Consider the following 54,787-nt stretch of genomic DNA (forward strand, 5'->3'; position numbering starts at 1 on the left):
GAGACCTGCCCGCAGTACCTCTATCTGTCCATTGAGGACATGGCAAGGCCGGACTTCGAGGGCGCCAAGTTCGTGGCCTCGCCGCCGCTGCGGCCCAAGGACCACCAGGCCGACCTGTGGCGCGGGCTGCGCACCAACGACCTGTCCGTGGTGTCCACCGACCACTGCCCGTTCTGCTTCAAGGACCAGAAAGAGCTGGGCCGCGGCGACTTCTCCAAGATCCCCAACGGGATGCCCGGCGTTGAGCACCGGATGGACCTGCTGCACCAGGGCGTGGTGGCCGGTGAGATCAGCCTGGAACGCTGGGTGGAGATCAGCTCCACCACGCCCGCGCGAATGTTCGGCCTGCACGGTCGCAAAGGGACTGTCGCACCGGGCGCGGACGCGGACATCGTGGTCTACGACCCCGCCGCCAAGCAGACGATCTCCGCGCTGACCCACCACATGAACGTGGACTACTCGGCGTACGAGGGCATGGAGATCACCGGCAAGGTCGACACAGTGCTCTCACGCGGCTCGGTGGTCATCGCCGACGGCGCGTTCCACGGCCGGGAGGGCCACGGCCAGTTCCTCAAGCGCGACCTCAGCCAGTACCTGATCTAGGCCAGTACAGCCTTAAGGAGTACACAGTGGACTTCGGTGTGGTGCTGCAGACCGACCCGCCCGCGAGCGAGGTGGTGCGGCTGATGGTCGAGGCCGAGCAGCGCGGGTTCGGCTACGGCTGGACGTTCGACTCGTGCGTGCTCTGGCAGGAGCCGTTCGTGATCTACTCGCAGATCCTCGCGCAGACGCGGTCGATGGTCGTGGGCCCGATGGTGACCAACCCGAGCACCCGCGACTGGTCGGTCACCGCGTCGCTGTTCGCCACGCTCAACGACATGTTCGGCAACCGCACGGTGTGCGGGATCGGCCGCGGCGACTCGGCGCGCCGGGTCATCGGGCAGAAACCCGCGTCGCTGGCCGTGCTGCGCGAGTCGATGCACGTGATCCGCGAACTGGCCGAGGGCCGGGAGGTGGAACACCACGGCGCGCCTGTGCGCATCCCGTGGGTGCGCGACGGGCGGCTGGAGGTGTGGATGGCCGCGTACGGGCCCAAAGCGCTGCAGATGGTCGGCGAGCACGCGGACGGGTTCATCCTGCAGACCGCCGACCCGGCGATCACGAAGTGGACGATCGACGCCGTGCGCGACGCGGCGAAGGCGGCCGGGCGCGACCCTGGCGGCATCACCATGTGCGTCGCCGCGCCCGCCTACGTCGGCGACGACCTCGCCCACCAGCGCGACCAACTCCGCTGGTTCGGCGGCATGGTCGGCAACCACGTCGCCGACCTGGTGTCCCGCTACGGCGAGTCCGGCCCGGTGCCGCGCGAGCTGACCGACTACATCCGCGGCCGGGAGGGCTACGACTACGCCCACCACGGCAAGGCGGGCAACCCGTCGACGGACTTCGTCCCGGACGAGATCGTCGACCGCTTCTGTCTGCTCGGCCCGGCCTCGGCGCACGTCGACCGGCTCGCCGAACTCGCCGAGCTGGGCGTCGACCAGTTCGCCATCTACCTGATGCACGACCAGCGGGAGAAGACCCTGGCGGCGTACGGGGACGAGGTGATCCCGCACATCTGAGCGCCCTACCCGAGCGGGTCGGCGTCGGTGATCCGCGCGAGCTCGGTCGGCACGTCGAAGTCCGGCTCGGGCAGGGTCGGGTCCAGCTCGGTCAGCGTCTCCAGCAGCAGGTTGGCCACCACCCAGTTGCGGTACCACTTGCGGTCGGCCGGGACCGTGTACCAGGGCGCGGCGTCGGTCGAGCAGCGGTCGAGGGCGGCGGCGTACGCCTCCTGGTAGTGGCTCCACTTCGACCGCGCGGCCAGGTCGCCCGGGTTGTACTTCCACTGCTTGGCCGGGTCCTTCAGCCGCGCGATGAGCCGCTCGCGCTGTTCCTCCGGGGAGATGTGCAGGAAGCACTTGACCACGGTGGTGCCCCGCGCGGTCAGCTCGGCCTCGAACTCGTTGATCAGGTCGTAGCGGGCCTCCCAGGTCGCGGCCGGGACCAGTTCCTCCACCCGGGCGATCAGCACGTCCTCGTAGTGGGAGCGGTCGAACACGCCGATCAGCCCCGGCGTGGGCACCTGCCTGCGGATGCGCCACAGGAAGTCGTGGCGCAGCTCGGCGCGGGTGGGCTTCTTGAACGACGAGATGCGCAGGCCCTGCGGGTTCACCAGGCCGCACACGTGCTTGATGGTGCCGCCCTTGCCGGAGGTGTCCATGCCCTGCAACACCAGCAGCACGCCGCGGGACCCGCCGCCGAAGACGCCCTCGGCCCAGAGCGCCTCCTGGGTGGCGGCGAGGCGCGCGCCGATGTCCGCGAGCTGCTCGGCGGCCTCGGCCTTGGTCGCCGGACCCACCGGGAGGTCGCGCGGCGCGGGCCGGGAGCCGCCCGGGCGTACCCTCAGCGCGTCCCGGACGGTCGCCTTCTTCTTTGCCATGGGCGGAGGGTAATCCGCCGTGGCGATCGGCGCTCGTGCAACAAACAGGCGTTCGACTACCCGATGGCGCAACGAATGCGCGTCAGAAGCAACGCTCACCGGATGAATCCGACGTCCACCAGCCCTTAGCCTGAGGTCATGACCGTGACTGTTCCGCCCGCCACCGCCACCACGCCGCACACCGCGGCCGACTTCGTCGCCCTGGACGAGCAGTGGAGCACGCACAACTACCACCCGCTGCCGGTGGTGATCGCCGAGGCCGAGGGCGCCTGGGTGACCGACGTGCACGGTCGCCGCTACCTGGACTTCCTCGCCGGGTACTCGGCCCTCAACTTCGGCCACCGGCACCCCGCGCTGATCGCCGCGGCGGTCGAGCAGCTCGGCAAGGTGACGCTGACCAGCCGCGCGTTCCACCACGACCAGCTCGGCCTGTTCTGCCGCGAGCTGGCCGAGCTGACCGGCACCGACCTCGTGCTGCCGATGAACTCCGGCGCCGAGGCCGTCGAGTCGGCGCTCAAGGTGGCCCGCAAGTGGGCCTACCGGGTCAAGGGCGTGCCGGAGAACACCGCGGAGATCATCGTTGCGGGCTCGAACTTCCACGGCCGGACCACCACGATCATCTCCTTCTCCACCGACTCCGTGGCGCGCAACGACTTCGGCCCGTTCACCCCGGGTTTCGCGGTCGCCAAGTACGGCGACACGCAGGCGCTGGAGTCGATGATCACCGACCGCACCGCGGCGGTGCTGGTCGAGCCGATCCAGGGCGAGGCTGGCGTGCTCGCGCCGCCGTCGGGCTACCTGCGCGAGGTCCGCCAACTCTGCGACGAGCACAACGTGCTGTTCATCGCCGACGAGATCCAGTCCGGCCTGGCCCGCACCGGCACGCTGTTCGCGCTCGACCACGAGGGCGTCCGCGCCGACCTCTACACCCTGGGCAAGGCGCTCGGCGGCGGCATCCTGCCGGTGTCGGCGGTCGTCGGCCGCGCCGACGTGCTCGGCGTGCTCAAGCCCGGCGAGCACGGCTCGACCTTCGGCGGCAACCCGCTGGCCTGCGCGGTCGGCCGCGCGGTGGTCAAACTGCTGGCCACCGGCGAGTTCCAGGAGCGCTCGACCACTCTCGGCGCGCACCTGCACAGCAGGCTCGGCGAACTGGTCGGCCGCGGCGTGGCCGAGGTGCGCGGCCGCGGGCTGTGGGCGGGCGTGGAGATGGCACCGGGCGGCCTCGCGGGCCGCGCGGCGTCCGAGGCCCTGATGGAGCGCGGCGTGCTGTGCAAGGAAACCCACGACACCACCCTGCGGGTCGCGCCGCCGTTGGTGATCACCGAGGCCGAGATCGACCTCGGCGTGGACGCCATCGCCGAGGTGGTCGCGCACTAGCGGGCGCGGTCCACCCTGGCCTCGTCCCACACCGGCTCGTCCACTTCGGACACCACACCGTCCGACCGGAACACCAGGAACCGGTCGAACGAACGGGCGAACCACCGGTCGTGGGTGACCGCGACAACGGTGCCCTCGAACGCTTCCAGGGCATCCTGCAGTGCCTCGGCCGAGGTGAGGTCGAGGTTGTCGGTTGGCTCGTCGAGCAGGAGCAGGGTGGCGCCGGACAGTTCCAGCAGCAGGATCTGGAACCGCGCCTGCTGACCGCCGGACAGGGTCTCGAAGCGCTGCTCGCCGCTCGCGGCCAGGCCGTAGCGGCTCAGGACCGACGCCGCGGCGCCGCGGTCGAGGCCCGCGCGGCCGTCTTCGCCGTGCCAGAGGATGTCGACCAGGGTGCGGCCGAGCCACTCCGGGTGGTGGTGGGTCTGGGCGAACAGACCGGGCACCACGCGCGCGCCGAGCTTGCACACGCCGGTGTGCGCCACGGTTTTCTCCGCCGCGCTGTCCTCTTCGGACAGCAGGCGCAGGAAATGGCTCTTGCCCGAGCCGTTCGAGCCGAGCACGGCCAGCCGGTCGCCGAAGAAGACCTCGACGTCGAAGGGCTTCATCAGGCCGGTGAGTTCCAGCCTGGCGCAGGTGATCGCGCGGATTCCGGTGCGCCCGCCGCGAAGGCGCGGCTGCACGCGCTGCGTTTTCGGCGGGTCGGGCGGCGGCCCGGCCTCCTCGAACTTGCGCAGCCGGGTCTGCGCGGCCCGGTAGCGGCTGGCCATGCCGGGGTTGACGACGGCCGCGCGGTGCATCAGCCGGACCAGCTCGATCAGCTTCGCGTGCTCCTCGTCCCAGCGGCGCTGCAACTCGGCGACCCGCTCCCAGCGGGCCTCCCGCGCGGCGTGCCAGGTCGCGAAGCCCGCGGGATGCGTCCACGTGGTGCCCGCCTCGACGGTGACGACCCGCGTGGCGACGGCGTTGAGCAGCTCGCGGTCGTGGCTGATGAGCAGCACGGCCTTGTCCGACTCGGCCAGGCGCTGTTCGAGCCAGCGTTTGCCGGGGACGTCGAGGTAGTTGTCGGGCTCGTCGAGCAGCAGCACCTGCTCGCGGCCACGCAGCAGCGCCTCCAGTACCAGCCGCTTCTGCTCGCCGCCCGAGAGCGTGCGCACCTCGCGGAAGCGCGCGGTGTCGAACCCGATGCCGAGCGCGGCCACGGTGACGGTGTCCCACAGCACCTCGGTGGTGTAGCCGCCCGCCTCGTCGTACTCGCCGAGCGCGACGGCGTAGCGGAGCTGGGTGGGCTCGTCGTCGGTCTCCATCAGCGCCAGCTCGACCGCGTCCAGCTCGGCCGCGGCGGCGCGCAGCGCGGGCGGGGCGACGGCCAGCAGCAGGTCGCGCACCGAGCGGTCGTCGCGCACGGAGCCGACGAACTGCGGCATCACCGCGAGCCCGCCCTGCACCGACACGCCGCCATCGGGCGAGGACTGCTCGCCGCTGAGGATCTTGAGCAGGGTGGTCTTCCCGGCGCCGTTCTCCCCCACCACGGCGACCACCTGCCCGCCGCCGACTCGGAGCGCGGCGTCGCGGAACAGCACGCGCCCGTCGGGCAGCGTGCAGGAGAGGCCGGTCGCGTCGAGGTGTCCCACGCCGCGAATGGTCGCGCACACGGTCACCCGGGCGCGACCGCATTGTCTGGCACAGTGGCGGGCGCGCCCCTGGAACGCGGGCCGCGGGTCGCGCTGCTGGCCGTGCTCGGCCCGGTGGTGACCGCGGGGCTGAACACGTGGGTCCTCAAACCGATCTTCGGCCGCACGCACGACGGCTACCTGGCCTACCCCAGCGGACACACCGCGACGCTGGTGTCGATCCTGGCCGTGGTGACGCTGGTGGTCGCCGCCGACGCGCCGCCGGGACGCCGGGCGGTCCGCACGACTGTCGTCGCGGCCACCGCGCTGGTGCTCGTCGCGGTAGCCGCGAGCGCGATTGTCGGCCTGCGCTACCACTACGTCACCGACACGATCGGCGCGCTGTTCTGGGCGGTCGGCGCGGTGGTCGCGGTCGCCGCGGTGATCGACTTCCGCGCGGGCACCAACCTGGCAGCGGACAACGTGTGGGCGACCCGCGTTCAGTGGCCGAGCACACCGGGAGTACCGCTACGTAGTGGTGTCACCGGAAAGTTCACCCGATGTGACTAACCAGACCACCGTGTGGCGCTACGCGGCCGGGGGCGTACGGTGCGTAGCCTGGCAGTGCTCGCGCGACGGAAGGATGGCGGTGACCGACACACCCATCTATGACCAGATTCGCCAGGAACTGCGGGACCGGCCCGACCCGGTGATACCCCGGTCCCGGACCCGGTACCAGGCGGAGTCGCGCGACCCGAGTCCGAGTACCGGCATCTCGGTGTGGGCGCTGATCGATGAGCACCGCGCGCAGCGCGGCACCGACACCCCCGGCCGCCGCCGAGCCTGAAACGTCACCTTCGCAGCGCCGCCGCGTCCCGGGACAGCGCGACGAGCCTGCTCACCGCACGCGAGTACTTCTTCCGGTAGCCCCCGCGCAGCATCTCCGGGGTGAACAACGCGGACACCGGCTCGCCGGACACCGCCACCGGTACCGCCCGGTCGTAGAGCCGGTCGGCGAACGCCACCAGCCGCAGCGCCACATCCTGCTCGGACAGCGCGCGTACGCCGCGCAGGTGCACCGCCGCCACGCCGGCCACGAGCTTGCCGTAGCGCGACGGGTGCAGGGTGGCGAGGTGGGCGCACAGCGCGTCGAAATCGTCCACTGTGGACCCTGGGATGGCCGCGGCGCTCGCCGTCAGGTCCGCGTCGGGCAACGGGTCCGGCGCGTCGGGCAGGCCGCGGTGGCGGTAGTCCGGGCCGTCGACCCGCACCACCGCGAACCGCGCCGCGAGCGCCTGGATCTCGCGCAGGAACTCGCCTGCGGCGAACCGGCCCTCGCCGAGTCTGTCGGGCAGCGTGTTCGACGTCGCCGCCACGCGCACGCCGGCGTCGGTCAGCTCCGCGAGCAGTCGCCCGACCAGCGTCGTATCGCCGGGATCGTCCAATTCGAACTCGTCTATCGCAAGCAACCTGTTGTCCCGCAACCGGTTCACCGCCTCGGCGAACCCGAGCGCGCCGACCAGGTAGGTCAGCTCGACAAACGTGGCGTACGACTTCGGCCCCGGCACCGCGTGCCAGACCGAGGCCAGCAGGTGGGTCTTGCCGACACCGAATCCGCCGTCCAGATAGAGCCCCGGCCTGCCCGGCGCCGCCGTGCCGCCGAAGATCCGCCGCAGCAACGGCTGCTCCCGCGCGCTCTCGCCGACCCGGGCCGCGAACGCCGCGCACGCCGCGACGGCGGCGGCCTGGCTGGGCTCGGCGGCGTCGGGCAGGTAGGTCTCGAAGCGGACCTCGCCGAACCGCGGCGGCGGCACCAGCGCGGCGATCAGCTCCTGGGCGGCGACCTCGGGCGCGCGGTCGACAAGTCTGGCGGCGGACATGCCGGGAGCGTAGTGGCGTGCTGGGATGGACCGGTGCACATGCTGTGGCCCGATCCCCGAACCGCACCCGAGCTTGACGACACGGGACTGGAACGCCTCTACGCCTACCCGGACCCCCTCACCGCCGCCTGGGTGCAGGTCAACTTCGTCAGCAGCGCGGACGGCGCGGTGACCGTCGACGGCACCTCGGCGGGGCTGTCCAGCCCCGCCGACAAGCGGATCTTCGCGCTCGGCCGCGATCTCGCCGACGTGGTCCTCGTCGGCTGGGGCACCGCGCGCGCGGAGAACTACGGCGGGGTCAAGCGCACCGAACTCCGCGGCGCGCGGCGCGCCCGACTCGGGCTGGCCGACGTGCCGCCGATCGCGGTGGTCACCGCGCACTGCTCGGTACCGCCCGACTCCGCGCTGGTGACCGACTCCGAGGTGCCGCCGATCATCGTCACCTGCGCGTCCGCGCCCGCCGACCGGCGCGCCGCGCTGGCCGACGCCGGGGCGGACGTGCTCGTCGCGGGCGACCGCGAGATCGACCTGCGCGCCGCGCTCGACGCGCTGGCCGAGCGCGGGCTGCGGCGGGTGTGCTGCGAGGGCGGGCCGCACCTGTTCGGCGCGCTGGTCGCCGCGGACCTGGTCGACCAACTCTGCCTCACCGTGGCGCCGATGCTGGCGGGGGCTGGCTCCGGCCGGATCGCGCTCGGGCAGCCCGCGGCGGCCCCGGCGTCGCTCGACCTGGCGTCGGTGCTGGTCGAGGACGGTTTCCTGATGCTGCGTTACCGGCGGGGCCGGTGACCCCGATGCCCGTCGACGGGTCGGACGAGCGGCTGATCGCCTCGGCCGCCCAGGGCTCCGCGGGGGCGTTCGACACGCTCGTGCGCAGACACACCGACCGGATGTACCGGGTGGCGCTGCGGATCTGCGGCGACCCCGGCGAGGCGGAGGACGTGGTGCAGGACGCCTGGATCGCGGCCTGGCGCGGGCTGGCCGAGTTCCGCGGCGAGGCGCGCGCGTCCACCTGGCTCTACCGCGTGGTGACGAACACCGCGCTCGCCCACCTGCGCAGACGCAGGCCGACCGTGCCGCTGGAGTCGCTGCTCGACAGCACCCGCAGCGGCCTGCTGACCGACGCCGGGCCGACCCCCGAAGCCCGCGCGCTGCTCGGCGAGCGGGCCTCGGCGGTGCACCGCGCGATAGCCCGGCTGGAGCCGAGCCAGCGGGTGCCGCTGGTGCTGCGCGAGCTGGAGGGCCTGTCCTACGAGGAGGTGGCGACCGTGCTCGACGTCAGCGTCTCGGTATTGCACAAGCGGCTGCACCGGGCAAGGGTGACCCTGCTCGCCACCTTGAAGGAGCTGCTGTGACTGAGCCCGCGAACGAACCGACGACAGTGCGCGAGCGCGCGTTGCCGTGCGGGCGCACCCTGGCCGATCTCGTGGCCGTCGCCGCCGACGGGCCGGGCGCCGACCCGGTGCTGGTCGCGCACGCCGCCGACTGCCCGCACTGCGGAGCCGAACTGGCCGCGCTGCGGGCACAGTGGGACCTGGTGCGCGCCGCCGCCGCAGAACCCGTGCACACCCCGGACGGCCTGGTGTCGCGCGTGCTCGACAGCGTGCGGGGGGTGCGCGGACGCGGCGGGGAGTTCCAGCTCGACCAGGTGGGCGGCGCGCTGCTCGTCGCCGAGCGGGTGGTCGTGCTGCTGGCCCGGTCGGCGGCCGCCGACCTGCTCGCGGGGCACGGCGGCGGACACCTGCGCTCGGTGCGCGCGGCGGGCGACACTGTCGACATAGGACTCGCGGTGCGCTTCGGCACGCCGATCCAGCCGCTGGCCGAACTGGTCCGCGCGCACGTGTCGGCCTGGCTGCGCGAGCACTTAGGCACCTCGGTCCCCGCCGTGACCGTCGACGTCGTCGACGTGATCTATCCCGTGTGACCTATCCCCCATCCGGGTGACCTTGCGAGAGATCCCGACCCGCCGGGGCATCTGACCTCATGTGGCGACCGAGACCGAACCGCTCGGCGCCCGTTCCAGCGAAAGGAGCTGCCAGTCATGGCACCCACCAGCCCCACCAAGTCCGAATTGGACACCCGCTCCGGCGCGGTCCCCGCGCGACTGGCCGACGAGCAGTCGCAGGGCAAGACCACCATCGCCTCGAACGTGGTGCAGAAGATCGCGGGCATGGCGGCCCGCGAGGTGTCCGGCGTGTACGCGATGGGCGGCGGGGTGTCCCGCGCGTTCGGCGCGATCCGCGAGCGCATCCCGGGCGCGGGCACCGTGTCCACCTCGGGGGTGTCGGTCGAGGTGGGCGAGAAGCAGGCCGCCATCGACCTCGACGTGGTCGTCGAGTACGGCGCGGGCATCGTGGAGCTCTCGCGCGCGGTGCGCCGCAACGTGATCACCGCGGTGGAGCGGATGACCGGCCTTGAGGTCATCGAGGTCAACATCGCCGTCAACGACATCCACCTGCCCGCGGACGACGACGGTGCCGAAGCGGCGCCCGCCCAGTCCCGAGTGGAGTGACCGGCCATGACTCCGACGACCCGCCCACCGGACCCCGGTGACCTCGCCGACCTCGTCGGCGCGGCGGTACTCGACCATCCCGCGGTGGTGCGGTTGGACGGCGGCGCCTTCGGCACCGTGGCCACGCACCTGCCCGGCAGGCGGGTCGTCGGCGTCCACCTGGGCGTGCCGGCCGACGACGGGCGGGTCGACGCGGTGGAGGTCGCCGTGGTGCTCGCGTTCGGCGCGCCCATCCCGGACGTGATCGGCCAGCTTCGCGCACGGATTCGGGGGGTGACCGGGCCAGTCCCGGTCGACGTGCACGTGAGCGACGTGGTTCTGCCGTGACCAAGAGGCCCGATCGGGCGGCGTACCGCGATTTCGTCCGCCGGGCCCACCCGGACCGCGGCGGCGACCACGACGAGTTCGTCGCCGGGCTCGCCGCGCTGGCGGCCGACGCCAGATACGACGCCCCGGTGGTGGGCGGCGACCCGCCACGAGGGGTGCGGGCCGTCGCCACCCGGCTGCGTCGCTGGCACGACCGGCGGTTCCGCAAACCCAGGGTCGAGTAGCCCTGGATGTCTACAAGAGACAGTCTAAGAGAGACAGTCCATACCAGACTCATCGGCGCTGAGGAGCCACCGAAGATGAACGCAACCCAGACCGGCATCATCGCTGGTCTCGTGCTCGGTCTCGCGGCGACACAGGGCTTTCTCGCCTTCGTGATCACCCTGGCCATCGGCTTCGTCGGCCTGGTGGTCGGCCGGGTCATCGACGGCGAGCTGGACCTGTCCGACGTCTTCGGCGGCCGAGGCAAAGACCAGTGACCGAGCAGGCCGTGCGCCCGCCCGCGGCCCCGGAGGACCGCGGCGGGCTCCGCATCGACCCGGTGGTGGTGCGCAAGGTCGCCCAGCGCGCGGCCGACGAGACGCCGGGAACCACCGCGGTGCAACGGAAACTGGCCGGCCTGGGCATCGGCTCCCAGGGTTCGACCGCGACGGTGACCGGCGACGGCGACCACGTGGAGCTGCGCATCGATCTGGCGCTGCACTACCCGGCGGCGGTGCGCGAGGTCGTCGCCGACGTCCGCGCCCGGGTGACCGAGGCCGTCGAGCGGATCACCGCGTACCGGGTGCGCGGCGTCGACGTCACCGTTTCCGCGCTGCGGCCGGAAATTCGCCCCCGAGTGGAGTGACCAGTGCGTGTTCTCGTGAGATTCCTGAGCTGTCTGCTGGGCCTCGTGCTGGCCGCGGCCGGGGCGCTGCTGGCCCTGGAGGTCGGCTGGGCCTGGGCGCGGCCGACCGACGCCCCGCTGCTGGTGCCGTGGCCCGACTGGCGCGACCGACTGGCCGAGGTGACCTGGCAAAACGCCGATGTGCGGCTCGTCGCGGGCATCGTGGCGGGCGCGGGCCTGGTGCTGCTGCTGATCGCCGCCACCGCGCGGCACAAGGACATCGTCCTGCTCGACCCCGCGTCCGGCGTCACCGTGCGCACCTCGCCCCGCTCGCTCGCCCGGATCGTCGGGGTGCGGGTGCGGGCCGAGGACAACGTGGTGAGCGCGTCGGTCACCGCCACCGCCAAGCGCGTCCGCGTCCGGGCGGTCAGCAGGCTGGAGTCCGAGGCGCAACTGCGCCCCCGGCTGCTCGACGTCGTCCGCACGACCCTCGCCGACCTGCCGCTGGCCCGCCGGCCCAAGGTCAGCGTCGTCGTCGACTCCCCCAGGGACCGCCAATGAAATCGCCTTCCGTCGCCGCGCTCGCCCGGTCCCACCGCGCCGAGCGGGTACTCACCACCGGCGTGGGGCTGCTCGCGCTGCTGGCGGGCGGCGCGGCGCTGGCCGTCGGCCAGGGCTGGCTGGGCACGTTCCGCGCCCGGCGCGCGGTGCTCGACCCGATCGCGGTCGACACGCTGGTCGACTGGCAGCTCGCCGCCCGGATCACCGCGGTCGCCCTGGGCGTGTTGCTGCTGGTCACCGGGGTCATGCTGGCCCTGCGGACGCTGCGGCCGGAGCGGCACCCCGACCTCGCGCTGGACCGCACGGTCGGCAAGGGCCTGCTGGTCACCGCGGGCGCCATCGCCGACGCCATCGCGGTCGACGCCGAGCAGGTCGACGGTGTCAGCCGGGCGCGCGCCACCGTCGTCGGCGACCCGGAGACCCCCGCGCTGCGGCTGAACCTGTGGCTGCGCGAGGGCACCCGCGTGCGGGACGTCTGGCAGGAACTCGACGGAACCGTGATGCGCCGCGCCCGCGAGTCGCTCGGGGTCGACTCGCTGCCCACGGCGGTCCGGCTCGAACTCGGCGCGGCGGAGCGGCAACGGGTGCGCTGAGCGGGCAGGATGGTGGTGTGCTGCCGCTGACACCGCCGGTCCAACCGATGCTGGCCAAGCCCGCCAAGTCCATTCCGAACGGGGCGGGCCTGGTGTTCGAGCCCAAGTGGGACGGCTTCCGCTGCCTGGTCTTCCGCGACGGCGACGACGTGGTTCTCCAGTCGCGGTCGGGCAAACCGCTCAACCGGTACTTCCCCGAAGCCGCGACCGCCCTGCTCGCCGCGCTGCCCGACCGCGTGGTGCTCGACGGCGAGCTGGTCGTCGACGTCGACGGCAGGCTCGACTTCGACCGGCTCGCCGAGCGTATCCACCCGGCGGCGAGCCGGGTCACCCTGCTCGCCGAGCAGACACCGTCCCGGTTCATCGCCTTCGACGTCCTCGCCCTCGGCGACGACCTGCTGCTGGAGACCCCCGGCGGACGGCGGCGCGAGCTGCTGGAGGGCCTGCTCACGGTCACCGACACGGTGCACCTCACGCCCGCCACGACCGACGCCGACCTGGCCCGGCAGTGGTTCACGATCTTCGAGGGCGCTGGCCTGGACGGCGTGATGGGCAAGCCCGCCGACGGCCCGTACACGCCGAACAAGCGGACCATGCTCAAGTTCAAGCACTCCCGCACCGCCGACTGCGTGGTGGCGGGCCTGCGCTGGCACAAGGACACCGTGCCCGGCGAGGCCGTCGGCTCGCTGATGCTCGGCCTCTACGACGACTCCGGCGGCCTCAACCACGTCGGCGTCGTCGGGTCGTTCCCGGTGGCGCGCAGGCGTGAGCTGGCCGTGGAGTTGGCCGAGCTGATGCCGGGCGGCGAGGACGGCCACCCGTGGCTCGCGGACGACCCGGGCGAGGGCACCCGGCTGCCGGGCGCGATCAGCCGGTGGCGCACGACCGAGCAGCCCTGGGTGCCGCTGCGGCTGGAGCGCGTGGTCGAGGTGTCCTACGAGCACACCGAGGGCGGCTACCCGAGCCGGTTCCGGCACACCGCGCAGTTCCAGCGCTGGCGCCCGGACCGCGAGCCCGCGTCGTGCACGTACGAGCAACTCGAAGAGCCCGCCCGCTACGACCTGGCCTCAGTCCTGCGCGGCGACGTCCGCGCCCGCTAGCCGCACCGTCCACAAAGCACTGTCCATAAAGTACTGTCCACAGTTACACCTCGGGCCGGGCGGTGCGGGTGGCGCCCGCCGAGGCCACGACGACGCACGCGACAGCCACCCATTGCAGTGGCCGCAACACCTCGCCGAGAACGATGAGGCCCGCCAGTGCGGCGACAGCCGGTTCGATACTCATCAGCACGCCGAACACCCGCGGCGGCATCCGCCGAAGCGCCTCCAACTCGAACGAGTACGGGATCACCGACGACATCAGCGCCACACCGAGGCCGATGAGCAGCACGGTCGGCGAGAGCAGCGCGCTGCCCGCGTCCGCGATGCCGATCGGCGCCGCGATGACGCCCGCGACGACCATCGCCAGCGCCAGACCGGAGCCGTCGGCGCTGTGGCTGCCGAGCGCGGCGCCCAGCAGGATGTACGCCGCCCAGCAGGCGCCCGCGGCCACCGCGAACAGCAGACCGACGAGCGAGAGGTCGCCGCCGCCGCGAGCGAGCAGCACCACGCCCGCCGCCGCGAGCAGCGCCCACAGTCCGTCGAGCCAGCGGCGGGAACCCGCGATCGCGACGGCGAGCGGACCGAGGAACTCGGCCGTCACCGCGATGCCGAGCGGGATGCGCTCCAGCGCCAGATAGAAGAAGAAGTTCATGGCCGCGAGGACCACGCCGTAGCCGAGCATGACCGGCAGCGCCCGCCGGTCGATCCGAATCGACGGACGCCAGATCAGCACCAGCACCAGCGCGGCGAACACCAGCCGCAGCGCGAACACGCCCATCGAACCGGCGACGGCGAACAACTGCTTGGCCAGCACCGCGCCGACCTGGATACTGACGATCCCGACGAGCACCTGCGAGGTGGGCGGGAAGGCACCGACCACCCGCGACACCGGCGAACGCACCACGACAACCCCCTCCACCGACTCGTGGATTCATCCTATGTCTGACCGGATGGGCTGCTCACGGCGGTCACACCTGCCGGATGGCAGGCTCAGCCGTGATCATCTGGACGAGGAGGGCGACGCAGGCGTGAGGGTCGGACGCGGGATCTGGCTACTGCCGGTCGCGCTGCTCGCCGCGTGCACCGCGGGTCCGTCCGCGCGCCCGGTCATCGTGGTCAACGACGGCGACGGCGGTAGCCCGCCGACGACGGCCAGCAGCGGCCCGGCGCCGGTCCCGGAACTGGGCGAGCCCAAGGACGCCTCCGTCCGCTGGACCGGCTGCGGCCCCGAGGTCCGCGACCGGCTCGACAAGCTCGCCCCGCCCGCCACCCTCAAGATCGACTGCGGCCGGGTCAACGGTGTGCTCGATTCCCCTTACGCCCCAGGCAAAGGCACCGTCCGAATGCAGGTGCTGCGGGCGGGCTCCGGGCCCATCCCGATCGTGGTGGTCAACGACGTCGACGGCCTGCCCGGCTCGCTCTACGCCGTCCGGCTCGCCGCGAGTCTGCCGCCGGAGTTCCTCACCCGGTTCTCCCTCGTCGGCGTCGACCGCCGGGGCACGGGCAACAGCGACGCCGTGCGGTGTGTGCCGGAGGAGGTGCGCGCCGCGATCGTCGACGCCGACCCGCGCGAACTCGACGTCGAGGGCTGGGTCGACCAGGCGCGTACCGCGGGCCAGCAGTGCTCCATCGCGCTGGAGACCCGACTGCCCGCGCTGGACACCTGGCGCACGGCGGCGGACATGGAGTCGATCCGCGACGCGCTGGGCATGCCGCGGCTGCACGCCATCGGCCACGGCGAGGGCTCGCGGGTGCTGTCGGTGTTCGCCGAGCGCTTCCCGGACAGCGTCGGCCGCATGGTCCTCGACGGACTCCCCGACCCGACCCAGGACGCGATCGTGGCCCTGGAGGGCGTCGCGGCCGGGGCCGACGCCACTTTCGGCGCCTTCGCCGCCGACTGCGGCGCGCGCGGCTGCGAACTGGGCGCGGGCGCGCGGCAGGCCCTGTCGGAGGTTCTGGCCGTCGCCGTCACCGCCCCCCTGGTCACCGCCGACGACGTGGAACTCAACGTGGGCGTCGTGCTGCGCGCGGTGCTCGCGGGCCTGAGCGACCGGCAGTCCTGGCCCGCGCTGTCCAAGGCCATCGCGGACGCGCGCAGCGGCGTGCCGGACGGGCTGGCCGCGTTCGCCGTCACGACGGTCCGGGAGACCGACGACCTGCCCGCCACCTTCGACGCCACCCTGGTGACCAGGTGCAACGACACCAAGTCCCGCCTGTCCACCGAACAGCTCACCGGGTCGGCGAAGGACTGGACCGCCCGGTTCCCGGTATTCGGCGGCCTGTTCGCGCAGTGGCTCGCGGTGTGCAGCCCGTGGCCGGTGCCGTCGCAACCCTTACCGATGCCGACAGCGGTCGGCGCGCCGCCGATCGTGGTGCTGGGCACGGCGACCGACCCGGTGACGCCGCTGGAGGGCACCACGCGCGCGGCGCAACAGCTCGCCTCGGGGGCGTTGGTGTCGTGGCAGGGCGCGGGCCACGGCGCACTCGGCGTGTCGCCGTGCGCCACGGACGCGGCCCGCGCGTTCCTGATAGACGGCAAAGTCCCCCGAGACGGCACCGTCTGCCCGCCCTGACCAGTGGTGTCCTGAAGCTGCCTCGCTCCGCCCCAGGACCATTGCGCCGCCTACCGTCTGGCCGGTTCGGACGGCTACCCGACGGGGGCTCGCATGAACTTCTGGGGCGTCGCGGCCGTGATCGTGTCGGTGGCGGCGATCGTCGTGGTGCTGGTGATCAGGAAACGCGCGCTCGGCCGTACCTGTGTGGGCTGCGGCGGCGCCACCACCGAGACCGACGTCGGGCCGATGCTGGAGCGACTCCTGCAGAAGTTCGGCGCCGACTCGCACCCCAGCGCGTCCGAGCTGAACGCGATGGTGGAGATGGCCAGCATCGTCGCGACCACCGGCGCGTGGCAGTGCGACCGCTGCCACCGCCTCCTGTGCAACGCCTGCCTCATCGACATGATCACGGCGACCGGCCCTCTCGCACCCCACGCCCACTGCGGCGACGTGTTCCGCCCGCCACGTCCGTGATCTCAGCCCAAGTCGCGCAAGGCCCGCTGGGCCGCGTCCAACTCGGCCTTCAACTGCTCGACCCGCTGCTCCTGGCGCACCCGGGCCGCCGCCAACGCGACCCCGATCGCCTCGCCGACCGCGGGCGGCAGGACGCGGGCCGCCTTGGCCACGTCGCCCGCGGGCACCGGGGTCCACCGCACGGTGCGCTTCTTGCCCGCCAACACGTCCACCGTCCACTCCCCCTCGACCGTCGAGTGCAGCGTCACGGTGATCTCCACCGGCTTGGGCGCACGGCTCGGGGTAGTTCGCACCGGCGCGGGCGCGCCCGGCTCCAGCCCGGCCACCACCGCCGGCTCGACCACCGCGGCAGGCGCGGGCGCGGGCCGCACCGGCTTGGGTTTCGGCGCGGGCCGGACCGCGGTCAACTCCGCCGGGGAGAAGGAAAGCACGTCCCTGGACCCAGTGGCGCGCACCTGGATGTAGTCGCCCTCCGCGGGCTCGGCGAACGCCACCACCTTGGCGGACTGCCCCGCGGTGACGCCTACCGCGGCCGCGGTGAACCACACCGGCGTCGGCTTGCCCGCGGCCAGATCCGCCCGCAGCCGGTCGATGTCCTCGGCCGACAGCGAGGCCGCCTTCGCCATGGTGCTCCCCTCGATCATCGGACTCCGGGCCATAGTGTGCCGCGTGAGTGTGCCGCGTGGGTCCGACAGTTCCGTTCGGAGGTGTTCGACACCGTCTGTCCACACAGGACCAGGGGCGCGGTGTCAGTCCTCGCGCAGGCGGTACTCGCAGCCGTACTCGACGGCGTAGTGCAGGTCGTAGTGGTGCACGATCTTGGGGCCACCGTGCAGATGCACGTGCGTCACCGTCGACCGCGGCTGCTCAGGCAGCGCGTCGAGCGTGTCGACCCGGCCGTCGAGGGGGCCACCGACATAGCGCACAAGGTACGAGCCCGGCATGGTGATCCCCTTCCGTCCCCCGCATTGTAAATGCCGGGGACGACATTTCCCGGGGCTCAGCGCCGTTCGACCATCACAGATCGCGCGCCGTCGCCGCGCCTGCCTTGGTCACGATCGGCTCCGACGCCGCGAAGTCGTCGCCGCCGGGCGGGGAGGAGCGGACGGTGTGCAGGAAGATCACCCGTCCGTCCTGGCAGGTCACCCGCAGGTCCCGCACGGCTCGTCCACCTGGTAGTACTCGACCTTCACGATGTCAGGATGGCCGCTGCCCGCCAGCAGGTCCCGCAGGTACTCGACGAATCGGTCGCGCCGCATCTAGAGCACCCCTTCCGGCAGGTGGTAGGCCGGGTGCGGCGGCACTCCCGGCCCGTCGACCTCGCGCACCATGACCGTGCACTTGGCGCCGCTGGCGAACTCCACGCGCAGCCGGTTGTGGCCCTGGTCGAGGCGGTCCACGGCCACGATCTCAGGGTGGTCCCGACTCACCAGGTCGAACAACAGCTCGTCCAGTTCCCGAATTCGCACACCGCCATCATGCCCGTTCGCGAGGGTTTGGGGCGCCACAGCAGGACGCGTCAGCCAATCGTGCGGTTACCCGCGGTCACCTCAGGTGTCGTCGCGGGCTTTGGAGGGTTGGACGCGTTTGGGTTCGCCGGGCATTTTCGGGTAGTCGGGGGGATAGGGCAGGTCGCCCTGGTCGGCGTCGCGGTCGGCGAGGTCGATCAGCGGCTGCAGCGAGAACCGCTGCCGGTCGACCCCCGCGTGCAGATCACCCACCTCCGCGAACCGAGCGGGCATCGTCAGCACGGAGAAGTCCTCTGGACGCACCCGCCCCAACTCGTCCCACGTCACCGGCGCCGAGACCAGCGCGCGCGGCGTCGGGCGCACGGAGTACGCCGAGGCGATGGTCCGGTCGCGGGCCATCTGGTTGTAGTCGATGAAGACGCGGGCGCCGCGTTCCTCCTTCCACCAGTTCACGGTGACCTGGTCCGGCAGCCGCCGTTCGACCTCGCGGCCGAGGGCGATCAGCGCGCGGCGGACCTCGGTGAAGGTCCAGCGCGGCTCGATCGGCACATACAGGTGGACGCCGCGGCCGCCGGAGGTCTTCGGGAACGCCGCCATCCCGTACCCGTCCAGCAACTCCCGAACCTCGTACGCGACCCGCACCGCGTCGTCGAAGTCGGTGCCGGGCTGGGGGTCCAGGTCGATCCGAAGCTGGTCGGGGTGATCCACATTCGCGCGGCGGACGGGCCACGGGTGGAACGTCAGGGTGCCCAGGTTGGCCGCCCACGCCACCACCGCCAACTCCGTCGGGCACACCTCGTCCGCGTAGCGGCCGCTGGGGAAGGTGATGCGCGCGGTCTCGACGTAGTCGGGCGCGCCCTTGGGGACGCGCTTCTGATAGAACGCGTCACCCCGGTGCTCGGCGCGGGCGGCGATCTTCGCACCCTCGACCACCCCGCCGGGCCAGCGCTCCAGCGTCGTCGGACGCTCGCGCAGCGCGCCGAGGATTCCCTCGCCCACCGCGAGGAAGTACTCGACGATCTGGCGTTTGGTCACCCCGAGATCCGCGAAGTAGGGCTTGTCCGGGTTGGACACTCGCACGGACCGGGTGCCGACGCTGAACTCCAGGGACTCCGCCACGCGGGCCAGCCTACGACCGACACGGACACGAGTGCGGCCCCGGTAGCGTACGGCGGGTCAGCCAACGCCAGACCTTGCGAGGAAACCGACCGGTGAAGATGGACAACAGCCCCGCCCGGGGCACCCGTGACCTGCTGCCCGCGACCGTCGCCGGGCGCGACCACGTCCTGGCCCGGATCACCGAGGTCTACCACCGCTTCGGGTACCAGCGCATCGAGACCCCGGCCCTGGAGGACATCGGGCGGCTGACCGGCGGGCAGGGCGGCGAGAACGAGAAGCTGATCTACCGGGTGCTGCGCCGCGGCCTGGACGAGACCGTCGCGGCCGACACCCCCGTGGCCGACCTGGTCGACCTGGGCCTGCGCTACGACCTCACCGTCCCGCTGACCCGCTTCTACGGCAACAACCAGGCGAGCCTGCCGCAGCCGTTCCGGTCGCTGCAGTTCGGCCCGGTGTGGCGGGCCGAGCGGCCGCAGAAGGGCCGCTACCGGCAGTTCTACCAGTGCGACATCGACATGCTCGGCGAGGAGAGCGTGCTGGCCGAGGTCGAGCTGATCGAGGCGACGACGGAGGCGCTGGCCGCCGCCGGGCTCGACGGCACCACCGTCCGGGTATCCGACCGCCGGTTCCTCTCGGCCCTGGCGCAGGGCGCGGGCCTGCCAGAGGACGCGTGGACCGGGCTGTTCATCACCCTCGACAAGCTCGACAAGATCGGCTGGGCCGGCGTGCGGGCCGAACTGCCCGCGCGCGGCCTGGACACCGCCCAGATCGATCGCCTGCAGGACAGCATCACCAGCCTGCAGGGCATCGACCCGGCCACCCTCGGCGACCAGCTCGCCGAGGCCGTGCCGGGGCTGGCCGACGAGGTAGTGGCCGATCTGGCCGCCACCGCCGACGCGCTGCGGGCGCTGGCCGGGCACCGCGCGCTGAGCTGGGAGTTCGACCCGACGCTGGTGCGGGGCATGGGCTACTACACCGGTCAGGTCTTCGAGGTGGTGCACCCGTCGTCGGCCGGGTCGGTCGCGGGCGGCGGGCGCTACGACCGGCTCATCGGCCGCTCGCTCGGCCGCGACGTGCCCGCCTGCGGGTTCTCGATCGGCTTCGAACGCATCGTCGACCTGCTCGACAGCGCACCGCGCGAGCCAGCGGTGGCGGTGCTCTACGAGGCCAACGTCCCGCTGCCCACCGTCACCGGCACCGCCCGCGAGCTGCGCGCGCAGGGCCGCCGAGTGTCCCCGATCCGCAGGCGCGGCAAGGTCGGCGCCCAGCTCGGGCGGCTCGCGGACTGGGGCTTCACCTCAGTCGTGCACCTGCGCGCCGAGCAGTCCGACGCGCCGGAAGAGCGGCCCCTGACAGGGAAGTAGGTCGTGTCCCACGGGGACACGGCCTATACGCCGCCGGGGGGCGGCAGGCTACCGTGGTGCCATGGTCGCGACAGGCACCCACGGGGCGTCCGACGACGACTCGCGCCCGCGACCGGGCGCCGAGTCGCCGAACCGGTTCACCGAAGACCTGATCGGACTCGACCCGGACGACCCGGAGGTCCGGGAGTTCGCCGAGCACCTCGACCGGGTCGAACGGGTCCGGCCGGGCTACACCGTCGAGGGCTACCTGGGCGGCGTGACCGACTTCGCCGAGTCCGCCAACCGGCTCGGCGGGCACCACCGGCTCACCGCGGGCATCGTCGTGACGCTGATCCTGCTCGGCGTCCTCGTGGCCGCCTGGGACGCCGTGGTGTTCATCTTCACCACGCTGCTCGGCTGAGCGCGGGCCGCCCGCGGCCCCGACAGGTAGCGTGATGAGCATGAAATCCGGCAGGAAACCCGTACTGGGCGCCACCCCCAGGGTGGTCAAGTCCGAGCAGGAATGGCGGGCGCGGCTCGACGCGCGCGAGTTCGCCGTGCTCCGCGAGGCGGGCACCGAGCCCGCGTGGACCGGCGAGTACACCGACACCAAGACCACCGGCGTCTACCAGTGCCGGGCGTGCGGCGCGGAGCTGTTCCGCAGCGACACGAAGTTCGAGTCGCACTGCGGGTGGCCCTCGTTCTTCTCGCCGCTGGCGGGCGAGAGCATCGTGCTGCGCGAGGACCGCGCGATGGGCATGGTGCGCACGGAGGTGCTCTGCGCGAGCTGCCACAGCCACCTGGGCCACGTGTTCGAGGGCGAGGGCTACCCCACGCCGACCGACCAGCGTTACTGCATAAACTCCATCTCGCTACGGCTCGTGTCCGACGAGGGCGACGCAACCTCAACTCCCGATCAAGAAGCCTAAATCCTGCCCCCAGGTTCCCTAAGTCTTGCTCAAACTCACTTGTGCGGGAAGTCACAGAACCTCGACCATGGAGTCCTCGACATTCCGTCGAAGAGAGGACCGACGATTGCCGCAGCCTTGCGCATTCCGTTGGCAGGCCACGGAAATCGTCCTTCAGCTCGGGTAGGGGGCAGTAATGAACGAGCCGTGGGGAATTTCGGGCCCGGATTTTCTGAAAGTCTATTTCGTCGCATTCGCATTCGCCTTGTTGTTCGCGTTGGCGATGCGGATCCTGGCCCGCGCGGGGGGCGGGGACGCGCACCCGCCGCGGCACGACCAGCTCACCCTCGACGAGTTGGCCTACCTGGCGGGCGGCGCCCAGCGCGTCGTGGAGACCGCAGTCGCCCGGCTGGTGGACGCCGGGAAGCTGCGGCCGAGCCGGAGCGGGAGCGTCCAGGCGGTGCACGGGGCCACCGCCAACTACCCCATCGATCGGGCGGTCCTGGCGGACGCCCAGCGGTACGGCCACCGCACGCTCACCCTTCTCGTCGACCGGGTAGGTCAGGACGCCGCCGTGCGCGGCATCGGCGCGGGCCTGGCAGGCAAGGGGTTGCTGGTCGACAAGGGCACGGCCCGGGCACGGCTCTCCGCCGTGCCCGTGGCTGTCCTCTTCGTGGTGGGTGTCGCACGGTGGGCGAACGGGCTGTCCGAGGGGCGTTCGATCGGCTGGCTGACGCTGGCCCTGGTGGTGACGGCGGTGGTGGGGATCGCGCTGTACCGCAGGCCGGTGGCGGCGCGGACCTTCACGGGCGACCGGGTGTTCCGGCAGGCCCGGCGCGGGCGGGGATCGTTGCCGGGGCCGTCCACGAACGGCGCCGACTACGCGCTGCTCGGCGGCGGCGCGGCGATGATGGTCGTCTTCGGCGGTCTGGCCGCGCACCCCGACGTCGAACTCGCGGCGATGGAGGCGCACCGCGCCTCGGCCGCGGGCTCAAGTTCGTCGAGCTCGTCCTGCGGCGGCAGCTCGTCGTCGTGCAGCAGTGGCGGCGGCAGCAGTTGCGGCGGCGGTGGCGGCGGCTGCGGCGGCTGAGCGGAACGGGGATGGGCGTGCGGGAACTCGGGGTGGGGATCGGCTGGCGGTCGGAGATCGACCTGACGGTCGAGCGGATGCCCGGGATCGACTTCGTGGAGGTCGTGGCGGAGAACCTGCACCGCGACCACCTGCCGGAGTCGCTGCGGGTGCTGCGGTCCCGGGGCACCCCCGTGCTCCCGCACGCCGTGTCGCTGTCCCTCGGCGGTGCCGACCCGGTCGACGGCGCCCGGGTCGAGCACCTCGCCGCGGTGGCCGACCTGCTCGACGCGCCGCTGGTCAGCGACCACATCTGCTTCGTGCGCGCGGGCGGACTGGACTCCGGCCACCTGATGCCGGTGCCGCGCACCCGCGACGCGCTGGAGGTGCTGGTGGCCAACGTGCGCACCGCCCAGTCCGGGCTCGGGGTGCCGCTGGCGCTGGAGAACATCGCGGTGCTGCTGCGGTGGCCGGACACAGAGCTGACCGAGGCGCAGTTCCTCACCGACCTGGTGGAGCGCACCGGGTGCCTGCTGCTGGTCGACGTGGCCAACCTATGGGCCAACGCGCGCAACCTCGGCGAGGATCCGCTGGAACTGCTCGACGCGCTGCCGCTGGACCGGATCGCGTACGTGCACGTCGCGGGCGGCGTCACGGTCGACGGGGTGTACCACGACACGCACGCGCACCCGGTGCCCGACGAGGTGCTGGGCGTGCTGGGCGAGCTGTGCGCGCGGACACGGCCGCCGGGTGTCCTTTTGGAACGCGACGACAACTACCCGTCCGACGCGGAGTTGGTGTCCGAACTGGACGCGATCCGGGCCGTGCTGGCGACCGCGCCGTGACCGGCCCACAGCGGGAGCGGCTGGCGGCCGCGCAGGCCGACCTGCTGCGCGCGCTGCTGGCCGACGGGCAGCCGCCACCGGGGTTCGACCAGAACGCGCTGCGAACCGAGGCCGCGGCGCTGCTGGCCAAGCGGCGCCGCGTCGCCGCGCAGCTCGCCCCCGACCTGGCGGGCGAGCTGGGCAAGCGGTTCGGCCCGCTGTTCGACGAGTACGCGCGCGCCCACCCGCGCCGCGACGGATCGCGGGCGCGGGAGGACGCGGCGGCATTCGACCGCTGGCTGGCCGACCGGGGCGAACGCACCCCGGCCAAGCCGCGCTGGTGGCGGCTCAGCTCCCGGCGGGCGCGGTGATCATCTTGAACACGGCACCCTGGTCGTCGGTGAAGGTGCCCATCCGACCGAACGGGGTGTCCTCGGGGGTGTCCACCACGCTGCCGCCGAGTTCGACCACCTTGGCCGCGGCGGCGTCGACGTCGTCGACATTGAAGTAGACGGACCAGGACGCGGCCGAGCCGCCGTCCACCCCGCCCATGCCGCCGACCGAGTCCTCGCCTTCGGCGAGGCTGATGGTGACATAGCTGAGCGGGCCGCCGACCTCCTCGTAGACGTAGTCGAAAGCCTTGCGGTAGAACGCTTTGGCGCCGTCGAGGTCGCCGCTCATGTGCTCGTTCCAGGTGAGCGCGCCGTGCTCGTTGGCGAGCTGGACGCCGTGGTGGGTGCCCGCCTGCCACAGCCCGAACGTCGCGCCCGTCGAGTCGGCGGCGATGACCATGCGGCCGAAGTCCAGGACGTCCATGACCTCCACCAGCACCTGGCCGCCCGCGTCCTTGATCCGCTCGACGCCCGCGTCGGCGTCCGAAGTGGACAGATAGGTGGTCCACGTCGACTGCTGCGCCTCGTCCTGCAGCGGGCCCATGCCCGCGACGCGCTTGTCGCCGACGAAACAGTTCGCGTAGCCCCCGACCTCGGGACCGCCCACCTCGACCTTCCAGCCGAAGAGGCCCGAGTAGAACGCGCTCGCCCGCTCGACGTCGGTGCCGAGGTCGACCCAGCAGGGTGTCCCCGCGGGCCAGGGGCTGTTTCGAGTGACCATGGTGCGACCTTTCCAGAGGTGACGTGTTGCCCTGAACGGGGTGAACGCTAACGCTCAACGGCGGAGGCGACCCTCACGATTCGGGTGTCAATCGGGTGAATCGTGACTGCCTTCGCGGCACTTCGAGAAGATCGTTGACGAGAAGTCGGACAAACAGCACCCCGTCCTCACCACCACGACGGCGGATCGCCACCAGGCACCCGCGGCCCATGGGCCCACCGCGGCGGCGCCCCCGGCAGCGTCCCCGGAACGCGCACGTGCCGGATCGTCCCAAAAGCACTGTCCATTTCAGACAGATAGCTGGCCACAGAACCCTTGTGCTCAAAGGACTCCACCCGACCCAGCCCGCTGAGCCAGTGCGCTGTTCGGCCAGGCCTGCGCGGGCAACGGCACCGGCCGACCCACCCCGCCCTCGTCGGCGATCCCACACGCCAACTGCACCAGGCTGTCGAACCCGCGCCGGGCCCGCCACGGTCCACTGTGGCCATACGCGGACAGGCTGACCAGAATCACCCCCGGCGGCAGATCAGCAGGGCCGAACCCTTTGGTGGACAACGAATCCGGCCGGTAGGACTGCACCAGCACATCGGCGTCCGCGAGCAGCCCGCGCAGTGCCTCCCGATCGCCGGGGACGCGCAGATCCAGGTGGCACGAGCGCTTGCCGAACCCGGTGTCGATCACCAGCGGCCGCACGGTGGGCAGGTGCGCGGCCCCCACGTGCAGCACGTCCGCGCCGTGCGCGGCCAACGTCCGCCCGCACACCGGACCCGCGATCACATGCGTCAGATCGAGCACCCGCACCCCGGCCAACGGCCGATCGGCGGCGGGCAGCGGACGCGGCGGACCGTCGCCCACGCGCTCCACCGACACCAGCGGCTCGGCGGCCACCGCGACCCCCTGCGGATGCGCCCGCCACTGCCCCGCCGACCGCATGGCCGCCGCCGCACCACCCGCGGCGAGCACCGCCTCCTCCACCGAGACAGCGGGCCGACGCGCGACCTCGGCCGCCACGTCGTCGCCGAGAACGGACCGGACGGCGGCCTCGTGGTGCGGGTAGTTGCAGTGCAGCTTGACCCAGCCGTCCGCCGCCCGGTAGTCCCCGGACAGCGGAGCCCAGACCTCGCCGGGCGACGCGCCGTCGACCAGCAGGTGGCGTTCGCCGCGGAACGCCTCGGCGGCGTGCCGGATGTCGACCGACACCGGGCCGGGCTCGGTTCCACGCCGCCGCGACAACTCCGCCGCCGCCGTGGTCACCTGGGCGACGCACTGCGCCGCCAGGTGCGCCACCCGGAACGGCCCGGCGACCACCCGCTCGTCGCCGATGAACACCGTCACGGCAGGTTCGCGACCAACTCGGCGGCGGGCACCCGGGTGCCGGTGTAGAACGGGATCTCCTCGCGCACGTGCCGCCGCGCCTCGGTGCCGCGCAGGTGGCGCATCAGGTCGACGATCCGGTGCAGCTCGTCGGCCTCGAAGGCGAGGATCCACTCGTAGTCGCCGAGTGCGAACGACGACACCGTGTTGGCGCGCACGTCCGGGTAGTCGCGGGCCTCCTTGCCGTGGTCGGCGAGCATCTTGCGGCGCTCGTCGTCGGGCAGCAGGTACCAGTCGTAGGACCGGACGAACGGGTAGACGCAGACATACTTGCGCGCGTCCTCTCCCGCGAGGAACGCGGGAACGTGGCTGCGGTTGAACTCCGCGGGCCGGTGCAGCGCGACCTGGCTCCACACCGGAACCGACGCCCGGCCGAGCGCGGTGCGCCGGAAACCGGTGTAGGCGGCCTGCACCTGCTCGATCTCCTCGGCGTGCCACCAGATCATGTAGTCGGCGTCGGCCCGCAGGCCCGCGACGTCGTACACGCCGCGCACCACGACGCCCTTGCCTGCCAGGGCATCGAGATAGCTCGCGGTCTCGGTGGCGGCGGGGCCGCGGTCGTCGGGCAGCTTGCCGGGTTCGATCCTGAAGACCGACCACATGGTGTAGCGGATGGTGTCGTTGATCTCGGCGTAATTCAGGCGGGCCATGCCGACATCGTCCCACCCTCAGCCGGTTGTGGGCGCGCGCAGGTGTGCGGCGATCCGCCGCGCGGCCGCGTCGCCCGTGCCGATGCACGCGGGGATACCGACGCCGTGCAGCGCGGCACCCGCGACGGCCAGTCCGGGCTCGGCGGCGACCGCGCGCTCGATGTCGGCGACGAGGTCGTTGTGGCCGACGGCGTACTGCGGCAACCCGCCGCCCCATCTGGTGACTGCCTGCTCGATCGGCGCCGCCGACACCCCGGCCAGCTCGGCCAGATCGGCCCGGACCAGGCGGACCAGCTCGTCGTCATCGGCGCGCAGTGCACCCGGCTCGCCGTGTCTGCCGACCGAGCCGCGCACGACGACCGCGTCCAGGTGCGCCCACTTCGTCGCCGAGAAGGTGACCGCCTTGACCGCGTACGGCGAGCCGTCGGCCCGCCGCTCCCGCGCGCCCACCAGCACGCCCGAGGTGCCCGGCAGGTCGGTGCCGGGCGGCAACGCGAGCGCCACGACGGCCATGGACGCCATCTCCACCCGCGCGTACGCCGCCGACGCGGCGGGCACCACCCCGTCGAGGAGCCTGCGCGCGGCGGGCGGCGGCACGGCGAGCACGACGGCGTCCACGTCGAGCACCGGATCGGCGGGTTCGTGTCCGGGCGCGGCGGCGCCGAGGTGCAGGCGCCAGCCGTGCGCGCGACGGGTCAGCGCCCGAACCGGCACGCCGAGCCGGAGGTCGGCGGACCGGGCCAGCGCGTCGACCAGCGTGCCGAGGCCTGAGCGCAGGGTGCCGAACACAGGCTCGGGCGGGGCGCCGGTCGCCGGCGGGACGACCGCGGCGGCGGCTTCGGTCAGCGAGGACGCGCCCGCGTCGAGCGCGGCGGCTATCGGCGGCATGGTCGCGCGTAGGCCGAGGCCGTCGACGCTGCCCGCGTAGACACCGCCGAGGAGCGGGTCGATCAGCCGGTCGGGCAGCTCGTCGCCGTAGCGGGCGCGCAGCAGCGGCCCCAGGGCCAGGTCGCCGTCGAGCCGGATGGGCGGGAGGCCGGGTTCGGCCGCGACCCGGCGCCTGCCCTCGGCGGACAGCAGCTCGGCGACGGTCTCCGGGTCGGCCGGGATGCCCAGCATGGTGCGACCCGGAATGGGTCTGGTGACACCGCCCGCGCGCACCGTGGACCGCGCGGATGTCGGATGGGTAACGCCGTCGGCGAGGCCCAGCTCGGCCACCAGGGCGGCCGCCTCGGGCCTGCGGTTGAGGTACGCCTCGGCGCCCACGTCGTAGCGGACGCCCGCCAACTCGACCGTGCGCAGCTTGCCGCCGAGCCGGTCGGACTGCTCGACCACGGTGATCACGGCGGTCGGCCCGAGCAGTGCGCGCAGCCGGTGCGCTGCGGCCAGCCCGGCGATCCCGCCGCCGACCACCGCCACCCGCACGGGGGTCACCGGCCGGGCGTCAGGCCGTGCACCAGCTCGACCACCCGGGTCAGCACCGCCGGGTCGGTCTCGGGCAGCACACCGTGGCCGAGGTTGAACACGTGCCCCCGGGCGGCGCGGCCCTCGTCCACGATCCGGGCGACCTCGCGGCGCACCACGTCGTCGCCAGCGAACAGCGCGGCCGGGTCGAGATTGCCCTGCACCACCACGTCGTCGCCGACCCGGCGGACGGCCTCGTCCAGCGGTGTCCGCCAGTCGACGCCGACGACGTCCGCGCCCGCCTCGCGCATCGCGCCGAGCAGCGCGGCCGTGCCGACGCCGAAGTGGGTGCGCGGCACGCCCGCGTCGGCCAGGCCGCCGAGCACCTTCGCCGAGTGCGGCAGGACGAACTCGCGGTAGTCCTTGAGCGACAGCGCGCCCGCCCACGAGTCGAAGAGCTGCACCGCGTCGACACCCGCGTCGATCTGCGCGCGCAGGAAGGTCAGCGCGACATCGGCGAGCCGGTCGAGCAGCGTGTGCCAGGTGGCGGGGTCGGCGTACATCAGCGCCTTGGTGCGCTCGTGGTTGCGGCTCGGACCGCCCTCGACCAGGTACGACGCGAGGGTGAACGGCGCGCCCGCGAACCCGATCAGGGGGGTCTCGCCCAGCGCGGCCGTGAGCAGCCGCACGGCCTCGGCGACCGGCTCGACCTGCTCGGCGTCCAGCACGGGCAGCCCAGCCACGCCGGCGGTCGTCCGCACGGGCGAGGCCACGACCGGGCCGGTGCCCGGCACGATGTCGAGGTCGACCCCGGCCGCCACCAGCGGCACCACGATGTCGCTGAACAGGATCGCGGCGTCCACCCCGTGCCTGCGGACCGGCTGCAGGGTGATCTCGCGGACCAGCTCAGGGTCGAAGCAGGCGGCCAGCATCGAGGTGTTCGCGCGCAGCGCGCGGTACTCCGGCAGCGAGCGCCCGGCCTGTCGCATGAACCACACCGGCACCCTGGCCGGAACGCCGCCACGCGCGGCGACGAGGAACGGGGCGTCGGGGAGATGCCTGCGGGCGGCGGTGCCGACGGCCGGGGCAGGCTGAGTCAGTTCAGTCATCGCGGCGCCATGGTCGCATACCGGTCACCGTCCCCCGGCGCAGGCCGGAATCACACTGTCGGTACGCAATCGGCGTGTCAACGCTCGGCGCGCCGCGCCCACTCACTGACTCGGGTGGTCTTACAGTTACCAGTCGTGACCGGAACGTCGACTACGCCTGAGCTGTTCACCCAGGCTGTCGAGGCGCTGAAGTCGCTGCGACCTCGACCGGAGCTGCAGCTCGCCGAGGTCCGCCCCCCACAACGGCTCGCCCCGTGGGCGTTCGCGCTCACCGCGGAGGCCACCGGACCGGCCGAGGTGCACGCCACCGGCAGACTGATCCTGCTGCACGACCCGAAGGGTCAGGACGCCTGGGGCGGCGTCCTGCGCGTGGTCGCGTACGTGCGCGCCGAACTCGACGCCGAACTGGCCGACGACCCGCTGCTGCCCAGCGTGGGGTGGTCCTGGCTCACCGACGCGCTGGCCGCGTCCGGCGCCGACTTCGCCGCCCTTGGCGGCACGGTCACCGACACGTCGTCAGCGCGCTTCGGCGACATCGCGGGCCCGGCCCGCACCGACGACCTGGAACTGCGCGCGTCGTGGACCCCGCGCACCGCCGACCTCGCCCCCCACGGCGACGCGTTCTGCGACCTGATGGCCAGCGTGGTGGGACTCCCGCCGGTCGGGGTGTCGCTGTTCAGCCAGCGCAAGGGCGACTGAGACTTTTTGTCGGTGGTCGGGTCTAGCTTCGGTGGCATGAACACGCACCTGTACGTCCTGGACACCCTCGCCGACTGGGAGCCCGGGTACCTCACCGCGGAACTGAACACCGGCCGGTTCTTCGCCGAGGCGGGGACGTCCCTGCCGGTGCGCACCGTGGGTGCCACGCGCGAGCCGGTGCGCACGATGGGCGGGCTGACGATCGTCCCCGACCTGTCGGTAGCCGAACTCGACCCGGCGTCGAGCGCCCTGCTGATCCTGCCGGGCGGCGACACCTGGGACGACCCGGCGCACCAGGCCGTGCTCGCGAAGGCTGCCGACTTCCTGGCCGCGGGCGTGCCGGTGGCGGGCATCTGCGGCGCCACGATCGCCCTCGCGAACGCGGGCCTGCTCGACGCCCGCCCGCACACCAGCAACGACCCGCACGCCTTGGCCGCCCTCGCCCCGAACTACCGCGGCGCCGACCACTATTTACCCGACCCGGCGGTCATCGGCGGCGACCTGATCACCGCGACCGGCGTCGCGCCGCTGGAGTTCGCCCGCGCCGTCCTGTCCCGCCTCGGCGTCCTCTCCCCCGCCGCCCTCGACGCGTGGTACGGGCTGAACACGACCAGGGAATCGCGGTACTACTTCGCCCTGATGGAGGCCGTACCGCAACTCACCTGACAGACGCGGACCACCTCAGCGGCGGGCATGCGGGGGGCCGGCCACACGCGACACGGCGGCCGGTGCCCGGGAAGGGCAGCGGCCGCCGTGTCGGGGATCAGCGGTCAGCGGGGGCACGCTCCTTGGTGGCGCGCGCCGAGCGGGTGCACACATCGCCGACGTCCACGGTCTGGCCGCGGTCGACGTAGACGTCGGCCAGGCCGACCAGCCTGCCGCGCTTGTCCTTGCAGGTGAGCGTGTACGGCTCCTTCGGGCCGTAGGTGGTGGGCAGCGGCGAGGCGAACTCGACCTTGAGGTTCGACCAGTCGTCCGGGGTGGCCGGGTCGGCCTGCTCGTAGTTGACCATCACGGCGGTGTAGTCACCGGCGGGCGGGTCGAACAGCACGGCCTTCTCGGTCCTGGTGCCGCCGCTGGCCGACGAGCTGACCAGGTTGCCCGCGGCGTCGAAGATGTAGAGATCCCAGTCGGTGGCGTCGGTGCCCCAGTCGACGGTCACGGTCATCTTGCCGTTGTCGGCGGCGGGCAGGCCGTCCACGCGGAACGGGATGACCTCGCCGGTGGAGTCGGCCGGGAAGTTGGTATTCTCCGCCGGGATGCCCGCCGGGTTGGCGAGCGCGATCGCGGCCTGCGGCGGCCCCTGCGGGTCGCGCCCGTAGCGACCGGCCACGTACGGCCGGGTCGACGGGTTGACCGCCCAACTGAACCGGCCGCCGGTGGTGGTCAGGTCCGAGGTGAGCACGTCGGCGACGTAGATCGGGTCACCGACGCTGCCGTCGGGCCGCAGGACCGGCGAGGTCGGCGTCTGGAACGCCTTGCGGAGCTGGAGCTGGTAGCCCTTGGGCGCCGCGCCGATCAGGGTGGAGTGCGCGGCCGGGTCGGCGGCGTTGCGCAGCATGTCCAGGAACGCCTCCCGGTTGCCGCCCTTGCCCGCGCCCGCCGCGGGCGCCAGGCCCGCGTACTCGGCCACGACACCGTCGGCGAAGGGCGGGTGGAACTCGTTCGGGCCGACCTCGAAAGTGAAGCCGTAGCCGCCGGTGGCGAAGTACGACCAGTCCTCTGTGGACCCGGTGGTGTCGTAGAGCTGCCACGACGGCTGGCTGAGGTAGCCGTTGCGGGAGGCAAGCTTGTCACCGAGGGCCTTGTAGGCGGGCTCGTCGAGCGGCGGCCGGACGTCGGCCACGCCGGGCACCCGCAGCACCAGGTTCGAATAGGTGTGCAGGGTGATCAGGTTGGTGACCTGCCGGGTGGACACGATCGAGCGGATGTTGCGGGTCTCCGGCTCGGAGAAGGGGCCGGAGCCGCGGAAGGTGTCGCTGCTCCACGTCGGCGACGCGCCCGCGCCGCCCCAGAAGCCCGCGTAGTTGCGGTTCGGGTCGGTGCCGCGCAGCCTGCCCGCCGGGTTGGCCTTGCACACCCCGGTGCGGAACTGCTCCGGCGAGTCCGACGGATTGCAGTTCTTGCGCTTCATCTCGTAGTCGAACCGGGTGAAGTCGCCCTTGGGCTCGGCCTCGCGGGAGATCGAGAACCCGTCCGGGTTGACGATCGGCACCACCAGGTTGCGGGTCTTGCCGACCAGCGCCCGGACTTCGCCGCCCGCCTGGTAGCCCTTGACCAGCTCGTGGGCCCACTCCATGGCGTGCTCGCCCGCGGGCCACTCCCGGGCGTGGTGCACGCCCATGGTGAAGTTGACGGCCTTGCCGTCGGCGGCGTTGTCGACGTTCGTGGCGATCTCGGCGCCCACGACGTCGCGGCCCTCCCAGGTCGGGTTGGGCAGGGTGAACGCCTTGACCAGGCTCGGGTTGCGCCGCGCCAGTTCCTTGAGCTCGAAGTCGTAGTCGTAGAGGTGGCGGTAGGCCGTGCGGCCCGAGGGCAGCACCGAGCCCTGCCGGTTCGCCGCGTACTCGCGGTCGGCCTTGGCGTTGGCTATCGAACGGGCGGAGAGGTCTGCCTGCACGACGGTGGACTTCATGCCGCTGTCGGCGAGGACCTTGCGGTCCGCGTCGTCCGCCAGGACGACCTCGACCCCGGTGGCGTCGGCCTTCTCGGTGACGTCGAGGCCCAACGCGAACAGCCGGTCCTTGTGCTGCCTGGTGGGCGTCTCCACGCGGACGATCTCCGCGCGCTGGGCGCCGGTCGGCGTGCCCGCGGAGCTGATGGCGAGGAAGTCGACGCCGAGCTGGACGCTGCGCGACGAACCGGCGTAGCGGCAGGCTTGGACGACGAGCTGCTGGTCCTTGGTCACGAAGCTCTCGGCCAGCTCGACGCTGCGCAGGGCGGCGGAGGCGGCGACCACGGCGCCGGTCGCCTTGTCGAACACGGCGACGTCCCAGTCACCCACCCCGTTGCCGCGAGGCGCCAGCCGGGCCTGGACGAGCCCGGTCACCGTGGCCGTCACCTCGCGGCGGTCGGTGCCCCGGGTGCCACCGGGCAGCAGCTTCTCGAAGCACGAGCGGGCGACGTCCTGGTCACTGCGGAGAACGTTGTCGGCCGCGGTCGCGGTGGTGGCGCTGAGGCCGACGACCACCGCCCCGCTGAGTCCGACGGCGGCGACGACCCGCCAAGCCGGAATCCGTCTCGCTGATGAGCTCACGCTCGACTCCTCCCAAACGATCCACCTGTACGCATGCCTGCCCCCGGCAGCGTGACGCTAGCCACGCCGTTCCGCACCCGGAACCTATTGGCGGTCGCCTGTTGACAGAAGGGGTCGAGTGGCCTTACGGGTTGCTCCGAGGGGTCCACGACGGCGGGCGGGGGGCCTCGGGGGCCTCCACAAGGCGAGGAATTATTACCTTTTGCCAGATTTCCCCTGCGTCGCCGCAACTTTCTCCGCCGCCCGGAGGACACGTAGGACGTTACGCCCTGCAACCTTCGCGCAGTCGTCCTCGCTCCAACCGCGGTCGAGCAGCGCCCCGAAAAGGGTCGGATAGCAGCCCACGTCCTCCAGTCCCGCGGGCAGCACGGCACAGCCGTCGTAGTCGCCGCCGACACCGAGATGATCGACGCCGACGAGCTCGCGGGCGTACTCGAAGTGCGCCACGACCTCGGACAACGTCGCCCGCGGCTGGTCGTGGCGACCGCTCCAGGACGCCAGGAACAGCTCGCGCGCGGCGAGGTCGGCGTGCTTCTCCCCGACGGCCGCCATCGCGTCCTCCAAGCCCTTGTCCCACGCCGCGATGGCGGGCGAGACGAACCGCGGCACGAAGGTCAGCATGACGACACCGCCGTTGTCCGGGAGACGTTTCAGCACGTCATCGGGCACATTTCGGGGATGCTCAGTGACCGCGAGGCACGAGGAATGACTGAAGATGACCGGCGCGGTGCTGGCGTCGAGCGCGTCGCGCATGGTGGTGGCGGCGACGTGCGAGAGGTCGACCAGCATGCCGAGCCGGTTCAGTTCGGCGACGACCTCGCGGCCGAACTCGGACAGCCCGCCGACCTGCGGTTCGTCGGTCGCGGAGTCGGCCCAGGGGTGTTGTCGTTGTGCGTGAGGGTCAGGTAGCGCACGCCGAGGCGGTGCAGCGCGCGCAGCACGCCGAGCGATTCGGCGATGCAGTGGCCGCCCTCGGCGCCCAGCAGCGAGGCCACCCGGCCATCGCGAAACGCGGATTCTGCCTGGTCAGCGGTGTACGCGAGGCGCAGGTCGGCCGGATGGGCGGCGACGAGGGCGTGCACGATCTCGATCTGTTCGAGCACCGCGGTGACCGCGGCGTGGCCCTGGAGACCGCACGGCACATAGACCGACCAGAACTGCGCGCCCACCCGGCCGCGGCGGAGTTTGACGAGGTCGGTGTGCAGGTCGGGCTGCTCGACGGCGAGGTCGATGCCCGCCAGGACGGCGGCTGGATCGGCACCGAGCCGCTGGCGCAGCGCCCACGGCAGATCGTTGTGGCCGTCGACCAACGGCGTGTGCGCGAGCAACTGCCTTGCGCGATCGATCCCGGGGTTGTGCACGAGCCGTGACTCCATTCAATCGTGTAACGAATCCGATCCGTTACGTCACCGATCGGTGAGTAACCCAAACGTGTGACATCAGCACCCCTACGTGACAACCCGATCGGATACTTACCCGATTGATCGTCCCGCTAACCCGCTTGGGCGGCTAGGCTGCCTTCGTCGACACCACTTTCGGTCCAACGGCGGCGCGGCTGTTTGGTCGAAAGTCCCAGTGCCGGTCGGGGGGCAACGACCGACTCCAGGGAGGTAGTGACGTGGCTGCCGTCGGCTTAGGTCAGGCCGTTCGAACCACGCCAGCCGGCTCTTTGCCGGCGAACATGGTCCCGCACCCGCGGGAAGAGCTGTTCTCGGTGTTGGTGGTCGATGACCACCCGCTCTTGAGGGAGGCGATAGCTGCTCGGCTCACTCAGATGGGTGCGGGCACAGTGCACGAGGCCGCCACGGTGGCCGAGGCGAGGGCGCGCGCACAGGCCACCGGCCCGTGTGATCTCGCGATCCTCGATCTCGGATTGCCGGACGGCAGCGGGATCGAGCTGGTCACGGAGCTTCGCAGCCATGGTTGGCCGCGAATCGTCGTGCTGGCTTCGTCCGACGATCCGTACGCCGTCCGATCGGCCTTCCAGGCAGGCGCTCAGGCCTACCTGCTGAAGTCCGCTTCGCCGGTGGTGGTCACCGACGGAGTCCGGCGAGTACTCGAAGGCGGCGTCTACGCCGACCCGAGTGTCGCGCCGGTCCTCGCCACGGGGACCAGGGTCCCGGGCACCGACAACACCCCGCGCGAGCTGTCGGCGCGCGAGGTCGAGGTGCTCCAGCTCGTCGCGGACGGTCAGTCCAACAAGGAGATCGGCGAGGCGCTGAATCTTTCGGCGCTCACGGTGAAGAGTCACCTCTCGCGGATCGGCCGCAAGTTGGGCACCGGCGACCGGGCTCAGATGGTCGCGCTCGCCATGCGGGCGGGCGTCATCCGCTAGACAACAGCAGTCGTGTGGCTGGGCTGGGCATGGCCCCGCCACACGACTGCTGCTGATCTCCCCCGTCGGTGGGCGATGGTGCCGTAGGGTCATTCGCCGTGACCACCCCCGGAGCAGGACTCAGCCCGACCGATCCGCCTGCTCCGGTGCTGCTCACCGAGCCCGCGGAGGGCACCCCCGACGTCGTGGCCGACTCCGACGCCCTGGATCGGGCGTCCGCCCGGATCGTGGGCGGGTCCGGCCCGATCGCCGTGGACACCGAGCGGGCTTCGGGTTACCGCTACTCCCAACGCGCGTACCTGGTGCAGGTCAGACGCGAGGGCGCTGGCACCTTCCTGATAGACCCGGTTGCTGTAGACGACGAGGTCGACTCCCTGATCGCCGCACTCGGCGACGACGAGTGGGTGTTGCACGCCGCGTCCCAGGATCTGCCCTGCCTGGCCGAGCTCGGCCTGCGCCCGGCGAAGCTGTTCGACACCGAACTCGCGGGCAGGCTCGCCGGGTTCGAGCGGGTCGCGCTGGGGACGCTGGTGGAGCTGGTGCTGGGCTACCGGCTGGAGAAGGGCCACGGCGCCGCCGACTGGTCGCGCAGGCCCCTGCCGCTGGACTGGCTGAACTACGCAGCGCTCGACGTCGAACTCCTGGTGCCCCTGCGCGACGCGCTGGAGGCCGAGTTGGCCGCCCAGGGCAAGCTGGAGTGGGCCCTGGAGGAATTCGAAGCCCTGCGTGTCGCGGCCCCGTCCGCCCCCCGCAAGGAACCCTGGCGGCGGGTGTCCGGCATCCACAGCGTCCGCACACCGCGTGGCCTCGCCGCCATCCGGGCCCTCTGGGAAACCCGCGACGCCATGGCCCGCGATCGAGACATCGCGCCGGGCCGCGTGCTGCCCGACAGCGCGATCATCCAGGCCGCGTCGGTCAACCCGGCCGACGAGCAGGCGCTGCTGCAGCTACCGGTGTTCAAGGGCCGAGCGCAGCGCAGGCTGGTGGGCACCTGGATGCGCGCCCTGCGCACGGCCGCCGAACTCCCGAAGTCCGAACTCCCCGACCCCTCCCCGCCCGCCGACGGCCCCCCGCCCGCCAACCGCTGGGCCGACAAGGACCCGGAAGCCGCCGCCCGACTCGCGGCGGCGCGCACGGCGCTGGCAAAGGTCGCCGAGGCGAACCGCTTGCCGGTGGAGAACCTGCTCCAGCCGGATCTGGTGCGCCGCACGTGCTGGCAACCCCCCACGGAGACCGACGTGGACACCGTGGCCGAAACCCTGCGCACCGGCGGCGCCCGGGAGTGGCAGATCACACTGACCACGGCAGCCGTCGCCGAAGCCCTCCGGGCCACCCCAGCCCGACCCGTCCAGGCCCCCTGAACCATCCACACCCCACCGAACCATCAAGAGCGGTGCTCTGGTCTTTGAACACCGATCCGACAAGACTGGCCGGATGAGCGCAGGCCGAACCGCACGCGACCGGGCCCGAGCCGAGCTGACCCGGGAGATCAAGGACGAGGCCCGGCGGCAGCTCGCGACCGACGGCGCGCACAACCTGTCCCTCCGCGCCGTCGCGCGCAGCCTGGGCATGGTCTCCTCCGCCCTCTACCGCTACTTCCCCAGCCGCGACGAGTTGTTGACCGCGTTGATCATCGATGCCTACAACGCCATCGGCGAGGCGGCCGAGAACGCCGACCCCGGCGGCGCCCCGCCGGACCGCTGGCGCGCGGTCTGCCGAGCCGTGCGCGCCTGGGCGCTCGACCACCGCCACGAGTACGCCCTCATCTACGGCTCCCCCGTCCCCGGCTACCAGGCGCCGCGCGACACGGTGACCCCCGCGGCGCGGGTGCCGCTGGTCCTGATCGACATCGCCCGCGCGGCCGAAGTGCCCGACGGCGACCTGTCGCCGGTGCTGCGCGAGCAGACCGCGCGGGTGCTCGCGACCATGTCGACCGCGCTGCCCGCCGCCGCGCTCGCGCGGGTGATGCTGGCGTGGACCCAGCTCTTCGGCATGATCAGCTTCGAGCTGTTCGGCCAGCTCGTGGGCAGCGCCGACCCGGCGGACGAGTTCTTCGACTACGCGGTCGCGCACATGGCCGAGTTCGTCGGAGTGTGTCCCACCCCATAGCGGTTACCCGTGGGTAACAAGCGCTAGAGTTACCGGCAGGTAGCCCAAGAATCGTAAGGAGCACCCCGTGGCCGCACCCGCTGCACCCGCAGCCGCGCGCGCCGTTCGGAACGTGGTCTTCGTCGACGGTGTGCGCACGCCGTTCGGCAAGGCAGGCCCGAAGGGCATCTACGCGGAGACCCGCGCGGACGATCTCGTCGTCAAGGTCATCCGTGAACTGCTGCGCAGGCACCCCGAACTGCCGCCGGAGCGGGTGGACGAGGTCGCCATCGCGGCCACGACGCAGATCGGCGACCAGGGGCTGACCATCGGCCGCACCGCGGCGCTGCTCGCGGGCCTGCCCAAGTCGGTGCCCGGCTACGCGATCGACCGGATGTGCGCGGGCGCGATGACCGCCGTGACCACCAGCGCCAGCGGCATCGCGTTCGGCGCCTACGACGTGGTCGTCGCGGGCGGCGTCGAGCACATGGGCCGCCACCCGATGGGCGAGGGCGTCGACCCGAACCCGCGGATCGTGGCCGACAAGATCGTCGACCCGACCGCGCTGGTCATGGGCCAGACCGCGGAGAACGTGCACGACCGCTACCCGGCGATCACCAAGCAGCGCTGCGACGCCTACGCCGCGCGCAGCCAGGAGAAGTACGCCGACGCGGTGAAGGCGGGCAAGATCGGCCCCGAGTTGGTGCCGGTGGCGACCCGCTCGGTGGAGCTGGGCTGGGGCCTGGCCACCGAGGACGAGCCGCCGCGCCCGGGCACCACGGTCGAGCAGCTCGCGAGCCTCAAAACCCCGTTCCGCCCGCACGGCCGGGTCACCGCGGGCAACGCCGCGGGCCTCAACGACGGCGCCACCGGCTGCATCCTGGCCGAGGAGGAGACCGCCCGCGAGCTGGGGCTGCCGATCGGCATGCGCCTGGTGGGCTTCGCCTTCGTCGGCGTCGAGCCGGAGGTCATGGGCGTCGGGCCGGTGCCCGCGACCGAGCGGGCGCTGTCCCGCGCCGGTCTGTCCATTTCGGACATCGGGCTGTTCGAGCTGAACGAGGCGTTCGCCGTGCAGGTGCTGGCTTTCCTCGACCACTTCGACATCGCCGAGGACGACCCGCGCGTCAACCAGTGGGGCGGCGCCATCGCGTGCGGCCACCCGCTGGCCTCCTCCGGGGTGCGGCTGATGACGCAACTCTCCCGGCAGTTCGCCGAGCGCCCCGACGTGCGCTACGGCCTGACCTCGATGTGCATCGGCATCGGCATGGGCGGCACCGTGATCTGGGAGAACCCGAACTGGACCGGGGGCGAGCACTGATGTTGGAACTGGAGCAGGCCAAGGCGGCCTTCCCGGACGAGGTGGTGACCACAGCGGTCACCCGACTGATCAAGCTGCCCGGGCTGGACAAGCCCGTCGCGGTGATCACCATCGACAACGGGCACGACCACACCCGGCCGTCGACCTTCGGACCGCAGAGCCTGGTGAGCCTGAACACCGCGCTGGACAACGCTTTCGCGGCCGAGCCCGCCGCGATCGCGGTCACCGGCAAGCCGTTCATCTTCGCCGTCGGCGCCGATCTGTCCGGCGTGGAGCAACTGGCCGAGCGCGAGTTGGCCCTGGAAATCGCGCAGGCCGGACACGACGTGTTCCGCCGGTTCACCGAGTCGGCGATCCCGACCTTCGCCTTCGTCAACGGCGCGGTCATGGGCGGCGGCCTGGAATTGGCGCTGTCCTGCCACTATCGGACGCTGTCCACGGGTGCGGCGGCCATCGCGCTGCCCGAGGTGTTCCTCGGCCTGTTCCCCGGCTGGGGCGGCACGCAGTTGCTGCCGAACCTGATCGGGCCGGACGCCGCGGTCACCGTGATCTTCGAGAACGCGCTGAGCCAGAACCGCATGCTCAAGCCGAAGCAGGCGACCGAACTCGGCATCACCGACGCGCTGTTCGACTCGGCCGACTTCCTGGAGCAGTCGCTGGGCTGGCTCGCCAAGGTCGTCAACGGCGAGATTTCCCCCGCCCGCAAGGAGATCGACCGCGGCGCGGGCTGGGACGCGGCCGTCGAGCGGGCGAAGGCGCTGGTGTACGGCAGGACCAAGGGCGCCTCCCCCGGCGCGCTCAAGGCGCTGGAACTGCTGGAAACCGCGCGTGCGAACGACCTTGACGCGGGCTACGCGGCGGAGACCGAGGCGCTGGCCGACGTGCTGATGTCCGACCCGCTGCGCGCCGGGCTGTACTCGTTCAACCTGGTGCAGAAGCGGGCGAAGCGGCCCGCGGGAGCGCCGGACAAGTCATTGGCGCGGCCGGTGGGCAAGGTCGGCATCGTCGGCGCGGGCCTGATGGCCAGCCAGATGGCGCTGCTGTTCGTCCGCAGACTCAAGGTGCCGGTGGTACTCACCGACGTCGATCAGTCGCGTGTGGACAAAGGTGTGTCCTCTGTGTACACCGAGATCGACAAGCTGGCCGCCAAGGGCAGTCTGTCGGCGGACGGCGCCAACCGGCTCAAGGCGCTGGTGTCCGGGTCGATGGACAAGGCCGCCTTCGCCGACGCGGACTTCGTGATCGAGGCCGTGTTCGAGGAGATGGGCGTCAAGCAGACGGTGTTCGCCGAGGTCGAGGCACACGTCACGGCGGAGTGCGTGCTGGCGACCAACACCTCGTCGCTGTCGATCACCGAGATGGCCGCGAACCTCGCGCACCCCGAGCGCGTGGTCGGCTTCCACTTCTTCAACCCGGTCGCGGTCATGCCGCTGCTGGAGATCGTGCGCGCCGACCGCACCGACGACGCCACCCTGGCGACGGCGTTCGCGGTGGGCAAGGCGCTGCGGAAGTCCTCGGTGCTGGTCAAGGACGCGCCGTCGTTCGTGGTCAACCGGCTCCTCACGCGGTTCATGGGCGAGGTGGTCCGATCGATCGACGAGGGCACCCCGTTCGAGGTGGCGGACCGGGCGATGGAGCCGCTCGGGCTGCCGATGAGCCCGCTGGTGCTGCTGCAGCTCGTCGGCCCGCCGGTCGCGCTGCACGTGGCCGAGACGATGAACCGGGCGTTCCCCGACCGATTCGGCGTGAGCGAGAACATGCGCCGCTTCGTCGCGGCGGGCAAGACCGCGGTGTGGATCTGGGACGGGCAGGGCAACCAGCACGTCGACGTCGAGGTGCAGGCCTTGTGGCAGTTCGGCGACAGCCCGCTGACCGAGGAGCAGGTGCGCGCCCGCGCGCTGGAGGGCGTTGCCGAGGAGATCCGCGTCATGCTCGACGAAGGCGTGGTCGCCGAGGCGCAGGACATCGATCTGTGTCTGATCCTGGGTGCGGGCTGGCCGTTCTGGCTGGGCGGCATCACGCCGTACCTGGACCGCGAGGGCATTTCGGAGAAGGTCAACGGCAAGCCGTTCCTGGCTCCCGGCGTCGCGTCGGTTCCGACCGTCTGACGCCCGATCGGTGCCCCCGGCGCTCCCTGGAGCACCGGGGGCGCCGCTATGCGATCCGGTTGGCGAGGCTCGGCAGCGGCGAGTCCTGGACCGTCTCGGGTGACGGGGGCGAGATCACGCCGGGCAGGCTGGGTTCCGGTGTCTGCGGGCGCAGGGCCGTGGCGAGTATCGCGGCCGCGACGGCGACGTAGAGGAGCAGACGAACCAGCGAGCCGAGCCGAAGCGAGACATACATGGGCCGGTCCTCTCTCGATGGACGCGATCCGGTAGACAGTCCGTACGCTCGCGGCGGCGCTCCCGTCGTCAAGCTCGGTTCGGTCCGGGTGGTGGGGGACCGAGGCCGCCGTGTGAGGCGAACCGATGCCGCAGTGCGTCCGACGTGGGAACTTCACCTGCAAGTGTGACGACCTACCTTGCGATGTGCAATTCCCATCACGACATCCCGTCAAGGACTACCCACTTGGCGTAACCGTCGGGTAATGCGGCGTGAATCCAGTGTGGCAACACGATTGAGTGACGGACTCCCGACGGACTGTTGCCATGCGCGGTCGAACAGTCTAGCCTCCTGGCCCTGGGAATCCCACAAGAACCGTTTCCAGACGGGTACCCATCCGACAAGATCGAGAAGGTTCATGCCAGCCCAAGGCCCGATCATTCCTCGGCGACGACTCGCGGACGAACTGAGGCGACTCCGCGAAGAGGCGGGCCTCACCCTCGAACACGTGGCCGGTGAACTCCTCATCTCGACCTCCAAACTGTCGAGACTGGAAAACGCGCAAGGCAGCCCACAGGCCCGCGACGTGCGCGACTTGATCAAGCTGTACGGCATCGACCAGACCAAGCTCGCCGAGCGACTCATGCGCCTGGTGCGGTCCGCGGGCAGACAAGGTTGGTGGGCGGATTACTCGCACGCCATGCCGACCGACCTCAGTGTCTTCGTCGCCTTCGAAACCGAGGCGTCGATCGCCCGGGTGTACACGATCCCGGTCCTCCCCGCGCTGCTGCAGACCGCCGACTACGCCCGGGGTCAGTACCACAGCATGGAACCCTGGCGACCGCCTGCCGAGATCGAACAACTCGTCCAGGTCCGCATCAGCCGCCAATCCGCCCTCGACAAGCGCGACGGGTATCCCCCACTCAAACTCATCGCGGTCGCACACGAATCGGCGCTACGGCAACTCGTGGGCTCACACGCTGTGATGCACGACCAACTCGACCATCTCATCGAGCGGTCGACCGAACCGAACATCGAGTTCCGCGTTCTCCCGTTTAAGACACCGCCATCGCTCACCAGCACCTGCATGTATGCGTACTTCGAATTCAACGACGCCCTGGACCGGGACGTCGTGCACATCGAGACGCACGCCGGTTTCCGCTACATCGAGACGCCAGACACCGTGCATCGATACCGACGTCATTACGACGATCTGCACAGCAACGCGTTGAGCCCGGATGAATCACGCAACCTGATCCGAACCATCCAGGCAGAGAACTTTTCCTGACACCTGGCCGACAATGATTCCCGTCTCGATTCGGATCACGACCGGGCGTCCAAGCCACGTAGCCGGAGTTTCCGCTGGACTATCGGTGGCGGAGTCTCACGAACAAGGACGACAAGATGATAGAAGAAGACAAGATAACCGGTGCTGACTCCACCGTCACCGTATACCGTGGCCCGCTTCGCCCGCTCGGCCAGAACGTGATCTTCGAGAGCCCGCCACACATGATCTATCCAGTTTCCCATGTAACCGACGACTATGCGACTGTCCAGCGCCTCGAAAACGACGAGCAGACCAAGCTGGTCAAAATAGTTGGTCACCCTGGCCACGCGTAGAGCAACCAGAGACAAGGCGGTCGATGAGATTCCCAAGATCAGTGCGGCATTCACGGCATCCTCACGATCGTGTTGCCCAGCGACTGGCCGGATCCACCTAGCGCAACGTCATCGTTGCGTGCAGGCAGCGGCGGAACAGTCGCGAACCCGAACGTCACCTGAACGGCCGTCGATGCTTCGTTGGAGAAACAGATGACCTCCGTACTACCCAGGTCGACCGCCCACCTGACCGTCGCTCGCCAGCGGCTTGAATCGGATGGTTATGTCGTCCTCCACGGCAGGCAGCTGAAGTTCAGCGATGCCGATCGCGAACACATTCATCGAACCTACTTCACCGGTGACGTCCTGCGGTGCTACGACGGCGACATCCCGCCCGATCGGGAACGTGCTCGCGATGTCATCCGGTATGACTGGCGGTCGGGCGCGCTCGACCTACGCGAATACGAGTCGATCGCTATCGAGAATCGTGGCGACCATCCCGATCGACGCGAGTTCGAGCGGATCGAGATTCTCCAGGACGACGTGTTCGCCCGGTGGATCAGCACCGCGCTGCACCTGATTCCCACGGCGCTGCGGCAGGACCGGGGGACCTTCGGCGTCAATATGTTCAGGACCTATACGAACGTGGTCACCAAGCCGCACCAGGACGGCGAGGAATTCGTCTTCATCTACGTCGTGGACAAGATCGGCGGCGGCGGCGAGACGGTTCTCTACGGCATGGACTCCGAGATCGTCCTCAAGGACACCCTCGAACCCGGCGAAATGGTCGTCTTCCGGGACAAGCAGTTCCGGCACACCGCCTCACCGCTGACCAGCGCGCCCGATGCGCCCGCGCGCCGTGACGCGCTGGTGTGCACGGTCAACTACCCGGACACCTATCCGCTCGCGATGCACTGACGGGTCAGCCGCGCGCGACCGGCAGGTGCACGGTGACGGTCAGACCACCCCCAGGGACGGGTTCCGCGCTCACCCGGCCGCCGTGCGCCAGCACCACCGCCCGCACGATCGACAGCCCCAACCCGGTGCCCGTGTGCGCCGTGCGGTCCACGCCGCCGCGGCGGAACGGCTCGAACAGTTCAGGGACCCGATCGGGGTCGATCGGGTGGCCGGACGAGCCCACCACCAGGGTTGTCCACTGTGGACCGCACTGGGTGCGCACATCGAGCCAGCCGCCGTCGACGTTGTGGCGGACGGCGTTTTCCAGCAGGTTCCCCGCGACCCGTTCCAGCAGTGCGGCGTCGCCGACGACAGGGGCCGGACCGTCGTTGAAGTGGGCGGTGATGCCGCGGAGTCGCGCCTCCGCGCGGGTCGAGCGCCACGCGCCCGCGACGACGGTGGCCAGGTCGACCGGGCCGGTCACCCCCACGCCGAGGCTGTCGGTGCGAGCGAGGACCAGCAGGCCCTCGACGAGCTGGCCCGCGCGCAGGGTGGCCGCGCGGACCACCTCGGCCATCCGACGCAGCTCGGCCTCGTCGGCGGCCGGGTCGGCGAGGGTGACCTCCAGCTCGGTGCGGATGACCGCCAGCGGGGTGCGCAGCTCGTGGCTGGCGTTGGCGACGAACTGGCGCTGCGCGGAGAACGCGGCCTGCAGCCGGTCGAGCATGGCGTCGAAGGTGTCGGCGAGTTCGGCGACCTCGTCGCGGGCGCCGCGGTGGCCGATGCGTTCGCCCATCGACTCCACCGACAGCCGGTGCGCCGTCGCGGTGACCTCGCGCAGCGGACGCAGCACGCGGCCGGTGATGACCCACGCGAGCAGCGCGGTGGCCGCCACGACGCAGACGAACGCGACCGACCCGGCCAGCAGCACCCGCTCGCGCGCGTCCCGGGCCAGCGCCTCGGCCAGCTTCTCCGCGGCCACCGGCACCCCGCCCACGACCACGGTGCTGCCCGCGGGCAGCGACGGCACCGACGCCACCACTCCCCCGGCCAGCAGCCAGCCCAGCCACAGCAGCAGCACACTCACCGCGGCCACCAGGCCGGTGGTGAGCAGGGTGATCCTGGCGCGCAGCCCCGGGCCGCGACGGCGTCCGGTCACCCCTGGCCGTTGCCCTGGTCACCCGCCGACGACGGCACCCGGTAGCCCGAGCCGACCACGGTGTCGATCACGCCCGGCTCGCCGAGCTTCTTGCGCAGCGTCATCACCGTCACCCGCACGGTGGTGGTGAACGGGTCGGCGTTCTCGTCCCACACCCGCTCCAGCAGCTCCTCGCTGCTGACCACCGAGCCACGCGCGCCGAGCAGCACCTCCAGCACGCCGAACTCCTTGCGGGTCAGCTCCACCGGCTGCCCCGACCGCGACACCGTGCGACGCGCCGGGTCGAGCGCGACATCACCCGCGACCAGCACGGGCGGGGTGACCGGGGTGGCCCGCCGGGCCAGCGCGCGCACCCGGGCGACCAGCTCGGGGAAGGCGAACGGCTTGGCCAGATAGTCGTCGGCGCCCAGCGAGAGCCCCTCGACACGGTCCGCCACGGCGTCGCTGGCGGTGAGCATGAGCACCCTGGTCAGCGCGCCGGAGGCGACGATCTCGCGGCACAACTCGTCGCCGTGCATGCCGGGCAGGTCCCGGTCGAGCACCACCACGTCGTACCGGGTGATGGTCGCCTTCTCGTGCCCCTCGTCGCCGTCGAACGCGACGTCGACCGCCATCCCCTCGCGGCGCAGTCCGCGCGCGATGGCCTCGGCCAGGGGTTCCTCGTCCTCCACGATCAGAATCCGCACCCCACAACGGTGCCACACCGCGCACGGGACCGTCCCGGTTGGGCATGATCGGCACCATGATGCTGCGTGCGGTGCGCGAACGGGTGGCAAAGGAGTCCCGGCGGCTGGCGGCCGAGGGCCTGGTGCTGGGCACGGCGGGCAACGTCAGCGCCCGCCAGGGCGACCTGATCGCCATCACGCCGACCGGGGCGAGGTTGTCGGAGCTGCGGGCCGAGCACGTCACCGTGATCGATCCCACCGGGGCGGTCGTGGAGGGGACGCTGGCGCCGACCTCGGAGCTGGACCTGCACCTCGGGGTGTACCGGCGGTACCGGGCGGGCGCCGTCGTGCACACGCACGCGCCGATGGCCACGGCGCTGTCGCTGGTGCTGGACGAACTGCCGTGCGTGCACTACCAGCTCGTCGAGCTGGGCGGACCGGTGCCGGTGGCGCCCTACCGGACCTTCGGCACCGCGGAGCTGGCCGACGTCGTGCTGGACGCCCTCGACGGGCGCACCGCCGTGCTGATGGCCAACCACGGCGCCCTGACCCACGGCGCGGACCTGGAGACCGCCGTGTCGCGGGCGCTGCTGCTGGAGTGGGGCTGCGAGCTGTACTGGCGCGCGGCGACGCTGGGTGCGCCCAGAACCCTGGACCGCACCCAGCGTGCCGAGTACGAGCGGCAGGTGATCGCCCGGTCCTACGGGACCACCCAGCCGCTCTAGTGTCCCAGTTTGCCCGCCTGCTCCTCGGCGGCGGGCGCCGTGCGGCCGAGCAGGTCCGAGGCCCAGCCGGTGACCCGGCGCGCGATGTCCTGCGCGGTCAGGCCCAGCCGCACCAGCACCTCGTCGCGGGTGCCGTGGGCGTGGAACTCGTTGGGGATGCCCAGGTCGCGCAGCGGAACGTCCACATCGGAATCGCGGAGCAGCGCCGCGAGCGCCCAGCCGAAACCGCCGTGCCTGCCGCTGTCCTCGACCGAGACGACCAGGCGGTGCTCGGCGGCCAGGGTCGCGAGTTCGGCGGGGACCGGCGCGACCCAGCGCGGGTCGACCACGGTCACGCCGATGCCCTGGTCGGCGAGCCGCTCGGCGGCGGCGAGGCCGAGTTCGGCGAACGACCCCACGGTGACCAGAAGGACGTCGTTGGTCTCCCCCGGGCCGGGGCGGCGCAGCACGTCGGCCACGCCAACACGGTCCAGGCGGGCGATGTCCTCGCCGACGGTGGCCTTGGGGAAGCGCAGCACCGACGGGCCGTCGTCGATCGCGACGGCCTCGCGCAGTTCCTCGCGCAGGGTGGCCGCGTCGCGCGGGGCGGCGATGTGGATGCCGGGGATGACGCCCAGGATGGACAGGTCCCACATGCCGTGGTGGCTCGCGCCGTCAGGGCCGGTGATGCCCGCGCGGTCGAGCACGACGGTCACCGGCTGCCGGTGCAGCGCGACGTCCATCAGCAGCTGGTCGAACGCGCGGTTGAGGAACGTCGAGTAGATCGCGACGACCGGGTGCAGGCCCGCCATGGCCATGCCCGCCGCCGAGGTGATCGCGTGCTGCTCGGCGATCCCCACGTCGAAGCAGCGATCGGGGAAGCGCTCGGCGAACGGGGCCAGGCCGGTGGAGCGCAGCATCGCGGCGGTGATCGCCACCACGTCCGCGCGCTCGGCGCCGATCGCGGCGAGTTCGTCGGCGAACACCGTGGTCCACGCGGTGCCCTTGGACTTGCGGGGCTTGCCGGTGACCGGGTCGATCGGGTCGGTCTGGTGCATCTGGTCCAGCTCGTCGTTCTCGGCGAGCGGGTAGCCGTTGCCCTTGCGGGTGACGGCGTGCACGATGACCGGCCCGCCGAAGTCCTTGGCCCGGCGCAGCGCGCCCTCCAGCGCCTCGAAGTCGTGGCCGTCGACCGGGCCGAGGTACTTCAGGCCCAAGTCCTCGAACATCGCCTGCGGGCTCAGCGCGTCCTTGATGCCGCGCTTGGCCGCGTGCAGCGCCGCGTAGATCGGCCTGCCGACGACGGGGGTGCCCTGCAACACCCGCTTGCCGCCTTCGAGCGCCCGCTCATAGCCCGGGCGCAGCCGCAGCGCGGCCAGGTGGTCGGCGAACCCGCCGATCGTCGGCGAGTAGGAGCGGCCGTTGTCGTTGACGACGATGACCACCGAGCGGTCGGCGCCCGCGGCGATGTTGTTCAGCGCCTCCCAGCACATGCCGCCGGTGAGCGCGCCGTCGCCGACCACGGCGACCACGCTGCGCCGCTCACCGCGCAGTTGGTGAGCCTTGGCGAGGCCGTCCGCGTAGGACAGCGCGGTGGAGGCATGGCTGTTCTCCACCAGATCGTGCTCGCTCTCAGCGCGGCACGGGTAGCCCGAGATGCCGCCCTGCTGGCGCAGCTCGTCGAACCCGGCGCACCGGCCGGTCAGCATCTTGTGGACATAGCCCTGGTGGCCGACGTCGAACAGCAGCGCGTCGCGAGGCGAGTCGAACACCCGGTGCAGCGCGATGGTCAGCTCGACAACCCCCAGATTCGGCCCCAGATGTCCACCCGTTCGAGTGACCTTGTCCACCAGGAAAGACCGGATCTCGACGGACAGCCGGTCCAACTCCTCGTGCGTGAACCGCCTCAGATCGGCGGGCACCTGCACGGATTCCAGCAGCGTCACCGCAGCGTCACCTCGTCCTTGTCGTCAAATGGCTGGTCTCCTGCTCTCGCCGGGTTCCCGCCTCTTGCCGGCGCGATCCAGTCTACGAGCGAGAGCGGCCGATCCGGTGGCGGTGTCGGCCACATCCCCCGGGACCCGCACCGTCCACACCCGCGGGCTCCCTATGCTCGGACGGGTGCCCATCGCCTTCGACACCGCGGGTCTGCGGCCGGTCGACCAGCACTCCTGGCAGGTCGGCGACTCGGCGGACCTCGTCATCAGCACCTACTCCGACCTCGTTCCCGACCTGCCCGCGCCGCTGTCCGACCAGGCGGGGCTGCGCCGCGCGCTGGCCGCCACCTGCGCGGCCGAGGGCGGCGGGCTGGTGGAGGCGTGGGTCTTCACGGTGGATTCGGTGCGGGCGCTGTTCCAGATCGTGAAGATGCCGCATCCGGGCAGACCCACCGGCATGGTGTTCGTCGGGAGCTTCACCCTGGCCAAGGCGCGGTGCAGCGCGGTGCTGTCGATGCGGGCGGCGGAGGGGCCGGGCACGGGGACGCGGGAGGCGGCTGTCGTGGCGCAGCTCGGGCCTGCCGCGTGTTTCCCGGCACACCCGTATGCCCCGGAGCTGCGCGCCAACGCCGCCGACGACCCGCGCTGGGACCCGCACTTCCCCGACCACCCGCTGAGCCGTATCCGGGCCTGGGCCCACCACACGGTCGCCACCGCGCGGGTCGACCCGCGCTTCGCCTGCCTTCCCGACTTCGTGCCGGTCGACGCGGCCCCGACCGTGGGCATCGACCATCCCGCCGCACCGGACGCGGCGCCGATGCCGTCCGTCGAGGCGGGGGACGTGCTGGAGACCGCGGCCATCGGGCTGCCGGTCGGCGGGTACCTGCCGCTGTGGCACCAGGGGCAGGTGTCCTACTGGCGGCTCGCCGACCCGGCTCCGGTGCTCGGCAGGCTCGGGATGGGCACGGTGTCCCGCGCGGAGATCGACACCCGGCGCTACCGGGAGATCGCGCTGCTCGCCGCCGGGCGGGCCACGATGATGCTCACCGCCCGTTACCCGAGCGCCGACGGCGAGATCGTCGCCGAGAGCCACGACCTGGTGCCGGCGACCGCCGAGGAGGCGCACGCGGCCGCCACCGACGAGGCGCTGACCGACCTGTACCGGTGGATCGGCGACCGGGTGCACGCCGCCGCCACGCGCGGCGAGTTCGTCGCCGTCGAGACGGGCGGCTGGACGGTGCCGGTCGAGCCGTGCGTGCTGATGCTGGTCCGCCCGAGCGGTGACACACTGCTGTCCGTGGTGGAGGCGACGCCCGTCCCGGTCGGCGCCGCCATCTGGGCCGACCGGCAGCCGGTCGTGGGGAACGGGCAGACGCTGGTGTCCCCCGCGAACGACGCGACGCTGCGGGTCGCGGGCCACCTGACCCGGTTCGCGGTGCAGGCGTGGGGCGTTCACCCGTTCGGGTTGGGTCTCTCGTTCGGGCCGAACCCGACTCTGGCGACGCTGCCGACCCGGTAAGGTCGGAGCCCGCACGGGGGCATGGACAGGGGACTTTTCTCGCTGGGGGACAACGATGACCGAGTCGGTGATGGCGCAAGCCGAGCAGGACAGAGTGACCAAAGAGGTCGGACGGGCGCTGGTGCGCGCCGCCGGGCCTGGTTGGCAGCGCATCCGCGCGGAATACCGGTCGGTGGGTAGACACGTCGAGGTCGACGTGGCCGTCACCGGCCCCGACGGCGACCAGCACCCGGTGCGCCCGCCGGTCGAGGTGGTCGAGGGCCTGGGCCGGATGCGTGGCGGGATGTACCGACCGGGGCGCGGGACATGGCTGTCGGCGGTGTACGTGATCGAGCCGCCGGGAACGTTCACGGTGGAGTTTGAGCCGGACGTCGAGCCCCCGTGGCGGCGGGTGCCGCCACCGATCGGGTTCGCCGACGAGCTGCGGTTCTTCCCCAGGTCCGAGGACAACATCCCGGACTGGTTCCGCGTCCGCGCGGGCCTGCCGCCCGCGGTGTCGAGCGAGACCCAGGCCGCGCACACGCCGCCGGGCGGAATCGAACTGCCCGCCGGCGGGCCGCAGGCACGGCCCGGCGTCCCGTTCCACCCCAATACTCCGCCGGGCGGAAACCCGCGCGGGCCGGGCGCGTTTCCGCACGGCCCCGCCGTGGGAAACCCGTTGCCGCACAGGCATCCCGCCGAACGCAACCCCCGCTAGCGGGTCTGCCGAAGCGCTGGTGCGCGGCGGGCAGCGCACCAGCGGCCACCCCGCCGTCGACCCGCGCGTCCTCTGTGGACGGTCAGCGCTGTTCGAGCAGGGCCACGCACTCCACGTGGTGGGTCATCGGGAAAGTGTCGAACGCGCGCAGCCGGGTGAGGGCGTAGCCGTGTCCGGCGAACGAGGCCACGTCGCGGGCCAGGGCGGCCGGATCGCAGGCGACGTAGACGATCCGATCCGGCGCGCGGGCGGCGATGGCGTCGACGACCTCGCGGCCTGCGCCCTTGCGCGGCGGGTCGAGCACGACCACGCCCGGCGCGGGCAGGTCGGCGGCGGCGAGCACGTCCTCCACCCGGCCCGCGAACACGCGCACCTGGGGCAGGTCCGACAGGTTGTCCGCGCCGTCCTCGGCGGCCCGGTGGGACGATTCCACCGCCACAACCGTCCCTTGTGGACCGACTTGACCGGCCAGCACGGCCGCGAACAGGCCGACGCCCGCGTAGAGATCCCAGGCGCAGCCGTCGATCGGGGCCTGCGCCCACTCCGCCACCAGTTCGGCCAGCAGGTCGGCCGCGTCCGGGTGGACCTGCCAGAAGCCGTGCGCGTCCAACCGCCATTCGCGGCGGGCGGCCAGTTCCACGGCGGTGGCCGAGCCGAGCACGCGGTGCGCGCGGGTGCGTCTGCCGACGGGCACGAGTTCGCTGGCGTGCGTCCGCCCGGTGGCGTCGACCGACACGTCGAGTTCCGCGCCCGGTGTCCACTCGCGACTGATGACGGCGTCGACGGTGCCGGGCGCGGCGATCACGCAGTCGCGCACCGGGACCACGCGGTGGCTGCGGTGCGCGCGGAACCCGGCGCGGCCCGCGCTGTCGACGGCGAGCCGGGTCCGGGTGCGCCAGTGCGTGAGCCCGCCTGCCAGTTCCTCCACCTCGACGTCCCAGTCGAGCCCGGCGAGCCGCTGGAGCTGCTCGGCGACGACGGCGGCCTTGAGCGCGCGCTGCTCGCGCGCGGAGGCGTGCTGCCAGTCGCAGCCGCCGCAGCCGCCGGGGGCGGCGAGCGGACAGGGCGGCGCCACCCGTTCGGGTGAGGCGGTCAGCACGTCGACGGCGTCGCCGCGGCAGAACGAGCCGCCGCGGTCCTCGGTGATCTCGACCACGACCCGCTCGCCGGGCAGCGCGTGCCGGACGAACACGACGCGCCCCTCGGCGCGCGCGACGCAGTGGCCGCCGTGCGCCACGGCGCCGACCTCGACCTCGACCCGACGCCCGGTCCAGTCGGTCACGCTTGCGATCTCAGCCACGGGCGAACAGCGTAGGCGCGGTCCGGTCACCGCCGCGGAGCGACCACCGGTAGGTTCGTCCGTGTCACCCGATGAGCGGGTGGACAGGTGTCCGTTTTGGTGCTTTGCCCACTGCGAGGAGGCCGGTCGTGCACGTGGTGATCATGGGCTGCGGCCGCGTCGGGGCCTCGATGGCCTCGGCGCTGGAGCGCCTGGACCACACCGTGGCCGTCATCGACAAGGACGCCCAGGCGTTCCGCAGACTCGGCGCGGACTTCCACGGCCAGCAGGTCGTCGGCCCCGGTTTCGACCGGCAGGTCATGATCGAGGCGGGCATCGAGCGCGCGGCCGCCTTCGCCGCGGTCTCCAGCGGCGACAACTCCAACATCATCTCCGCCCGCGTGGCGCGTGAGACCTTCGGCGTCGACCATGTCGTCGCCCGGATCTACGACCCCAAGCGCGCCGAGGTCTACGAGCGGCTCGGCATCCCGACGGTGGCCACGGTGCCCTGGACGACCGACCGCCTGCTGCGCACCCTGCTGCCCGACGGCGTGGCCTCGGCGTGGCGCGACCAGACGGGCAAGGTCGCGCTGCTGCAGGTGCCGGTCAGCGAGGGCTGGGTCGGCCGCACGGTCCGCGAGTTCCAGGCGGCCACCGGCTCGCGGGTCGCGTTCCTGATGCGGTTCGGCACCGGTGTGCTGCCGGAGTCCAAGACGGTGATCCAGGCCGACGACCAGGTGTACGTGGCCGCCCTGTCGGGCACGGTCAGCGAGGTCACGACGGCCGCCGCGCAGGCGCCGGAGGAGGGGCACTGATGCGGGTCGCGATCGCGGGGGCCGGGGCCGTCGGCCGGTCCATCGCCGCCGAGCTGGTCGGCGGCGACCACCAGGTCATGCTGATCGAGCGCGAGGCGGGCCAGTTCGAGCCGCACACCGTCGAGCAGGCCGAATGGGTACTCGCCGACGCGTGCGAGCTGGCGTCGTTGGAGGAGGCGGGCCTGCAGCTCTGCGACTGCGTCATCGCCGCCACCGGCGACGACAAGGTCAACCTGGTGGTGTCGCTGCTGGCCAAGACCGTCTTCGCGGTCCGCCGCGTGGTCGCCCGGGTCAACGTCCCCTCGAACGAGTGGCTCTTCACCGAGGCGTGGGGCGTCGACGTGGCGGTCTCCACGCCGCGCGTGCTGGCCGCGATGGTGGAGGAGGCGGTGAGCATCGGCGGCCTGGTGCAGCTCCTGACGCTGCGGCAGGGCCAGGCCAACCTGGTGGAGATGACCCTGCCCGACGACACCCCGTGGGCAGGCCGCCCGGTCCGCGAAATGAAACTCCCGCGCGACGCCGCCCTGGTCACGATCCTGCGCGGCGGCCGGGTGATCGTGCCGCAGCCGGACGAACCGGTCGAAGGCGGCGACGAACTGCTGTTCGTGGCCTCGGCCAATGTCGAGGGCGAGATCAGAAAAGCCCTGGGCCACTGACGCGTGCGCGTTCCAACGTGTCCAACAGTTTCGCCGCGCCCCGGCGCGTGAGAAACAGGTAGCTGTCGGCGCCCAGGCGCAACTCGATGGCGCCGTTCGCCTGGTCCACCACAGCGTGCATGCCAGTGTCCTCGCCGACATCGATCGTCGCCGACACCCGTGTCGCTCCCGAATCCATGAACATCATGACCTCCCGTTGTCGAACACCATCCTGACAGATATATATCTGACCACCAATCGCTCGATTGAGTGAATCTACGCTCTGGATCATGTGCATCGGGCATGATGGGTCCATGTCACCCTCCGCCGTCGTGGCCGCATGGGAACTCGGACTCCGGTTGCGTGAGCGTCGCGAGCACCTCGCGCTGTCGGTGGGGGGCGCCGCGCGGGCGGTGCAGATGCAGCAGCCGAATCTCTCCGCCGTCGAAGCGGGCAAGAAGAAGGTCACCGCCGCCAACCTCACCCGGCTGGCCCAGCTCTTCGAGTTCGACGCCGACGGGCAGCAACACCTGCAGGAGCTGCGCGCGGACGCCGACCACCGCGACTGGTACCACCGCTACACCTGGCTCTTCGGCGACGAGTTCATCCGCTACCTCGGCCTGGAATACGGGGCCGCGTGCGTCTCGGTGTACCAGGGCTCGCTGGTGCACGGCCTGTTGCAGACCGAGGACTACGCCAAGGCCGTGATTCGGGGTGGCTCGCCCTACATCCGGCTGACCGAGGTGGAGCCGCGCTGCGAGGTCCGGCTCGCCAGGCAGCGGCGGCTGACCGGCGAGCACCCGCTGCGGCTGACCGCGCTGCTCAGCGAGGCGGTCCTGCGCCAGGAGGTCGGCGGCCCCGAGGTGATGCGCCGCCAACTCGACCATCTCGTGGCCGCCGCCGAGGAACACGAACACATCGAGATCCGCGTCCTGCCCTTCACCGCGGGCGCACACCCCGCATTGGGCGGCCCGTTCACCGTGCTCTCGTTCGACTCACCGGGGCTGCCGAACATCGTCTGGCAGGAGACCCTGACCACACTGACGATCATCGAACGGCACCAGCAGGTCCGGGAATACACTGTGGCTCTCGCCGAGTCCATGCAATCGGCGCTGAGCGCCGACGAGTCGCGCGACCTCATCAGGGAGGTCGCCAAGGAGATCACGTGACCTACAGCACCACCGACGCGGCAGCCCTGGCGAACGCGCGCTGGCGCAAGAGCAGCCGCAGTGACAACGCGGCAGGCTGCGTCGAACTGGCCCAGCTACCCGCCCGACTCGCCGTCCGCGACTCCAAACACCCGACCGGCCCGGCACTCCTGTTCTCCCCAGGCACCCTCGCCGGATTCCTCCGCTCAGCCCGGACTCCCCACCTCGACTAGTCGCCATCCCATGGTCAGTTCCCGTTCCTGAGATTGCCGACAATGTCCGAGGCGGCCATGAACGCGAAGAAACAACTGTCCTTGGCCACCTCGATGGGCACGGATTTCTGTCGGCCGTAGGTCACCTTGAGACCTTGCCGGTCCGACAGGCCGACGACAACGGCACAAACCAGCGGGTCATAGCGCACGTATGCCGCAGGTAATCTGGGAATTATCAGTGAGGTGGGTTTGAATACCCCCGGTGTCGCCGGAGTGTTGGCATAGGCATCACCCAGGATGTCCGTGTCCGGGTACGCGGCGATTTCCAGACTGACGGCCGAGTCGATCTTCGGGTCCGTTGCCGCCCACCTGCAGGTGGTGGCATTCTCGGTCCGATCGGGTTGGCCCTCGGTTTCGCCGAAGCCGAGATTCTCCGGCATCCACACATGAAGAAGTTCACACGGCTTCATCCAGTGGTCGCCAAGGCTGAGCGGTCTTTCCACCTCGGGCGCCACCGCGCGTGCGCTCGTGGAGGACGGGGGCGCGCTGGAGGTCTGCGGTGGCGGGCTTTCCGAGCCCGGGTTCGAACACGCGGTCACCGTGCCCATCAGCACTACGAGACCGAGCAAACCAACCTTGTTTCCCAACATTCAGCCACCGTCCAAGACCAACGTGATCGGGCTGTCCGCCCGGAAACCCGACGCATTCTTCTCGTTCACATACTTCGGCCGCGCGACGTCGACGTCGTGAGAGTAGCCACCCCCGACGGAGTCGTGGTAGAAGTGCTCGTAGCGAAAGTCGGGGCTGTCCACATCCGTCACAGA

Annotated in this window: 64 protein-coding genes and 1 pseudogene (2 of these 65 only partly in view); 41 read left to right on the plus strand and 24 right to left on the minus strand. The window is 71.7% G+C overall.

The window, feature by feature from the left end:
* Both hydA and ACT4N7_RS04745 read left to right on the plus strand, forming a co-directional pair.
* A protein-coding gene (hydA, locus tag ACT4N7_RS04740; RefSeq protein ID WP_444827334.1) for a dihydropyrimidinase crosses the window boundary here: on the plus strand, positions 1 to 603 show its final stretch. The gene continues 783 nt to the left of window position 1, outside the view; the window shows 603 of its 1,386 coding nt (coding positions 784-1,386); its start codon lies off the left edge, out of view; it ends in the stop codon at positions 601 to 603.
* Positions 604 to 629: 26 nt separating this feature from the next.
* Positions 630 to 1,622 carry a TIGR03842 family LLM class F420-dependent oxidoreductase gene (locus tag ACT4N7_RS04745; protein ID WP_444827335.1) on the plus strand — a complete coding sequence of 331 codons (993 nt, stop codon included), beginning with the start codon at positions 630 to 632 and terminating at the stop codon, positions 1,620 to 1,622.
* A gap of 5 nt (positions 1,623 to 1,627) precedes the next feature.
* Here ACT4N7_RS04745 and ACT4N7_RS04750 read toward each other — a convergent pair whose 3' ends face one another.
* Entirely contained in the window at positions 1,628 to 2,482 is an 855-nt protein-coding gene (locus ACT4N7_RS04750; protein WP_444827336.1) for a PPK2 family polyphosphate kinase, read from the minus strand.
* 138 nt (positions 2,483 to 2,620) lie between these two features.
* On the opposite strand from ACT4N7_RS04750, the gene rocD reads away from it, so the two are divergent.
* Positions 2,621 to 3,859 carry an ornithine--oxo-acid transaminase gene (gene rocD, locus ACT4N7_RS04755; protein ID WP_444827337.1) on the plus strand — a complete coding sequence of 413 codons (1,239 nt, stop codon included), beginning with the start codon at positions 2,621 to 2,623 and terminating at the stop codon, positions 3,857 to 3,859.
* On the opposite strand, the gene ACT4N7_RS04760 is transcribed toward rocD, so the two are convergent.
* On the minus strand, positions 3,856 to 5,493 hold the full coding sequence (locus tag ACT4N7_RS04760) for an ATP-binding cassette domain-containing protein (protein WP_444827338.1): 1,638 nt from the start codon (positions 5,491 to 5,493) through the stop codon (positions 3,856 to 3,858). The genes rocD and ACT4N7_RS04760 overlap by 4 nt on opposite strands.
* A 54-nt stretch (positions 5,494 to 5,547) precedes the next feature.
* Here ACT4N7_RS04760 and ACT4N7_RS04765 point away from each other — a divergent pair, with 54 nt between their 5' ends.
* Both ACT4N7_RS04765 and ACT4N7_RS04770 read left to right on the plus strand, forming a co-directional pair.
* Positions 5,548 to 6,042, plus strand: a complete 495-nt coding sequence (locus ACT4N7_RS04765) for a phosphatase PAP2 family protein (RefSeq protein ID WP_444827339.1) — start codon at positions 5,548 to 5,550, stop codon at positions 6,040 to 6,042.
* 79 nt (positions 6,043 to 6,121) lie between these two features.
* On the plus strand, positions 6,122 to 6,319 hold the full coding sequence (locus ACT4N7_RS04770; protein ID WP_444827340.1) for a hypothetical protein: 198 nt from the start codon (positions 6,122 to 6,124) through the stop codon (positions 6,317 to 6,319).
* Positions 6,320 to 6,323: 4 nt separating this feature from the next.
* Here ACT4N7_RS04770 and zapE read toward each other — a convergent pair whose 3' ends face one another.
* Positions 6,324 to 7,352: a cell division protein ZapE gene (gene zapE, locus ACT4N7_RS04775; RefSeq protein ID WP_444827341.1), complete on the minus strand. Its 1,029-nt coding sequence runs from the start codon at positions 7,350 to 7,352 to the stop codon at positions 6,324 to 6,326.
* Positions 7,353 to 7,391: 39 nt separating this feature from the next.
* Between zapE and ACT4N7_RS04780 the strand changes: the two genes are divergently transcribed.
* The 11 genes from ACT4N7_RS04780 (at position 7,392) to ACT4N7_RS04830 (ending at position 13,268) form a co-directional block, all read left to right on the plus strand.
* Positions 7,392 to 8,138 carry a pyrimidine reductase family protein gene (locus tag ACT4N7_RS04780; RefSeq protein WP_444827408.1) on the plus strand — a complete coding sequence of 249 codons (747 nt, stop codon included), beginning with the start codon at positions 7,392 to 7,394 and terminating at the stop codon, positions 8,136 to 8,138.
* 5 nt (positions 8,139 to 8,143) lie between these two features.
* Positions 8,144 to 8,704 (plus strand): RNA polymerase sigma factor, encoded by a 561-nt coding sequence (locus ACT4N7_RS04785; RefSeq protein WP_444827342.1) that lies wholly within the window; start codon positions 8,144 to 8,146, stop codon positions 8,702 to 8,704.
* Entirely contained in the window at positions 8,701 to 9,273 is a 573-nt protein-coding gene (locus tag ACT4N7_RS04790; RefSeq protein ID WP_444827343.1) for a hypothetical protein, read from the plus strand. Before ACT4N7_RS04785 ends, ACT4N7_RS04790 begins: the two co-directional genes overlap by 4 nt.
* 117 nt (positions 9,274 to 9,390) lie before the next feature.
* Complete coding sequence (locus tag ACT4N7_RS04795; protein WP_444827344.1) at positions 9,391 to 9,861, plus strand: Asp23/Gls24 family envelope stress response protein; 471 nt, start codon at positions 9,391 to 9,393, stop codon at positions 9,859 to 9,861.
* Between the two features lie 6 nt (positions 9,862 to 9,867).
* Positions 9,868 to 10,188, plus strand: coding sequence for a hypothetical protein (locus ACT4N7_RS04800; RefSeq protein ID WP_444827345.1), 321 nt, complete (start codon positions 9,868 to 9,870; stop codon positions 10,186 to 10,188).
* Complete coding sequence (locus tag ACT4N7_RS04805) at positions 10,185 to 10,412, plus strand: hypothetical protein (RefSeq protein ID WP_444827346.1); 228 nt, start codon at positions 10,185 to 10,187, stop codon at positions 10,410 to 10,412. The genes ACT4N7_RS04800 and ACT4N7_RS04805 overlap by 4 nt, the downstream gene beginning before the upstream one ends.
* Positions 10,413 to 10,487: 75 nt before the next feature.
* Positions 10,488 to 10,667, plus strand: coding sequence for a hypothetical protein (locus ACT4N7_RS04810; protein ID WP_444827347.1), 180 nt, complete (start codon positions 10,488 to 10,490; stop codon positions 10,665 to 10,667).
* Positions 10,664 to 11,035: an Asp23/Gls24 family envelope stress response protein gene (locus tag ACT4N7_RS04815; RefSeq protein ID WP_444827348.1), complete on the plus strand. Its 372-nt coding sequence runs from the start codon at positions 10,664 to 10,666 to the stop codon at positions 11,033 to 11,035. The genes ACT4N7_RS04810 and ACT4N7_RS04815 overlap by 4 nt, the downstream gene beginning before the upstream one ends.
* Positions 11,036 to 11,038: 3 nt before the next feature.
* Complete coding sequence (locus tag ACT4N7_RS04820; protein WP_444827349.1) at positions 11,039 to 11,575, plus strand: DUF6286 domain-containing protein; 537 nt, start codon at positions 11,039 to 11,041, stop codon at positions 11,573 to 11,575.
* Positions 11,572 to 12,168 carry an alkaline shock response membrane anchor protein AmaP gene (locus ACT4N7_RS04825; RefSeq protein ID WP_444827350.1) on the plus strand — a complete coding sequence of 199 codons (597 nt, stop codon included), beginning with the start codon at positions 11,572 to 11,574 and terminating at the stop codon, positions 12,166 to 12,168. The genes ACT4N7_RS04820 and ACT4N7_RS04825 overlap by 4 nt, the downstream gene beginning before the upstream one ends.
* A gap of 17 nt (positions 12,169 to 12,185) precedes the next feature.
* A complete protein-coding gene (locus tag ACT4N7_RS04830; protein WP_444827351.1) occupies positions 12,186 to 13,268 on the plus strand; it encodes an ATP-dependent DNA ligase in 1,083 nt (360 codons plus the stop codon).
* A gap of 43 nt (positions 13,269 to 13,311) precedes the next feature.
* On the opposite strand, the gene ACT4N7_RS04835 is transcribed toward ACT4N7_RS04830, so the two are convergent.
* Positions 13,312 to 14,172 (minus strand): EamA family transporter, encoded by an 861-nt coding sequence (locus ACT4N7_RS04835; RefSeq protein ID WP_444827352.1) that lies wholly within the window; start codon positions 14,170 to 14,172, stop codon positions 13,312 to 13,314.
* A 124-nt stretch (positions 14,173 to 14,296) separates the two neighbouring features.
* Here ACT4N7_RS04835 and ACT4N7_RS04840 point away from each other — a divergent pair, with 124 nt between their 5' ends.
* Entirely contained in the window at positions 14,297 to 15,841 is a 1,545-nt protein-coding gene (locus tag ACT4N7_RS04840) for an alpha/beta hydrolase (protein ID WP_444827353.1), read from the plus strand.
* 93 nt (positions 15,842 to 15,934) lie between these two features.
* Entirely contained in the window at positions 15,935 to 16,297 is a 363-nt protein-coding gene (locus ACT4N7_RS04845) for a hypothetical protein (RefSeq protein ID WP_444827354.1), read from the plus strand.
* Positions 16,298 to 16,299: 2 nt separating this feature from the next.
* Here ACT4N7_RS04845 and ACT4N7_RS04850 read toward each other — a convergent pair whose 3' ends face one another.
* The 5 genes from ACT4N7_RS04850 to ACT4N7_RS04870 form a co-directional block, all read right to left on the minus strand.
* A complete protein-coding gene (locus ACT4N7_RS04850) occupies positions 16,300 to 16,941 on the minus strand; it encodes a DUF6319 family protein (protein WP_444827355.1) in 642 nt (213 codons plus the stop codon).
* Positions 16,942 to 17,046: 105 nt separating this feature from the next.
* Entirely contained in the window at positions 17,047 to 17,241 is a 195-nt protein-coding gene (locus ACT4N7_RS04855) for a hypothetical protein (protein WP_444827356.1), read from the minus strand.
* Positions 17,242 to 17,314: 73 nt separating this feature from the next.
* Positions 17,315 to 17,458, minus strand: a complete 144-nt coding sequence (locus tag ACT4N7_RS04860; protein ID WP_444827357.1) for a hypothetical protein — start codon at positions 17,456 to 17,458, stop codon at positions 17,315 to 17,317.
* 98 nt (positions 17,459 to 17,556) lie between these two features.
* Positions 17,557 to 17,766 carry a hypothetical protein gene (locus ACT4N7_RS04865; RefSeq protein ID WP_444827358.1) on the minus strand — a complete coding sequence of 70 codons (210 nt, stop codon included), beginning with the start codon at positions 17,764 to 17,766 and terminating at the stop codon, positions 17,557 to 17,559.
* Between the two features lie 81 nt (positions 17,767 to 17,847).
* Positions 17,848 to 18,894: a DNA polymerase domain-containing protein gene (locus ACT4N7_RS04870; RefSeq protein ID WP_444827409.1), complete on the minus strand. Its 1,047-nt coding sequence runs from the start codon at positions 18,892 to 18,894 to the stop codon at positions 17,848 to 17,850.
* A gap of 89 nt (positions 18,895 to 18,983) precedes the next feature.
* Here ACT4N7_RS04870 and hisS point away from each other — a divergent pair, with 89 nt between their 5' ends.
* From hisS to ACT4N7_RS04900, 6 genes are all read left to right on the plus strand, one after another.
* Complete coding sequence (gene hisS / locus ACT4N7_RS04875; RefSeq protein ID WP_444827410.1) at positions 18,984 to 20,249, plus strand: histidine--tRNA ligase; 1,266 nt, start codon at positions 18,984 to 18,986, stop codon at positions 20,247 to 20,249.
* 61 nt (positions 20,250 to 20,310) lie between these two features.
* Complete coding sequence (locus tag ACT4N7_RS04880) at positions 20,311 to 20,649, plus strand: hypothetical protein (protein ID WP_444827359.1); 339 nt, start codon at positions 20,311 to 20,313, stop codon at positions 20,647 to 20,649.
* 40 nt (positions 20,650 to 20,689) lie between these two features.
* Entirely contained in the window at positions 20,690 to 21,157 is a 468-nt protein-coding gene (gene msrB, locus ACT4N7_RS04885; RefSeq protein ID WP_444827360.1) for a peptide-methionine (R)-S-oxide reductase MsrB, read from the plus strand.
* A 175-nt stretch (positions 21,158 to 21,332) separates the two neighbouring features.
* Positions 21,333 to 22,226, plus strand: a complete 894-nt coding sequence (locus tag ACT4N7_RS04890; RefSeq protein WP_444827361.1) for a TIGR04222 domain-containing membrane protein — start codon at positions 21,333 to 21,335, stop codon at positions 22,224 to 22,226.
* A 17-nt stretch (positions 22,227 to 22,243) separates the two neighbouring features.
* Complete coding sequence (locus ACT4N7_RS04895; RefSeq protein ID WP_444827411.1) at positions 22,244 to 23,050, plus strand: DUF692 domain-containing protein; 807 nt, start codon at positions 22,244 to 22,246, stop codon at positions 23,048 to 23,050.
* Positions 23,047 to 23,400, plus strand: a complete 354-nt coding sequence (locus ACT4N7_RS04900) for a hypothetical protein (protein WP_444827362.1) — start codon at positions 23,047 to 23,049, stop codon at positions 23,398 to 23,400. Before ACT4N7_RS04895 ends, ACT4N7_RS04900 begins: the two co-directional genes overlap by 4 nt.
* Here the strand turns inward: ACT4N7_RS04900 and ACT4N7_RS04905 are convergent.
* The 5 genes from ACT4N7_RS04905 to hemE all read right to left on the minus strand — a co-directional run bounded on the left by ACT4N7_RS04905 (position 23,378) and on the right by hemE (position 28,679).
* Positions 23,378 to 24,142 carry a VOC family protein gene (locus ACT4N7_RS04905; RefSeq protein ID WP_444827363.1) on the minus strand — a complete coding sequence of 255 codons (765 nt, stop codon included), beginning with the start codon at positions 24,140 to 24,142 and terminating at the stop codon, positions 23,378 to 23,380. The two genes, ACT4N7_RS04900 and ACT4N7_RS04905, sit on opposite strands and share 23 nt — an antisense overlap.
* Before the next feature lie 321 nt (positions 24,143 to 24,463).
* Entirely contained in the window at positions 24,464 to 25,477 is a 1,014-nt protein-coding gene (locus ACT4N7_RS04910; protein ID WP_444827364.1) for a CoA transferase, read from the minus strand.
* Complete coding sequence (hemQ, locus tag ACT4N7_RS04915; protein ID WP_444827365.1) at positions 25,474 to 26,166, minus strand: hydrogen peroxide-dependent heme synthase; 693 nt, start codon at positions 26,164 to 26,166, stop codon at positions 25,474 to 25,476. Before hemQ ends, ACT4N7_RS04910 begins: the two co-directional genes overlap by 4 nt.
* 18 nt (positions 26,167 to 26,184) lie before the next feature.
* Positions 26,185 to 27,600, minus strand: a complete 1,416-nt coding sequence (gene hemG, locus ACT4N7_RS04920; RefSeq protein ID WP_444827366.1) for a protoporphyrinogen oxidase — start codon at positions 27,598 to 27,600, stop codon at positions 26,185 to 26,187.
* A complete protein-coding gene (gene hemE, locus ACT4N7_RS04925; protein WP_444827367.1) occupies positions 27,597 to 28,679 on the minus strand; it encodes a uroporphyrinogen decarboxylase in 1,083 nt (360 codons plus the stop codon). The genes hemG and hemE overlap by 4 nt, the downstream gene beginning before the upstream one ends.
* A gap of 135 nt (positions 28,680 to 28,814) precedes the next feature.
* Between hemE and ACT4N7_RS04930 the strand changes: the two genes are divergently transcribed.
* Positions 28,815 to 29,378 carry a DUF3000 domain-containing protein gene (locus ACT4N7_RS04930; RefSeq protein ID WP_444827368.1) on the plus strand — a complete coding sequence of 188 codons (564 nt, stop codon included), beginning with the start codon at positions 28,815 to 28,817 and terminating at the stop codon, positions 29,376 to 29,378.
* A gap of 36 nt (positions 29,379 to 29,414) precedes the next feature.
* A complete protein-coding gene (locus tag ACT4N7_RS04935) occupies positions 29,415 to 30,044 on the plus strand; it encodes a type 1 glutamine amidotransferase family protein (RefSeq protein ID WP_444827369.1) in 630 nt (209 codons plus the stop codon).
* A gap of 97 nt (positions 30,045 to 30,141) precedes the next feature.
* Here ACT4N7_RS04935 and ACT4N7_RS04940 read toward each other — a convergent pair whose 3' ends face one another.
* Both ACT4N7_RS04940 and ACT4N7_RS04945 read right to left on the minus strand, forming a co-directional pair.
* The gene (locus ACT4N7_RS04940) at positions 30,142 to 32,568 is read right to left on the minus strand and encodes a M14 family zinc carboxypeptidase (RefSeq protein WP_444827412.1); all 2,427 of its coding nucleotides are present in this window, start codon (positions 32,566 to 32,568) and stop codon (positions 30,142 to 30,144) included.
* Between the two features lie 261 nt (positions 32,569 to 32,829).
* Positions 32,830 to 33,995: pseudogene (locus ACT4N7_RS04945) on the minus strand (dipeptidase).
* Positions 33,996 to 34,252: 257 nt separating this feature from the next.
* Between ACT4N7_RS04945 and ACT4N7_RS04950 the strand changes: the two are divergent.
* The 5 genes from ACT4N7_RS04950 to ACT4N7_RS04970 all read left to right on the plus strand — a co-directional run bounded on the left by ACT4N7_RS04950 (position 34,253) and on the right by ACT4N7_RS04970 (position 40,483).
* Positions 34,253 to 34,969, plus strand: a complete 717-nt coding sequence (locus ACT4N7_RS04950; RefSeq protein WP_035282988.1) for a response regulator — start codon at positions 34,253 to 34,255, stop codon at positions 34,967 to 34,969.
* 98 nt (positions 34,970 to 35,067) lie between these two features.
* On the plus strand, positions 35,068 to 36,330 hold the full coding sequence (locus tag ACT4N7_RS04955) for an HRDC domain-containing protein (protein WP_444827370.1): 1,263 nt from the start codon (positions 35,068 to 35,070) through the stop codon (positions 36,328 to 36,330).
* A gap of 73 nt (positions 36,331 to 36,403) precedes the next feature.
* A complete protein-coding gene (locus ACT4N7_RS04960; protein ID WP_444827371.1) occupies positions 36,404 to 37,078 on the plus strand; it encodes a TetR/AcrR family transcriptional regulator in 675 nt (224 codons plus the stop codon).
* A gap of 67 nt (positions 37,079 to 37,145) precedes the next feature.
* Positions 37,146 to 38,375 (plus strand): thiolase family protein, encoded by a 1,230-nt coding sequence (locus ACT4N7_RS04965; RefSeq protein ID WP_444827372.1) that lies wholly within the window; start codon positions 37,146 to 37,148, stop codon positions 38,373 to 38,375.
* Positions 38,375 to 40,483 carry a 3-hydroxyacyl-CoA dehydrogenase NAD-binding domain-containing protein gene (locus ACT4N7_RS04970; RefSeq protein WP_444827373.1) on the plus strand — a complete coding sequence of 703 codons (2,109 nt, stop codon included), beginning with the start codon at positions 38,375 to 38,377 and terminating at the stop codon, positions 40,481 to 40,483. Before ACT4N7_RS04965 ends, ACT4N7_RS04970 begins: the two co-directional genes overlap by 1 nt.
* Before the next feature lie 46 nt (positions 40,484 to 40,529).
* Here the strand turns inward: ACT4N7_RS04970 and ACT4N7_RS04975 are convergent, their stop codons facing one another.
* A complete protein-coding gene (locus ACT4N7_RS04975; protein WP_444827374.1) occupies positions 40,530 to 40,718 on the minus strand; it encodes a hypothetical protein in 189 nt (62 codons plus the stop codon).
* A 397-nt stretch (positions 40,719 to 41,115) separates the two neighbouring features.
* Here ACT4N7_RS04975 and ACT4N7_RS04980 point away from each other — a divergent pair, with 397 nt between their 5' ends.
* From ACT4N7_RS04980 to ACT4N7_RS04990, 3 genes are all read left to right on the plus strand, one after another.
* Complete coding sequence (locus ACT4N7_RS04980) at positions 41,116 to 41,985, plus strand: helix-turn-helix domain-containing protein (protein ID WP_444827375.1); 870 nt, start codon at positions 41,116 to 41,118, stop codon at positions 41,983 to 41,985.
* A 116-nt stretch (positions 41,986 to 42,101) separates the two neighbouring features.
* Entirely contained in the window at positions 42,102 to 42,317 is a 216-nt protein-coding gene (locus tag ACT4N7_RS04985) for a hypothetical protein (protein WP_444827376.1), read from the plus strand.
* 180 nt (positions 42,318 to 42,497) lie between these two features.
* Entirely contained in the window at positions 42,498 to 43,214 is a 717-nt protein-coding gene (locus ACT4N7_RS04990) for a 2OG-Fe dioxygenase family protein (RefSeq protein WP_444827377.1), read from the plus strand.
* 4 nt (positions 43,215 to 43,218) lie between these two features.
* Here the strand turns inward: ACT4N7_RS04990 and ACT4N7_RS04995 are convergent, their stop codons facing one another.
* Positions 43,219 to 44,352 (minus strand): sensor histidine kinase, encoded by a 1,134-nt coding sequence (locus ACT4N7_RS04995; RefSeq protein WP_444827378.1) that lies wholly within the window; start codon positions 44,350 to 44,352, stop codon positions 43,219 to 43,221.
* On the minus strand, positions 44,349 to 45,038 hold the full coding sequence (locus ACT4N7_RS05000; RefSeq protein WP_444827379.1) for a response regulator transcription factor: 690 nt from the start codon (positions 45,036 to 45,038) through the stop codon (positions 44,349 to 44,351). The genes ACT4N7_RS04995 and ACT4N7_RS05000 overlap by 4 nt, the downstream gene beginning before the upstream one ends.
* 56 nt (positions 45,039 to 45,094) lie before the next feature.
* Here ACT4N7_RS05000 and ACT4N7_RS05005 point away from each other — a divergent pair, with 56 nt between their 5' ends.
* Complete coding sequence (locus ACT4N7_RS05005; protein WP_444827380.1) at positions 45,095 to 45,742, plus strand: class II aldolase/adducin family protein; 648 nt, start codon at positions 45,095 to 45,097, stop codon at positions 45,740 to 45,742.
* Here ACT4N7_RS05005 and dxs read toward each other — a convergent pair.
* Complete coding sequence (gene dxs, locus ACT4N7_RS05010; RefSeq protein ID WP_444827381.1) at positions 45,739 to 47,667, minus strand: 1-deoxy-D-xylulose-5-phosphate synthase; 1,929 nt, start codon at positions 47,665 to 47,667, stop codon at positions 45,739 to 45,741. The genes ACT4N7_RS05005 and dxs overlap by 4 nt on opposite strands.
* A gap of 175 nt (positions 47,668 to 47,842) precedes the next feature.
* On the opposite strand from dxs, the gene ACT4N7_RS05015 reads away from it, so the two are divergent.
* Complete coding sequence (locus ACT4N7_RS05015) at positions 47,843 to 49,177, plus strand: hypothetical protein (protein ID WP_444827382.1); 1,335 nt, start codon at positions 47,843 to 47,845, stop codon at positions 49,175 to 49,177.
* Between the two features lie 55 nt (positions 49,178 to 49,232).
* Positions 49,233 to 49,874, plus strand: coding sequence for a hypothetical protein (locus tag ACT4N7_RS05020; protein WP_444827383.1), 642 nt, complete (start codon positions 49,233 to 49,235; stop codon positions 49,872 to 49,874).
* Positions 49,875 to 49,956: 82 nt separating this feature from the next.
* On the opposite strand, the gene ACT4N7_RS05025 is transcribed toward ACT4N7_RS05020, so the two are convergent.
* Entirely contained in the window at positions 49,957 to 51,174 is a 1,218-nt protein-coding gene (locus tag ACT4N7_RS05025) for a class I SAM-dependent RNA methyltransferase (RefSeq protein WP_444827384.1), read from the minus strand.
* A gap of 128 nt (positions 51,175 to 51,302) precedes the next feature.
* On the opposite strand from ACT4N7_RS05025, the gene ACT4N7_RS05030 reads away from it, so the two are divergent.
* Together ACT4N7_RS05030 and ACT4N7_RS05035 are read left to right on the plus strand one after the other, a co-directional pair.
* Positions 51,303 to 51,968 carry a potassium channel family protein gene (locus tag ACT4N7_RS05030; RefSeq protein ID WP_444827385.1) on the plus strand — a complete coding sequence of 222 codons (666 nt, stop codon included), beginning with the start codon at positions 51,303 to 51,305 and terminating at the stop codon, positions 51,966 to 51,968.
* Positions 51,968 to 52,624, plus strand: a complete 657-nt coding sequence (locus ACT4N7_RS05035; protein WP_444827386.1) for a potassium channel family protein — start codon at positions 51,968 to 51,970, stop codon at positions 52,622 to 52,624. Before ACT4N7_RS05030 ends, ACT4N7_RS05035 begins: the two co-directional genes overlap by 1 nt.
* Here ACT4N7_RS05035 and ACT4N7_RS05040 read toward each other — a convergent pair.
* Positions 52,602 to 52,808, minus strand: coding sequence for a hypothetical protein (locus ACT4N7_RS05040; RefSeq protein ID WP_444827387.1), 207 nt, complete (start codon positions 52,806 to 52,808; stop codon positions 52,602 to 52,604). The genes ACT4N7_RS05035 and ACT4N7_RS05040 overlap by 23 nt on opposite strands.
* Positions 52,809 to 52,917: 109 nt before the next feature.
* Between ACT4N7_RS05040 and ACT4N7_RS05045 the strand changes: the two genes are divergently transcribed.
* Together ACT4N7_RS05045 and ACT4N7_RS05050 are read left to right on the plus strand one after the other, a co-directional pair.
* On the plus strand, positions 52,918 to 53,772 hold the full coding sequence (locus tag ACT4N7_RS05045; RefSeq protein ID WP_444827388.1) for a Scr1 family TA system antitoxin-like transcriptional regulator: 855 nt from the start codon (positions 52,918 to 52,920) through the stop codon (positions 53,770 to 53,772).
* Positions 53,769 to 53,984, plus strand: coding sequence for a DUF397 domain-containing protein (locus ACT4N7_RS05050; RefSeq protein WP_444827389.1), 216 nt, complete (start codon positions 53,769 to 53,771; stop codon positions 53,982 to 53,984). The genes ACT4N7_RS05045 and ACT4N7_RS05050 overlap by 4 nt, the downstream gene beginning before the upstream one ends.
* Before the next feature lie 14 nt (positions 53,985 to 53,998).
* On the opposite strand, the gene ACT4N7_RS05055 is transcribed toward ACT4N7_RS05050, so the two are convergent.
* Positions 53,999 to 54,613: a DUF3558 family protein gene (locus tag ACT4N7_RS05055; RefSeq protein ID WP_444827390.1), complete on the minus strand. Its 615-nt coding sequence runs from the start codon at positions 54,611 to 54,613 to the stop codon at positions 53,999 to 54,001.
* On the minus strand, positions 54,614 to 54,787 hold the 3' portion of the coding sequence (locus tag ACT4N7_RS05060; protein WP_444827391.1) for a hypothetical protein. The gene runs 810 nt beyond the window's last position; the window shows 174 of its 984 coding nt (coding positions 811-984); its start codon lies off the right edge, out of view — the gene reads right to left on this strand; the stop codon is at positions 54,614 to 54,616.

The sequence above is a fragment of the Actinokineospora sp. genome (assembly GCF_052390155.1).
Taxonomy (GTDB): Bacteria; Actinomycetota; Actinomycetes; order Mycobacteriales; family Pseudonocardiaceae; genus Actinokineospora.

Coding starts and splice junctions, on each gene's coding strand:
- ACT4N7_RS04890 (WP_444827361.1), top strand. CDS start 21,333: ATGAACGAGCCGTGGGGAATTTCGGGCCCGGATTTTCTGAAAGTCTAT.
- hemQ (WP_444827365.1), bottom strand. CDS start 26,166: ATGGCCCGCCTGAATTACGCCGAGATCAACGACACCATCCGCTACACC.
- ACT4N7_RS04785 (WP_444827342.1), top strand. CDS start 8,144: ATGCCCGTCGACGGGTCGGACGAGCGGCTGATCGCCTCGGCCGCCCAG.
- ACT4N7_RS04825 (WP_444827350.1), top strand. CDS start 11,572: ATGAAATCGCCTTCCGTCGCCGCGCTCGCCCGGTCCCACCGCGCCGAG.
- hisS (WP_444827410.1), top strand. CDS start 18,984: ATGGACAACAGCCCCGCCCGGGGCACCCGTGACCTGCTGCCCGCGACC.
- ACT4N7_RS04975 (WP_444827374.1), bottom strand. CDS start 40,718: ATGTATGTCTCGCTTCGGCTCGGCTCGCTGGTTCGTCTGCTCCTCTAC.
- ACT4N7_RS04810 (WP_444827347.1), top strand. CDS start 10,488: ATGAACGCAACCCAGACCGGCATCATCGCTGGTCTCGTGCTCGGTCTC.
- ACT4N7_RS04845 (WP_444827354.1), top strand. CDS start 15,935: ATGAACTTCTGGGGCGTCGCGGCCGTGATCGTGTCGGTGGCGGCGATC.
- ACT4N7_RS04780 (WP_444827408.1), top strand. CDS start 7,392: ATGCTGTGGCCCGATCCCCGAACCGCACCCGAGCTTGACGACACGGGA.
- rocD (WP_444827337.1), top strand. CDS start 2,621: ATGACCGTGACTGTTCCGCCCGCCACCGCCACCACGCCGCACACCGCG.
- ACT4N7_RS04880 (WP_444827359.1), top strand. CDS start 20,311: ATGGTCGCGACAGGCACCCACGGGGCGTCCGACGACGACTCGCGCCCG.
- zapE (WP_444827341.1), bottom strand. CDS start 7,352: ATGTCCGCCGCCAGACTTGTCGACCGCGCGCCCGAGGTCGCCGCCCAG.
- ACT4N7_RS04935 (WP_444827369.1), top strand. CDS start 29,415: ATGAACACGCACCTGTACGTCCTGGACACCCTCGCCGACTGGGAGCCC.
- ACT4N7_RS04905 (WP_444827363.1), bottom strand. CDS start 24,142: ATGGTCACTCGAAACAGCCCCTGGCCCGCGGGGACACCCTGCTGGGTC.
- ACT4N7_RS04980 (WP_444827375.1), top strand. CDS start 41,116: ATGCCAGCCCAAGGCCCGATCATTCCTCGGCGACGACTCGCGGACGAA.
- ACT4N7_RS04960 (WP_444827371.1), top strand. CDS start 36,404: ATGAGCGCAGGCCGAACCGCACGCGACCGGGCCCGAGCCGAGCTGACC.
- ACT4N7_RS05055 (WP_444827390.1), bottom strand. CDS start 54,613: ATGTTGGGAAACAAGGTTGGTTTGCTCGGTCTCGTAGTGCTGATGGGC.
- ACT4N7_RS04800 (WP_444827345.1), top strand. CDS start 9,868: ATGACTCCGACGACCCGCCCACCGGACCCCGGTGACCTCGCCGACCTC.
- ACT4N7_RS05045 (WP_444827388.1), top strand. CDS start 52,918: ATGTCACCCTCCGCCGTCGTGGCCGCATGGGAACTCGGACTCCGGTTG.
- ACT4N7_RS05005 (WP_444827380.1), top strand. CDS start 45,095: ATGATGCTGCGTGCGGTGCGCGAACGGGTGGCAAAGGAGTCCCGGCGG.
- ACT4N7_RS04795 (WP_444827344.1), top strand. CDS start 9,391: ATGGCACCCACCAGCCCCACCAAGTCCGAATTGGACACCCGCTCCGGC.
- ACT4N7_RS05035 (WP_444827386.1), top strand. CDS start 51,968: ATGCGGGTCGCGATCGCGGGGGCCGGGGCCGTCGGCCGGTCCATCGCC.
- ACT4N7_RS05040 (WP_444827387.1), bottom strand. CDS start 52,808: ATGTTCATGGATTCGGGAGCGACACGGGTGTCGGCGACGATCGATGTC.
- ACT4N7_RS04985 (WP_444827376.1), top strand. CDS start 42,102: ATGATAGAAGAAGACAAGATAACCGGTGCTGACTCCACCGTCACCGTA.
- ACT4N7_RS04850 (WP_444827355.1), bottom strand. CDS start 16,941: ATGATCGAGGGGAGCACCATGGCGAAGGCGGCCTCGCTGTCGGCCGAG.
- msrB (WP_444827360.1), top strand. CDS start 20,690: ATGAAATCCGGCAGGAAACCCGTACTGGGCGCCACCCCCAGGGTGGTC.
- ACT4N7_RS05020 (WP_444827383.1), top strand. CDS start 49,233: ATGACCGAGTCGGTGATGGCGCAAGCCGAGCAGGACAGAGTGACCAAA.
- ACT4N7_RS04855 (WP_444827356.1), bottom strand. CDS start 17,241: ATGCCGGGCTCGTACCTTGTGCGCTATGTCGGTGGCCCCCTCGACGGC.
- ACT4N7_RS04970 (WP_444827373.1), top strand. CDS start 38,375: ATGTTGGAACTGGAGCAGGCCAAGGCGGCCTTCCCGGACGAGGTGGTG.
- ACT4N7_RS04750 (WP_444827336.1), bottom strand. CDS start 2,482: ATGGCAAAGAAGAAGGCGACCGTCCGGGACGCGCTGAGGGTACGCCCG.
- hemE (WP_444827367.1), bottom strand. CDS start 28,679: ATGACTGAACTGACTCAGCCTGCCCCGGCCGTCGGCACCGCCGCCCGC.